At 74.1% G+C, this 57,048-nt stretch carries 47 protein-coding genes, 1 tRNA gene, 1 pseudogene and 1 riboswitch (2 of these 50 running past the window's edge); of the genes and pseudogenes, 17 read left to right on the forward strand and 32 right to left on the reverse strand.

What is annotated here, in order from left to right; translation table 11 throughout:
• Positions 1 to 464 carry the 3' portion of a PP2C family protein-serine/threonine phosphatase gene (locus tag CUT83_RS16140; protein ID WP_101256595.1) on the forward strand. 535 nt of this gene lie to the left of the window's left edge, so only the last 464 of its 999 coding nucleotides appear in the window; the start codon falls outside the window, past its left edge; it ends in the stop codon at positions 462 to 464.
• A gap of 137 nt (positions 465 to 601) precedes the next feature.
• Positions 602 to 934, forward strand: coding sequence for a hypothetical protein (locus tag CUT83_RS16145; RefSeq protein ID WP_101256535.1), 333 nt, complete (start codon positions 602 to 604; stop codon positions 932 to 934).
• Positions 935 to 965: 31 nt separating this feature from the next.
• On the opposite strand, the gene CUT83_RS16150 is transcribed toward CUT83_RS16145, so the two are convergent.
• Genes CUT83_RS16150 through CUT83_RS16160 form a run of 3 tightly spaced genes read right to left on the reverse strand, consistent with a single transcriptional unit; the run spans position 966 to position 5,181 of the window.
• A complete protein-coding gene (locus CUT83_RS16150) occupies positions 966 to 3,446 on the reverse strand; it encodes a glycoside hydrolase family 65 protein (protein WP_439145005.1) in 2,481 nt (826 codons plus the stop codon).
• Between the two features lie 2 nt (positions 3,447 to 3,448).
• Positions 3,449 to 4,303, reverse strand: a complete 855-nt coding sequence (locus CUT83_RS16155) for an HAD family hydrolase (RefSeq protein WP_101256536.1) — start codon at positions 4,301 to 4,303, stop codon at positions 3,449 to 3,451.
• 38 nt (positions 4,304 to 4,341) lie between these two features.
• Entirely contained in the window at positions 4,342 to 5,181 is an 840-nt protein-coding gene (locus tag CUT83_RS16160; RefSeq protein ID WP_338104278.1) for a universal stress protein, read from the reverse strand.
• A 271-nt stretch (positions 5,182 to 5,452) separates the two neighbouring features.
• Between CUT83_RS16160 and lnt the strand changes: the two genes are divergently transcribed.
• Entirely contained in the window at positions 5,453 to 7,000 is a 1,548-nt protein-coding gene (lnt, locus tag CUT83_RS16165; RefSeq protein WP_101256537.1) for an apolipoprotein N-acyltransferase, read from the forward strand.
• Here lnt and CUT83_RS16170 read toward each other — a convergent pair.
• Entirely contained in the window at positions 6,972 to 7,877 is a 906-nt protein-coding gene (locus CUT83_RS16170) for a Gfo/Idh/MocA family protein (protein WP_101256538.1), read from the reverse strand. The two genes, lnt and CUT83_RS16170, sit on opposite strands and share 29 nt — an antisense overlap.
• Before the next feature lie 401 nt (positions 7,878 to 8,278).
• Between CUT83_RS16170 and CUT83_RS16175 the strand changes: the two genes are divergently transcribed.
• On the forward strand, positions 8,279 to 8,743 hold the full coding sequence (locus CUT83_RS16175) for a hypothetical protein (protein WP_240958438.1): 465 nt from the start codon (positions 8,279 to 8,281) through the stop codon (positions 8,741 to 8,743).
• On the opposite strand, the gene CUT83_RS16180 is transcribed toward CUT83_RS16175, so the two are convergent.
• Together CUT83_RS16180 and CUT83_RS16185 are read right to left on the reverse strand one after the other, a co-directional pair.
• The gene (locus CUT83_RS16180) at positions 8,731 to 9,237 is read right to left on the reverse strand and encodes a hypothetical protein (RefSeq protein WP_240958429.1); all 507 of its coding nucleotides are present in this window, start codon (positions 9,235 to 9,237) and stop codon (positions 8,731 to 8,733) included. The genes CUT83_RS16175 and CUT83_RS16180 overlap by 13 nt on opposite strands.
• 92 nt (positions 9,238 to 9,329) lie before the next feature.
• Positions 9,330 to 10,403 carry a helix-turn-helix transcriptional regulator gene (locus CUT83_RS16185; protein WP_101256539.1) on the reverse strand — a complete coding sequence of 358 codons (1,074 nt, stop codon included), beginning with the start codon at positions 10,401 to 10,403 and terminating at the stop codon, positions 9,330 to 9,332.
• A 105-nt stretch (positions 10,404 to 10,508) separates the two neighbouring features.
• On the opposite strand from CUT83_RS16185, the gene CUT83_RS16190 reads away from it, so the two are divergent.
• The gene (locus CUT83_RS16190; RefSeq protein ID WP_101256540.1) at positions 10,509 to 10,988 is read left to right on the forward strand and encodes a DUF3224 domain-containing protein; all 480 of its coding nucleotides are present in this window, start codon (positions 10,509 to 10,511) and stop codon (positions 10,986 to 10,988) included.
• A gap of 70 nt (positions 10,989 to 11,058) precedes the next feature.
• On the opposite strand, the gene CUT83_RS16195 is transcribed toward CUT83_RS16190, so the two are convergent.
• The 8 genes and pseudogenes from CUT83_RS16195 to CUT83_RS16230 form a co-directional block, all read right to left on the reverse strand.
• Positions 11,059 to 11,730: a uracil-DNA glycosylase gene (locus tag CUT83_RS16195; protein ID WP_101256600.1), complete on the reverse strand. Its 672-nt coding sequence runs from the start codon at positions 11,728 to 11,730 to the stop codon at positions 11,059 to 11,061.
• A 153-nt stretch (positions 11,731 to 11,883) separates the two neighbouring features.
• Positions 11,884 to 13,464, reverse strand: a complete 1,581-nt coding sequence (locus CUT83_RS16200; RefSeq protein WP_101256541.1) for an ABC transporter substrate-binding protein — start codon at positions 13,462 to 13,464, stop codon at positions 11,884 to 11,886.
• Between the two features lie 373 nt (positions 13,465 to 13,837).
• On the reverse strand, positions 13,838 to 14,593 hold the full coding sequence (locus CUT83_RS16205) for an SDR family oxidoreductase (protein WP_101256542.1): 756 nt from the start codon (positions 14,591 to 14,593) through the stop codon (positions 13,838 to 13,840).
• 47 nt (positions 14,594 to 14,640) lie between these two features.
• On the reverse strand, positions 14,641 to 15,402 hold the full coding sequence (gene fabG, locus CUT83_RS16210) for a 3-oxoacyl-ACP reductase FabG (protein WP_101256543.1): 762 nt from the start codon (positions 15,400 to 15,402) through the stop codon (positions 14,641 to 14,643).
• Between the two features lie 179 nt (positions 15,403 to 15,581).
• Positions 15,582 to 15,977, reverse strand: coding sequence for a DUF3037 domain-containing protein (locus CUT83_RS16215; RefSeq protein ID WP_101256544.1), 396 nt, complete (start codon positions 15,975 to 15,977; stop codon positions 15,582 to 15,584).
• On the reverse strand, positions 15,974 to 16,819 hold the full coding sequence (locus tag CUT83_RS16220; protein WP_101256545.1) for a HipA family kinase: 846 nt from the start codon (positions 16,817 to 16,819) through the stop codon (positions 15,974 to 15,976). The genes CUT83_RS16215 and CUT83_RS16220 overlap by 4 nt, the downstream gene beginning before the upstream one ends.
• A gap of 115 nt (positions 16,820 to 16,934) precedes the next feature.
• A pseudogene (locus CUT83_RS16225) lies at positions 16,935 to 17,153 on the reverse strand (tyrosine-type recombinase/integrase); the annotation flags it as partial.
• 264 nt (positions 17,154 to 17,417) lie between these two features.
• Positions 17,418 to 18,761, reverse strand: coding sequence for an MFS transporter (locus CUT83_RS16230; protein WP_101256547.1), 1,344 nt, complete (start codon positions 18,759 to 18,761; stop codon positions 17,418 to 17,420).
• 134 nt (positions 18,762 to 18,895) lie between these two features.
• Here CUT83_RS16230 and CUT83_RS16235 point away from each other — a divergent pair, with 134 nt between their 5' ends.
• Positions 18,896 to 19,255, forward strand: a complete 360-nt coding sequence (locus CUT83_RS16235; protein WP_101256548.1) for an ArsR/SmtB family transcription factor — start codon at positions 18,896 to 18,898, stop codon at positions 19,253 to 19,255.
• 422 nt (positions 19,256 to 19,677) lie between these two features.
• On the opposite strand, the gene CUT83_RS16240 is transcribed toward CUT83_RS16235, so the two are convergent.
• Positions 19,678 to 21,780, reverse strand: a complete 2,103-nt coding sequence (locus tag CUT83_RS16240) for an ATP-binding SpoIIE family protein phosphatase (protein ID WP_101256549.1) — start codon at positions 21,778 to 21,780, stop codon at positions 19,678 to 19,680.
• A gap of 314 nt (positions 21,781 to 22,094) precedes the next feature.
• Positions 22,095 to 22,805 carry a GntR family transcriptional regulator gene (locus CUT83_RS16245; RefSeq protein ID WP_101256550.1) on the reverse strand — a complete coding sequence of 237 codons (711 nt, stop codon included), beginning with the start codon at positions 22,803 to 22,805 and terminating at the stop codon, positions 22,095 to 22,097.
• 221 nt (positions 22,806 to 23,026) lie between these two features.
• Here CUT83_RS16245 and CUT83_RS16250 point away from each other — a divergent pair, with 221 nt between their 5' ends.
• Positions 23,027 to 25,183 (forward strand): S9 family peptidase, encoded by a 2,157-nt coding sequence (locus tag CUT83_RS16250; protein ID WP_240958431.1) that lies wholly within the window; start codon positions 23,027 to 23,029, stop codon positions 25,181 to 25,183.
• A 23-nt stretch (positions 25,184 to 25,206) separates the two neighbouring features.
• Here the strand turns inward: CUT83_RS16250 and CUT83_RS16255 are convergent, their stop codons facing one another.
• A complete protein-coding gene (locus tag CUT83_RS16255; protein WP_101256552.1) occupies positions 25,207 to 26,112 on the reverse strand; it encodes a LysR family transcriptional regulator in 906 nt (301 codons plus the stop codon).
• Positions 26,113 to 26,185: 73 nt separating this feature from the next.
• Here CUT83_RS16255 and CUT83_RS16260 point away from each other — a divergent pair, with 73 nt between their 5' ends.
• On the forward strand, positions 26,186 to 27,226 hold the full coding sequence (locus CUT83_RS16260; protein WP_101256553.1) for a DMT family transporter: 1,041 nt from the start codon (positions 26,186 to 26,188) through the stop codon (positions 27,224 to 27,226).
• 13 nt (positions 27,227 to 27,239) lie between these two features.
• On the opposite strand, the gene CUT83_RS16265 is transcribed toward CUT83_RS16260, so the two are convergent.
• Positions 27,240 to 28,580: an aminotransferase class I/II-fold pyridoxal phosphate-dependent enzyme gene (locus CUT83_RS16265; RefSeq protein WP_101256554.1), complete on the reverse strand. Its 1,341-nt coding sequence runs from the start codon at positions 28,578 to 28,580 to the stop codon at positions 27,240 to 27,242.
• Between the two features lie 76 nt (positions 28,581 to 28,656).
• Between CUT83_RS16265 and CUT83_RS16270 the strand changes: the two genes are divergently transcribed.
• Positions 28,657 to 29,355 (forward strand): pyridoxamine 5'-phosphate oxidase family protein, encoded by a 699-nt coding sequence (locus CUT83_RS16270; protein WP_101256555.1) that lies wholly within the window; start codon positions 28,657 to 28,659, stop codon positions 29,353 to 29,355.
• 175 nt (positions 29,356 to 29,530) lie between these two features.
• Here the strand turns inward: CUT83_RS16270 and CUT83_RS31005 are convergent, their stop codons facing one another.
• The 4 genes from CUT83_RS31005 to CUT83_RS16290 all read right to left on the reverse strand — a co-directional run bounded on the left by CUT83_RS31005 (position 29,531) and on the right by CUT83_RS16290 (position 34,181).
• Positions 29,531 to 31,165, reverse strand: coding sequence for a Tn3 family transposase (locus tag CUT83_RS31005; RefSeq protein WP_240958432.1), 1,635 nt, complete (start codon positions 31,163 to 31,165; stop codon positions 29,531 to 29,533).
• A gap of 74 nt (positions 31,166 to 31,239) precedes the next feature.
• Complete coding sequence (locus tag CUT83_RS16280; RefSeq protein ID WP_101256601.1) at positions 31,240 to 32,256, reverse strand: DMT family transporter; 1,017 nt, start codon at positions 32,254 to 32,256, stop codon at positions 31,240 to 31,242.
• A 244-nt stretch (positions 32,257 to 32,500) separates the two neighbouring features.
• Entirely contained in the window at positions 32,501 to 33,574 is a 1,074-nt protein-coding gene (locus tag CUT83_RS16285) for an EamA family transporter (RefSeq protein WP_101256556.1), read from the reverse strand.
• A gap of 31 nt (positions 33,575 to 33,605) precedes the next feature.
• Positions 33,606 to 34,181, reverse strand: a complete 576-nt coding sequence (locus tag CUT83_RS16290) for a peptidase (RefSeq protein WP_194074713.1) — start codon at positions 34,179 to 34,181, stop codon at positions 33,606 to 33,608.
• A 227-nt stretch (positions 34,182 to 34,408) separates the two neighbouring features.
• On the opposite strand from CUT83_RS16290, the gene CUT83_RS16295 reads away from it, so the two are divergent.
• The 3 genes from CUT83_RS16295 (at position 34,409) to fdh (ending at position 40,028) form a co-directional block, all read left to right on the forward strand.
• Positions 34,409 to 35,467, forward strand: coding sequence for a 4Fe-4S dicluster domain-containing protein (locus tag CUT83_RS16295; RefSeq protein ID WP_101256557.1), 1,059 nt, complete (start codon positions 34,409 to 34,411; stop codon positions 35,465 to 35,467).
• Complete coding sequence (nrfD, locus tag CUT83_RS16300) at positions 35,464 to 36,609, forward strand: NrfD/PsrC family molybdoenzyme membrane anchor subunit (RefSeq protein ID WP_420882495.1); 1,146 nt, start codon at positions 35,464 to 35,466, stop codon at positions 36,607 to 36,609. The genes CUT83_RS16295 and nrfD overlap by 4 nt, the downstream gene beginning before the upstream one ends.
• A 134-nt stretch (positions 36,610 to 36,743) precedes the next feature.
• The gene (fdh, locus tag CUT83_RS16310; RefSeq protein WP_240958433.1) at positions 36,744 to 40,028 is read left to right on the forward strand and encodes a formate dehydrogenase; all 3,285 of its coding nucleotides are present in this window, start codon (positions 36,744 to 36,746) and stop codon (positions 40,026 to 40,028) included.
• 73 nt (positions 40,029 to 40,101) lie between these two features.
• Here fdh and selD read toward each other — a convergent pair whose 3' ends face one another.
• The gene (selD, locus tag CUT83_RS16315; protein WP_101256560.1) at positions 40,102 to 41,157 is read right to left on the reverse strand and encodes a selenide, water dikinase SelD; all 1,056 of its coding nucleotides are present in this window, start codon (positions 41,155 to 41,157) and stop codon (positions 40,102 to 40,104) included.
• A 148-nt stretch (positions 41,158 to 41,305) separates the two neighbouring features.
• Between selD and CUT83_RS30135 the strand changes: the two genes are divergently transcribed.
• A tRNA-Sec gene (locus CUT83_RS30135) sits at positions 41,306 to 41,398 on the forward strand.
• 45 nt (positions 41,399 to 41,443) lie between these two features.
• Here CUT83_RS30135 and CUT83_RS16320 read toward each other — a convergent pair.
• From CUT83_RS16320 to selA, 5 genes are all read right to left on the reverse strand, one after another.
• Positions 41,444 to 42,067 (reverse strand): DUF6939 family protein, encoded by a 624-nt coding sequence (locus CUT83_RS16320; protein ID WP_101256561.1) that lies wholly within the window; start codon positions 42,065 to 42,067, stop codon positions 41,444 to 41,446.
• A gap of 112 nt (positions 42,068 to 42,179) precedes the next feature.
• Complete coding sequence (locus tag CUT83_RS16325; RefSeq protein ID WP_101256603.1) at positions 42,180 to 42,734, reverse strand: DoxX family protein; 555 nt, start codon at positions 42,732 to 42,734, stop codon at positions 42,180 to 42,182.
• Between the two features lie 106 nt (positions 42,735 to 42,840).
• Entirely contained in the window at positions 42,841 to 43,287 is a 447-nt protein-coding gene (locus CUT83_RS16330; RefSeq protein ID WP_101256562.1) for a hypothetical protein, read from the reverse strand.
• Between the two features lie 74 nt (positions 43,288 to 43,361).
• A complete protein-coding gene (gene selB / locus CUT83_RS16335) occupies positions 43,362 to 45,179 on the reverse strand; it encodes a selenocysteine-specific translation elongation factor (protein ID WP_101256604.1) in 1,818 nt (605 codons plus the stop codon).
• Positions 45,180 to 45,187: 8 nt separating this feature from the next.
• Entirely contained in the window at positions 45,188 to 46,579 is a 1,392-nt protein-coding gene (selA, locus tag CUT83_RS16340) for an L-seryl-tRNA(Sec) selenium transferase (RefSeq protein ID WP_101256563.1), read from the reverse strand.
• Between the two features lie 291 nt (positions 46,580 to 46,870).
• On the opposite strand from selA, the gene CUT83_RS16345 reads away from it, so the two are divergent.
• On the forward strand, positions 46,871 to 47,701 hold the full coding sequence (locus CUT83_RS16345) for a PhzF family phenazine biosynthesis protein (protein WP_101256564.1): 831 nt from the start codon (positions 46,871 to 46,873) through the stop codon (positions 47,699 to 47,701).
• Positions 47,702 to 47,752: 51 nt separating this feature from the next.
• On the opposite strand, the gene CUT83_RS16350 is transcribed toward CUT83_RS16345, so the two are convergent.
• Positions 47,753 to 48,526 carry a CPBP family intramembrane glutamic endopeptidase gene (locus CUT83_RS16350; RefSeq protein ID WP_101256565.1) on the reverse strand — a complete coding sequence of 258 codons (774 nt, stop codon included), beginning with the start codon at positions 48,524 to 48,526 and terminating at the stop codon, positions 47,753 to 47,755.
• A 279-nt stretch (positions 48,527 to 48,805) separates the two neighbouring features.
• Positions 48,806 to 50,302 (reverse strand): glutamate-cysteine ligase family protein, encoded by a 1,497-nt coding sequence (locus CUT83_RS16355; protein ID WP_101256566.1) that lies wholly within the window; start codon positions 50,300 to 50,302, stop codon positions 48,806 to 48,808.
• 538 nt (positions 50,303 to 50,840) lie between these two features.
• Here CUT83_RS16355 and CUT83_RS16360 point away from each other — a divergent pair.
• Together CUT83_RS16360 and CUT83_RS16365 are read left to right on the forward strand one after the other, a co-directional pair.
• Positions 50,841 to 51,431, forward strand: a complete 591-nt coding sequence (locus CUT83_RS16360) for a hypothetical protein (protein ID WP_101256567.1) — start codon at positions 50,841 to 50,843, stop codon at positions 51,429 to 51,431.
• Positions 51,432 to 51,753: 322 nt separating this feature from the next.
• On the forward strand, positions 51,754 to 51,960 hold the full coding sequence (locus CUT83_RS16365; protein WP_277347752.1) for a DUF5999 family protein: 207 nt from the start codon (positions 51,754 to 51,756) through the stop codon (positions 51,958 to 51,960).
• An 85-nt stretch (positions 51,961 to 52,045) separates the two neighbouring features.
• Here the strand turns inward: CUT83_RS16365 and gcvP are convergent, their stop codons facing one another.
• Positions 52,046 to 54,952, reverse strand: coding sequence for an aminomethyl-transferring glycine dehydrogenase (gene gcvP, locus CUT83_RS16370; RefSeq protein ID WP_101256569.1), 2,907 nt, complete (start codon positions 54,950 to 54,952; stop codon positions 52,046 to 52,048).
• A gap of 183 nt (positions 54,953 to 55,135) precedes the next feature.
• Positions 55,136 to 55,233: riboswitch (glycine riboswitch) on the reverse strand.
• A gap of 159 nt (positions 55,234 to 55,392) precedes the next feature.
• On the opposite strand from gcvP, the gene CUT83_RS16375 reads away from it, so the two are divergent.
• On the forward strand, positions 55,393 to 55,770 hold the full coding sequence (locus tag CUT83_RS16375) for a PRC-barrel domain-containing protein (protein ID WP_101256570.1): 378 nt from the start codon (positions 55,393 to 55,395) through the stop codon (positions 55,768 to 55,770).
• Here CUT83_RS16375 and CUT83_RS16380 read toward each other — a convergent pair.
• A protein-coding gene (locus tag CUT83_RS16380; protein ID WP_101256571.1) for a DNA polymerase IV crosses the window boundary here: on the reverse strand, positions 55,686 to 57,048 show its 3' portion. Its footprint extends 92 nt past the window's final position; 1,363 of the gene's 1,455 nt are visible here — the last part of the coding sequence; its start codon lies beyond the right edge, outside the window — the gene reads right to left on this strand; it ends in the stop codon at positions 55,686 to 55,688. The two genes, CUT83_RS16375 and CUT83_RS16380, sit on opposite strands and share 85 nt — an antisense overlap.

Below are 57,048 nucleotides of genomic sequence, written 5' to 3' on the forward strand. Positions count from 1 at the left end.
ACCTGGCGGCGGTGAGCGCCCGGCTGGAGCGTTCGGTCAACCGGCACATGACGCAGGAGCGGTTCGTCACGGCCGTCCTGGCCGAGACGCACGAGGACCGTTCGGTGACCGTACTCAACCACGGCCACCCCTCGCCGCTGGTCGTCCGCGCGGACGGGACGGCCCATCTCGCCGAGCCGCCGGAGACCGCGCCGCCCCTGGGCATGGGCTTCGACCTCAAGCCCCCGGAGCCCTACGGGCTGTCGCTCGCACCCGGCGAGCAGATGCTGCTGTACACCGACGGTGTGACCGAGGCGCGCGATCCGGACGACCGCTTCTACCCGTTGGTCCGGCGGGCCTTCCTGCTGCGGGAGACGAACCCGGACATAGGTCTGGAGTCGCTGTGCCGGGATCTGGTGACGCATGTCGGCGGGCCGCTGCAGGACGACGCGGCGATGCTGCTCCTGCGGTACCGCGAGGGGTGAGACGGGCCGGCTCCGGCCGGATCACCGTCCCGGCCATCGGACGGATCACCGGATTCCGGAAGATTCACCCGCTCGGAGGGGGTACTCGGCGGACGACCGATCACCGCAGTCCGTACCGACCGAGCTGGACCGAGACCATGAACGAATCCCGTCGCCTCACTCTCCGTGAACTGCGCATCCTGCACGAGACCGAACGGGCGCTGCTGCGTGACGCCCGCCTCGCCGCCCTGTTCCGGGGGTTCGGCGAGACGGAGCGCGAAGCGGCGGAGCCTGCGGCGGGCGGGCCGGCGACACCGTCCCGCCTGTGGCTGCTCATCGGCGTCTGCCTCTTCCTGGTTCCCGCGCTGATGGTTCTGCATCCGGTGGTCGGCGTGCTGGTGTTCCTCTCCGCCGTGCTCCTGGGCACGGCCGCCCGGGCCGGCCGCCGCCCGGGCCACCGCCCCGGACGGCGGGGGCCGGGCTCCGGCTGAGCGGTGACGGCCCGCCGTCACCGGCCGGCCGTCACCGGTCGGCCAGGTCCAGCCAGGCGGACTCGCCGGGTTCGATGGTGACGGTCCGGTCGGGCAGCACCAGGCGTACGGGCCCCTCGGCCGATCCGGGCAGGCTGACGCGCATCCCGTCCGAGCGCATCCGCACGCCCACCCCCCAGTGGTGCCGGTAGCGCATGGTGAAGCAGAACTGGGACAGTTCCGGGAGCGGCACGGGGTCCAGCCGCAGAGCGCCGCCCCGGGTCTCCAGGCCGGTCAGTCCGCGCTGCACGAGGTCCAGCGTCCCGGCCATGGCGCCCAGGTGGATGCCCTCGGCCGTCGTGCCGCCCTGGATGTCGGCGATGTCGCTGACCAGCGCCTCCTGGACGTAGCGCCAGGCGTCGGGGCGCCGCACCCGGGCCAGCACCCACCCGTGGACCAGGGAACTGAGGGTCGAGCCGTGACTGGTGCGGTGCAGGTAGTAGTCGACCGTGCGCCGCCACAGCTCGTCGTCGAGGGTGTGGCCGAGCCGCTCGAACAGGCTCGCCAGTTCGGCGGGCTGGAACAGGTAGCCGAGCATCAGCGCATCGGCCTGCTTGGACGCCTGATAGCGGTTGACGGTGTCGCCCTCGGCCTCCAGGATCCGGTCCAGCCGGCGGATGTCCCCGTACTTGCGGCGGTAGCCCTCCCAGTCCAGTTCGGCCAGCTCCCCGTAGCCGTCGAACTGGCTGATGACGCCCGCGTGGAAGGGCACCCTCAGCCGCCGGGAGATGTCGTCCCAGCGTTCCAGCGTCTCCCCGTCCAGGGCGAATTTCAGGCACAGCTCCTCGCACAGCGGTTCGGGGACGGTCCGGAGCGTCTCCAGGGCCCGGCCGAGCACCCAGGCGGCGGTGACGTTGGTGTAGGCGTTGTCGTCCAGGCCGGGCCGCTCCCCGTCCGGGTAGGCCTCGTGGTACTCGTCGGGGCCGACCACGCCGAGGATGCGGTAGCGCCCCAGATCCGCGTCGTACCGCGCGGCGCTCCCCCAGAACTGGGCGATCCGCAGCAGCGTCTCGGCGCCCCGGGTGTGCATGAAGTCGATGTCGCCGCTGGCCTGCCAGTACTGCCAGATGTTGTATGCGATCGCCGAGCCCACGTGGTGCTGGAGGCGGGAGTGGTCTGGCAGCCAGCGGCCCGAGCGCGGGTTCAGGTGCAGGGTCTGGGTCTCCTCCCGCCCGTCGCTGCCGCTCTGCCAGGGGAACATCGCGCCCTCGTAGCCGTTGTCCTGCGCGGCCCGGACGGCCTCGGGCAGCCGCCGGTGCCGGTAGGCCAGCAGGGAGCGGGAGACCTCGGGGAAGTGGACGTTGAGGTAGGGCAGCACGAACAGTTCGTCCCAGAAGACGTGCCCCCGGTAGGCCTCTCCGTGCAGCCCGCGCGCCGGGACCCCGACGTCCAGGTCGGTGATGTGGGGGGAGAGCGTCTGCAGGACGTGGAAGAGGTGCACCCGCAGGATGCGGCCCGCCTCGCCCGGTACCTGGAGTTCGGCGTGCCGCCACAGCTCGTCCCAGGCGGCGCGGTGGGTGTCGAGCAGGTCGGGGAAGCCGGGCGCGTAGTCGATGTCCTCCAGCGCGGCGTGCAGGGGATCGCTGACCGCGATGTCGTGCGAGGTGTGCAGGGCGACGGTCTTGACGACGGTGACGGGCCGCCCGGGCCGGACCGCGACGGTCAGCCGCCGTGCGGGCCGCAGTCCGCCCAGGTCGGTGCGCGCCGAGACGGCCTCACCGCTCTCCAGGCGGGTGCGGGCGGCCAGGGCCACTCCGATCCCCGAGTTCGTGGTGCGGCAGCGCACCCAGACGGTGTCCGGCTCGGTCGACCCGGTGCTGTGGCCGGTCAGATGGCGGCCGTTCAGGGCGCGGTAGCGTTCCACGCCCTCGTTGGCGACGCCGCCGTCGAGAGCGGACTCGACCTCGAGCGTGCCGGTCCAGTTCTCCGCGGTGAGGACGGTGCGCAGTGCGGCCAGGTGCGGCTGCCCCATGTGGACCAGCCGGTGCTGCTCGACGCGCAGCCGCCGGCCGGCGGCGTCCTGGAGGCGCAGGGTCCGGGTCAGGACGCCGTGCCTGAGCTCCAGCCGCTGCCGGTACTCCAGCAGCCCGTCCCCGTCGGGAGTCCACCAGGGCGGGGCGGATCCGTTCGCGGGACTGTTCGCGGGACTGTTCGCGGGGCCGCCGTCGGAAGGACCGTCGGGGGTGCCGTCGAGGACGCGGAAGCGCAGGGGCAGCCAGTTGGGCAGGTTGACCATGTCCTCGTTCTCGACGTCCCTGGGCTCGCTCTCCCCCACGGTGGACACCAGCCGGTTGTAGCAGCCCGCCACGTATGTGCCGGGGTAGTGGGGTCCTCCGGCGTCCGTCTCGGGAGCCGCGCCCCGGGTCGCGAAGTAGCCGTTGCCCAGGGTGCACAGGGCCTCGCGCAGCCGCTCCTCCCCCGGCTCGTAGCCCTCGTAGGCCCATTCCCACCGCTCCACGGTCCCCTCCGCCACTGTCAGCCCTCCTCGTCGTGCCGGCCGGTACGGGTGCCGGGCGGCAGCAGTTCGGCCAGGTCGGTCACGACCACGTCGGCCCCGTGCTCGCGCAGGTCCCGCGCGCTGGTGGGGCCGTGCGTCCGGTCCACTCCGACGACCAGCCCGAAGCCGCCCCGGCGGCCCGCCTCGACACCGGCGAGCGCGTCCTCGACGACGGCCGCCTCCCCGGGAGCCGCTCCCAGCCGCCGGGCGGCCTCCAGGAACACCGCGGGGTCCGGCTTGCCGGGCAGCCCCAGCCGGGCCGCCTCGTGTCCGTCCACCACGGCGTCGAACACCTCCACTACCCCCGCTCCGGAGAGCAGCTCCCTCGCGTGCCGGGAGGCGGATATCACCGCCATGGGCACCCCTTCGCGGCGCAGGGCGCGCAGCAGCCGCAGGGTGCCGGGCCAGGCCCGGACGCCGTCCTGCCGCAGGGCGGCGGTGAACAGCCGCTCCTTGCGGGCGGCGACGGCCCGGACGGTGCCGTTGCCGGGTGGGTCGTCCGGCTCGCCCGGCGGCAGGTCCAGCCCCCTGGAGGCGAGGAAGGCGGCGGCGCCGTCCAGACGGGATCTGCCGTCGACGTACCGCCGGTAGTCCTCCCGGACGTCGAACGGGCGGAACCGGTCCCCGGGGCCCTCCTGAGGCTGTCCGCCGCCGCGCTCGCGCCACTCGCGCAGACAGTCGTCGAAGGCCTCCTTCCAGGCCGCGGCGTGGACCCGGGCGGAGTCGGTGATCACCCCGTCGGTGTCGAACACCACGGCCCTCAGGCCGTCCAGGCGGTGCGCCGGCCCGGCGGCCTCCTCCGGGTCCCGGGCTGCGGCTGCGGCAGACGGCATGGTCGCTCCATCCAGTGGGGTCGTCGGGGCGGTCGGGGTCAGATGTGCTCCGGTACGAGGGCCACGGGGCAGTCGGCGTGGTGGATGACGGTGTGGTCGACCACCCCCAGCTGGAGGCCGAGGCGGCCCTGCCGGCGGTGGGCGCCGATCACCAGCAGATCCGCCCGGCGCGACTCCTCCAGCAGCACCGCGCGGGTGGGGCCCTCCACGGCGTGCAGGTGCAGGTCCGTCCCGGAGTACTCGCGGGCCGCGGCCCGCAGGGCGCCGTCCAGGTGGTCCATCGCCTCCCGGTGGCGGGCGCCGGCCGGACTGCCCTGGAGCAGCGGATGGTTCTCCGCCGTGTGGGCGGGCCGGCGCCAGGCCCGTACGGCGTGCAGTTCACAGTGCCGGGCGGCGGCCTCGCGGAAGGCGAAGTGGGCGGCGGGCGAACCCTCCACCCTGTCCCCGACGCCCAGGACGACCCGGCCGTGGCCGCCGGCGCGGGCGTTCTCCCCGCCGCGTACGACGACCACCGGGCAGTCGGCCCGGCCGGCCGCCTCCAGCCCCACCGAGCCCAGCAGCAGGCCCGCGATCCCGCCCCGGCCCCGTGAGCCGACGACGAGGGCGAACGCGTTGCGGCCGGCGTGGACCAGCGCGGCTCCGGGCTCCTCGTCGAGGACGACGGTGGTAACCCGCAGGCCGGGGGCGCGCAGGCGGACGCGTTCGGTCGCGGCGGACATCAGCTCCTCCGGCTCCGGGTCGTCCTCCCCGCGCTCCTCGACGCCGTGGACCAGACACAGCGGTACCGAGTGCCGGACCGCCGCGTCCGCGGCCCAGTCCACCGCGAGCAGGCTGGGTCCGGATCCGTCGACGCCCACCAGCAGGGGAAGCTCCACCACCGCCACCTCCTTGTCCCTGCCTCCTGCGGTTTCCCGGTCCCCGTGCCGCCCATTCCGATTCCGGCCGGCGGGTGACCGTTCCCGGGAACCGGCGGGTCGCAGGTTCACCCGCCGGTTCCCGGGAACGGTCACCCGCATACGGACCGGTGAAACCCGCGGCGGTCGGTTCCCGGCCACCCGTCCCGCGGCGCGGCCCCGCCCGGCCCCCTGTGCGGCCGTCCGGCACGGTGGGGTCCGCGCACCGGTCCGGCCGAGGCGAGGGAGGCACGACATGCGGGTGTCCGCGGGGTCCGGATGGCGGCGCGGGGCGCTCGCGCCGGCGGCGGGCGCGCTGCCCGCCCTGTCCTTTCCCGCGCCGTCGCTGTGGTGGTGGGCCTACGCCGCGCTGGTCCCGTGGCTGCTGCTGCTGCGTACGGCGGACAGCGGGCGGCGCGCCGCCGTGGAGGGCTGGCTGGGCGGCACCGGTTTCCTGCTGGCCACCCACCACTGGCTGGCGCCGAGCCTGCACGCCTTCGTCGTGGTGGTGGCGGCCCTGATGGGGCTGCTGTGGGCCCCGTGGGGGTGGCTGGCGCGGCGGCTCCTGGCGGGTGCGCCGGCTCCGGGACGGGCGGTGGCGGCGGTGGTGCTGGTGCCCTCGGCGTGGCTGATGATCGAGCTGGTGCGCTCCTGGGAGTACCTGGGCGGGCCGTGGGCGCTGCTGGGGGCGGGCCAGTGGCAGGTGCCGCCCGCGCTGCGGCTGGCCTCGCTGGGCGGGGTGTGGCTGGTCACCGTGTGGGTGGTGGCGGCGAACACCGCGCTGGCGGTGCTGGTCGCGGTGCCCGGCGCGCGGCGGGCCGCCGCGGCCGCGGTGGCGGTGTGCGTACTGGTCCCGGCCGCGGCCTGGGCGTGGGCGCCGCTGCCGCGGCCGTCGGGCACGGTCCGTGTCGCGGTGGTGCAGCCGGGCGTGGTCGACGGGGCCGAGGCGCGTTTCGACACCGGCGAGCGGCTGACCCGCGGCCTGGCGGGCCGAGACGTGGACCTGGTGGTGTGGGGCGAGAGCAGCGTCGGTTACGACCTGGAGAAGCGCCCGGATCTGAGCGATCGGCTGGCGGCGCTGTCCGCGCACGTCGGGGCGCCGCTGCTGGTGAACGTGGACGCCCGGCGCCCGGACGGGCCGGGGATCTTCAAGAGCTCGGTGGCGGTGAGCCCGCGGGGGCCCACCGGGGAGCGCTACGACAAGATGCGGCTGGTGCCGTTCGGCGAGTACGTGCCGGCCCGTTCCCTGCTGGGCTGGGCGACGGCGGTGGGCGAGGCGGCCGAGGAGGACCGCCGTCGCGGGGACTCGCCGATGGTGATGGACACCCTCGGGGTGCGCACCGGTCCGCTGGTGTGCTTCGAGTCGGCCTTCCCCGACATGGGCCGGGCACTGGCGCGCGACGGCGCCGAGCTGCTCGTCGCCCAGTCGGCGACCTCCACCTTCCAGGACAGCTGGGCGCCGTCCCAGCACGCCTCCCTGGCGGCGCTGCGGGCCGCGGAGAGCGGGCGGCCGATGGTGCACGCCACGCTGACGGGGGTGAGCGCGGTGTACGGCCCGCGCGGCGAGCCGGTGGGCGGGCGGCTGGGCACCGAACGCAGCGGGGCCGCCGTTCACGAGGTACCGCTCGCCTCGGGCACCACCGTCTACGTCCGGTCCGGCGACTGGGCCGTCGCCGCCGCGCTGGGCTCGCTGCTGTCGGCGGCGGCCGTGGCGGCGGTGCGCCGGTTCCGGCGCGGGCGGTACGGCAGGCGGCGGCCCGGGAGGCGGAAGAGGGCTATCCGGCCTGCTCCAGCGCGGCGGTGACGACCCGTTCGCACAGCTCGTGGGTGCGCAGGGCGTCCTCGGCGTCCAGGTGCCGCCCGGCGCGCACGGCGTCGAGGAAGGCCGAGACCGTCTGCTCGATGCCACGCTGGCGGGCCACCGGCACCCAGTCCCCGCGGCGGCGGATGCTGGGCTGGCCCTTGTGGTCGACGATCTCGGCGAGGTTGAACACCTGGCGCCTGGCGTCCCGCCCGGATACCTCCAGGATCTCCTCGGCGCTGCCGCTCATGCGGTTCATGACGCCGATCGCGGTGAAGCCGTCGCCGGACATCTGGAGCACCACGTGGTGCAGGAGCCCGTCCCTGACCCGGGCGCGGACGTCGATGTGCCCGGCCGGCCCGGGCAGCAGGAAGCGGAGGGTGTCCACGACGTGGATGAAGTCGTCGTAGACCACCTCGCGCGGGTCGGCCGCCAGTCCGACGCGGTTCTTCTGCATCAGGATCAGGTCGCGCGGGTGGTCCAGGCACTGGACGTAGCCGGGTGCGTGGCGGCGGTTGAAGCCGACGGCGAGCGGGACGCGCCGCCGGCCGGCCAGGCGCACCAGGCTCTCGGACTCGGCCAGGGTGTGGGCGAGCGGCTTGTCGACGTAGGTGGGCACTCCGGCTTCCAGCAGCCGGGCGGCGATCGCGGGGTGTTCGGCCGTCGGGGCGTGGACGAAGGCCGCGTCGGGGCCGGCCGCGATCAGCCCGTCGAGGTCCGTGTGCCGCTGCGGGCCGGGGATCCGGTGGGCCTCGGCCGTCCGCTCCAGGGTGGCGCGGGTGCGGGTGTGCAGATGGAGCTCCAGGCCCGGCCGGGCGGTGAGCACCGGCAGATACGCCTTCTGCGCGATGTCGCCGAGTCCGATCACTGCGATCCTCACGGTACCCCCCTTGGTCTCGCCGTCGTCCGGTGCCGCCCGGAGCGGTCCGCCGCCGCCCGGTGCCGCCCGGGCCGCTCAGGGCGCGGACGCTCCGCCGCCCCGTGTTCCCCGCGGACCGGCAGCATACGCGGTGCCCGGCGGCTCCCGGTCGGCGATGCCGTCGAGACCGTCGAGACCGCGCAGGACCAGATGGTCAGCCGCCCGATCCGCCCGGAGCGGCGTACGACGTCCACGGTGCGCGGCCATGCTGGGCGGCTGGGTCGCCTGCGGCGGGCCCGGCCGCCCGACACACAGACCGCACAGGCCGCACATGTCACATCGGCCACATGAAGCACCTGAGCCACCTGCGTCACTCCCGCGGGGAGTTCCCGGCGGCCGTGCGATGCGGCAGAGTGGGACGGGTGCGACATGTGAGAAGCGCCCTGCTCCTGACCGGAGCCGCCCTGGCGGCCGTCTCGGGGTGCGTCACGGTGACGGGCGGCCAGCGGCCGCAGGAGAGCGGGTCGCCTCCCCAACCCAGTGGCCCCGCCCTGCCGCGGCGGGACGCCGAGCCGCCGCGGCCCCCCGGCCCGCCGCGGGAGGCCCTCGCCAGGGTCGAGGACGGCCCGGAGAGCCCCGGTGCCTCCTCCCCGCCCCGCTCCGGTCCGCCCTCCGCTTCGGCCTCCGCCCACCGGCCCACCGCGCGTCCGGCGCCCCGCCTGCCGCAAGGCGAACGGCTCCCCTCCGGCTCCGCCGGACCCGGGCGCACCTCCGGCAGCACCGCCCGGCGGCCCGGCCCTGACGTGTGCGGGCTCGGGGAGGCGTACGGCGGCTGGATCGCGGACGGCGAACCGGCCCGGACCTGCCGGCAGGTCTACGGCGACTGAGCGGGCGGCCCGGCGGCGTCCGCCAGCCACCGCGCCAGATCCCCGATGGCGGCTCTGACGCCCACGCCGTACGCGTCGTCGGGCAGTTCCCGCACCGCGCCGCGGGCCCGGGCCAGCTCGTGCCGGGCGGCGGTGTGGTCGCCGAGCCCGGCGTGGGCGGCGGCCAGGCTCAGGTGGAGCGAGGGGAGCAGGGCCCGCACGGCCGCCCGGTCCCCGGCCGGAGCCCTCGCGGCGGCCAGCGCGCGCCGGCCCCACTCGAGTCCGGCCGCGGGATCGTCCTGGGCACCGGCCAGATAGTGGGCGATGGCGCAGCGGTGGAACGGGTCGCCGTCCTCGGCCGCCTCCTCCCACAGGCGCGCCAGCCGGTTGCGCGCCTCCTCCCGGTCCCCGCCCCGGTGCAGGATGACCGCCTGGCCGATCCTGGTCGGCAGCGGCTCGCCCGCCGCGCTCCCCTCCTCCCCCGCCGCTCCCGTCTCCTGCCGATGCTCCGCCACGGGCTCTCCTGTGTGGTGGTGTCGGTACCGGCGGCGCGGGCGTCCTTCCCACGCCGTCCCCCGACGCTAACCGCCGGGGGCGGCCGCGGCACTCAGGCGCTCTCGCCGGTGCCCCGTCCGTACCTGTCCGCCAGCGCCTCCACCTCCCGCGCCACCGCCGCGCGCAGCCCGGCCGGGCCGAGCACCTCCGCCTCCGTACCGAGCCTGAGCAGGTCCCCCACCGCCACAGCGGTGCTCTCCACGGGGAGAAGCACCCGCACCCAGCCGTCGCCGTCCGGCCCCTCCGCCTCCCGGACCGCCCGCGCGCCCACCGCACCGAACAGCATGGGCAGCAGCCGCAGGCCACGCGGGGAGAGCCGCAGCAGTGCCTCGCCCCGCAGTCGGCCGGCCTCCAGACGACCCGTGGCCTCGGCCCAGTACGCCGCGAGGTCGAAGCCTGCGGGCCGCTCGAAGCGCTCGCCGGGCGCATCGAGGCCGAGGATGCGCGAGACCCGGTAGGTACGCACGTCCTCTTCCGGCCGGCCCCCGTCACCGCCGTCACCGCCGTCACCGCCGTCACCGCCGTCACCCCCGTCACCCCCGTCACCGCTGTCCGGGTCGGGAGCGGACCGTGCGACGAGGTACCAGACACCGCCTTTGACGACGAGCCCGAGCGGATGCAGCTCGCGGCGCACCTCGCCCCTCCAGCGGCGGTAGCGCACGCGCAGGGTCCGCTGCTCCCAGACGGCCTCGGCCACGTGCGCCAGGTGCGGTACGGGATCGGCGTCCCGGAACCAGGCCGGGGCGTCGAGGTGGAAGCGCTCGGAGACGCGCCGGGTGCGCTCGGCGAGCCGGGCGGGGAGCGCGGCGCGCAACTTGAGCTGGGCGGTCGCCAGTTCGGCGCCCAGTCCCAGTTCGGCCGCGGCGTCCGGCATCCCGGCCAGCCACAGGGAGTCGGCCTCCTGGCCGGTGAGGCCGGTCAGCCGGGTGCGGTAGCCCTCCATCAGGCGGTAGCCGCCCTCCGGTCCCCGCCCGGCGGTCAGCGGCACGCCGGAGGCGATGAGCGCCTCGGCGTCGCGGTAGACGGTGCGGACCGAGACCTCCAGCTCGGCGGCGAGTTCCGGTGCGGTCATCCGGCCCCGGTTCTGGAGCAGCAGGAGCATCTGCAGGAGGCGGTCGGCGCGCATGACGGCAGTCTGCCGTCCGTACCTGACAGGAGGTGTCAGGTACGGACGGAACAGTGGTGGCGGCCGGCGCGGGAAAGGCCCGCGCCACCGCCTGTGAGGAGCCCCATGACCACGCACACCACCGGCAGTTTCACCTTCGCCGACTGGCAGGAGAAGGTCCTCGCCGAAGCCGGCGGCAGCGGTGACCGCCGCGGTGACGGTGGCGGTGACGGCGCGAGCGCGGGGAGCGGCCCGAAGCTGGCCTCCGCCGTCGTCACCAACCACTTCACCGGTGGCATCGAGGCCGCCGGGACCTCGTGCGCGTACACCATCGTCTACACCTCGAAGGAGCCCGGGAAGGAGCCCGGCTCCGCCGGGAGCTTCACCGGCCACGAGCTGGTCTCCGGCGCTCTCGACGGACGCACGGGCTCCTTCGTGCTCGCCGAGCACGGCACCTTCGACGAGAAGGGCACCGTGCGCTGCGTCTTCGAGGTGGTGCCCGGCTCGGCCACCGGTGAGCTGGCCGGGCTGCGGGGGACGGGCGGCTTCACCGCCGTGCACGGTGAGCCGTCCGTCGTGTACGCCTTCGACTACGAGCTGGGCTGAGCCGGCCCCGTCGCGCCCTCCGCCGGACGGTCCGGGCCGTCCGGGGTCTCCAGGCTGCCCGGGAAACCGCTCAGGAGCCGAGGTTGGGGATGCACCAGTCGACCGGCGTGTGCCCCTGCGCCGCGATCGCCTCGTCGATCTGGCTGAAGGGGCGCGACCCGAAGAACTTCTTCGCCGACAGCGGCGAGGGGTGCGCGCCCTGAACCACCGTGTGCCGGTCGGTGTCGATCAGCGGCAGCTTCTTCTTCGCGTAGTTGCCCCACAGCACGAAGACGGCCGGGTCGGGGCGGGCGCCCACGGCGTGGATCACCGCGTCCGTGAACTTCTCCCAGCCCTTGCCCTTGTGGGAGTTGGCCTCCCCGGCCCGGACCGTCAGCACCGCGTTGAGCAGGAGCACGCCCTGCTTCGCCCAGGGCATCAGATAGCCGTTGTCCGGGACGGGGCAGCCCAGGTCCGCCTGCAGCTCCTTGTAGATGTTCCGCAGGGACGGCGGGACCCGCACCCCGGGCCGCACCGAGAACGCCAGCCCGTGGCCCTGCCCCTCGCCGTGGTACGGGTCCTGCCCGAGGACGAGGACCTTGACCTGCTCGTACGGGGTGGCGTCAAGCGCCGCGAAGACCTCTTCCCGGGGCGGATAGACCGGCCCCCGTGCCCGCTCCTCCTCGACGAACTCGGTGAGCTCCTTGAAGTAGGGCTTCTCCAGCTCGTCGCCGAGGACCTTCTGCCAGGACTCGGGCAGCATGGCGTTCACGTGAGACAGACCTCCGGTGTCGGTTCCGCGCGCCTTCTTCGGACGCGCACCCCCAGAACGTACCGGTGACCGCTGACAGCCGCGCCGCGCGGGCGGGCGGTCACCGGCGGGCGGCGACCGCCGGCGACCGCCCGCCCCTCCGGGTCACCAGCTCTTCTTGCGGTCGAGCTCCCACAGCCGCATGATCGTCGAGGAGTCGATGCTCCACTCCACGCCGGCGATGTCGTCGTGAGCGGCGATGTAGAGCTTGCCCTGCCACAGGGGCAGCAGCCGGGCGTCCTCGGCCAGGATCTTCTGCGCCTGCGTGAAGGATTCGCTGGCGGCGCCCCGGTCGCTCTCCTTGCGGGACTTGGGCAGCAGCGTGCCGGTCAGCGTCTTGTGCTCGTACGGCGTGCCCAGGGCGTTCTCCTTGCCCACGAACGGCGAGATGTAGTTGTCCGCGTCCGGGAAGTCGGGGAACCAGCCGCGGCCGAACACCGGGTACTCGCCATCGGTGACGCCTTCCTGGAACTCGCGCCACTCGCGGCCCTCCAGGGCGATGTCGAACAGCCCGGACGCCTCCAGCTGCCGCTTGATCTCGGCGAACTCCTCGGCGGTCGTCGCACCGTAGCGGTCGGTGGTGTACCAGAGGGTCAGCTTCACCTTCCCGTTGATCCCGGCCTGGCTCAGCGTGCTGCGGGCCTTCTCCACGCTGGGCTCGCCGTATTCCTCGTAGAAGGCACTGGTGTGGCCGGTGATCCCGCCGGGGACCATGGAGTACAGCGGGGCGGCGGTGCGCTTGTAGACGTTGCGGACCAGGGCCTTGCGGTCGATGATCTGGGCGATCGCCTTGCGGACGGCGGGCTCGGCGACCGACTCGTGCTGCGGGTTGAACACCAGGTAGCGGATCTCGGTTCCGTAGACCTCGTTGAGCTTGATCTCCGGGTGGTCGCTGCGGTTCTTCCCGAAGTCGTCGATCTGCTCGGGGGTCAGGCCGCGGTAGGTGAGGTCGACCTCGCCGCTCTTGAGCTGCTCGACCATCTTGGCCGAGTCCTTGAAGTAGCGGACGGTCACGGCGTTGTTCTTGATCTCCGCGGAGCCCTTGTACTTCTGGTTCCTGACCAGTTCGGCCCGCTCGTCCTCCTTGTAGGCGTCGAGCAGGTACGGTCCGGATCCGCTGACCTTGTCCGACTCCAGCAGCCGGTCGGCCGGGTAGGCGGCGGGGTCGACGATGGACGCGGCGGGGGTGGCCAGGACCAGCGGGAAGGTCGCGTCCGGCCGCTTGAGGTGGAATATGATCGTCCGTTCACCGGACGTCTCGATGCGGTCGATGCTCTGCAGCAGCTGGGCCGGGCCGGTGGGCGACTTGATCCCCAGGGTGCGCTCGATGGAGTACTTGACCGCCTCCGCGTCCAGCGCGTTGCCGTTGGAGAACGTCAGGTTCTTCTTCAGGACGCACCGGTAGACGCTGCTGACGGTGTCGGTGAAGCCGCAGCGCTGGGCGGCGTCGGGCTCCGGGGTGCCGCTGGAGCTCGGGAAGTGCAGCAGGGTCTGGTAGATGTTCCGGTACAGCTCCCACGAACCGTCCCAGGCGCCGGCCGGGTCGAGGACGCTCGGCGTGCTCGTGGTGCCGACCACGATCGCCTCCTCGCTCTCGCCGTCACCGAGCAGCGAGCCGCATCCGGCGAGCAGGGTCGCTGTCACCAGCACGACTGCGCCCTTCAGAGGCTTGTTCTGGCTGAACACTTGCACGCTCCTCGGTCGGCGATGCCACTGAACGCCACTAGATGCCACTACTGCCTGGGTGCTGTGGGGGATCCATCGGCTGACGGGACGGAGCGCGCGCCACGGTGCGGAGCGCGTGCCACCACACGTACGGCAGGGTCTCAACGGGCCTGTCGTGCCGAGGACGTGGCAGACCTTACCGCAGCATATGACGGGGCTGACAGGCTTCTGGACCGGGCAAGATCAGGACTTCTTCCGCGGCGGACCGGACGGTCGCACAGAGTACGGGGACCGTTTCAGGAAGCACACCGGCGCCGCACCGCCCCCGAAGGCACGGCGCGGCGCCGAAGCGGCAGGGCCCCGGCGCACCGCGGCGGTGAGCCGGGGCCCTGGGTCACTCGACCCCGGCGTTGAGGAAGATCCCGCCGTCGACCACGAGGGTCTGGCCGGTGATCCAGCCGGAGTCGTCGGAGGTGAGGAAGGCCGCCGCTCCCCCGATGTCCTCGGGCGTGCCCAGCCGCCCCATCGGATAACGCCCGGCCACCTCCTCCTCGCGCCCCTCGTAGAGCGCGGCGGCGAACTTCGTCTTCACCACGGCCGGGGCGATGGCGTTGACCCGCACGCCCGGCGACAGCTCGTGGGCGAGCTGGAGGGTGAGGTTGACCATCGCGGCCTTGCTGATGCCGTAGGCGCCGATGAAGGGCGAGGCCGACAGTCCGGCGACGGAGGCGATGTTGACGATGGTGCCGCCGTGCTCCTTCTGCCAGGCCGCCCAGGTGCGCTGGGCGAACCCGAGCGCGGAGAGGACGTTGGTGTCGAAGACCTTGCGGGCGACGTTCAGGTCCAGCTCCGCGATGGGTCCGAAGACCGGGTTGGTGCCCGCGTTGTTGACCAGGTGGTCGACGCGGCCGAACGCCTCCATGGTGCGCTCGACGGCCTCCGCCTGGTGGGTCTCGTCGTGGGCCTTCCCGGCCACGCCGATGGCCCGGTCCGCGCCGAGCCGCCCCACCGCCTCGGCGAGGGCCTCCTCGTTGCGGCCGGTGATGCACACCCGGTCACCGCGGGCCACGAGCGCCTCGGCGATGCCGTAGCCGATGCCGCGGCTCGCCCCGGTGATCAGGGCGACCCTGCCGCTGTCCTGCACTGCCATGAGCTTTTTCCGTTCCGTCGTATTCGCGGTGCGGCCGTCGGCGGCCGTCAGTTGAGCGGGCCGCCGGCCACGTACATCACCTGGCCGGAGACGAAACCGGCCTCCTCGCCGGTGAAGAACGCGATGGCGTTGGCGATGTCCTCGGGCCTGCCCACGCGCTGGACGGGGATCTGGGAGGCGGCGGCCTTCTGGAAGTCCTCGAAGTCCATGCCGACGCGGGCGGCGGTGGCCGCGGTCATCTCGGTGACGATGAAGCCGGGGGCCACGGCGTTGGCGGTGATGCCGAACTTGCCCAGCTCCTTGGCGAGGGTCTTGGTGAAGCCCTGCAGACCGGCCTTGGCGGCGGCGTAGTTGGCCTGCCCGCGGTTGCCGAGGGCGGAGCTGGAGGAGAGGTTGACGATCCGGCCGAACCCGGCGTCGACCATGTGCTTCTGGCAGGCCCGGGACATCAGGAAGGCGCCGCGCAGGTGCACGTTCATGACGGTGTCCCAGTCGGAGTCGCTCATCTTGAACAGCAGGTTGTCGCGGAGCACCCCGGCGTTGTTGACCAGGACGGTCGGTGCGCCCAGCTCGCCGGCGACCCGTGCGACGGCGGCCTCCACCTGCTCGGCGTCCGACACGTCGCAGCCGACCGCCAGCGCCCTGCCGCCCGCCGCGGTGATCTTCTCCACGACGTCCGCGCAGGCCGACTCGTCCAGGTCGAGCACGGCGACGGCCCGGCCCTCGGCGGCGAGCCGGACGGCGGTGGCGGCGCCGATCCCCCGGGCTCCGCCCGTGACGATCGCGACACGCTGCTCGGTGGTGGACATGCTGGTTCTCCTCGCACTCGAATGGGTGAGCAACCGCTTAGTACCTTCGGCAGACGTGACGCTAGAAGCACGGACACGCTGTGTCAACGGCCGAAGGCACGGTGAGGCCCAGCCCACGTCCCCGGCCTCCGCCCCGCCGCGGCGCGCCGGGTACGGCCGAGAGCGTGTGGTGCGCCCGCTCAGCGCACCAGCACTTCCAGCAGCCGCTCGGTCTCCGCCTCGGGATCGGCCGTCAGTCCGGTGTGCACCGGCCCCGGCTGGAGGACGGTGGAGCGGGGGGCGACCAGCCACCGGAAACGCCGCCCGGCGTCGTCGGCCGCGGCCTGCCCGGCCTCCGCCCCTCCGCGGCACAGGCACTCCACGGCGTGCAGGGCCGCCCGCACCCCCTCGACGTCGGCGTGCGGATCGAGCGCCCGCAGCCGTTCGACGTCCAGATGGGTGCGGGCCGCGACGAAGGACCGGGCGCGGCAGTAGACGACGACCCCGGCGTTGATCACCTCGCCGCGCTCCACCCGTGGGACGAGACGCAGCACGGCGTACTCGAAGACGTCGCGCCCGCCGAACTGCCCGCTCACCGCGTCCCTCCGCCCTTGTTCAGCCCGCTGACGGCGTCCGCCCAGTCCTTCAGCCAGCCGGGCGCCCTGGAGGGCCCGTCCTGGCTCGGAGCGCCGACGGTGATCCGCTCGTGGACCGTACCGGCCCGGGCGGCCAGCACCTCGGTGTAGGCGCGGCGCAGCTCCTCCGGTGTGTCGAAGCCTGGCTCGCCGGCCAGCCACTCGTCGGGGATGTCGGCCGCGCACTCGGCCAGCAGCTCCCGCGTCACTCGCGGCGCCAGCTCGGCGGCGGCCGAGGCGATGTCCGGGCCCATGGGCGCCAGGGCGTGGTCGGAGGCGTCGTACGGCTTGTCGGCCGCCTTGGCCGCGGTGGCCCAGTTGTGGTGCCAGATCAGGCTGGCGCCGTGGTCGATGAGCCACAGGTCGCCGTGCCAGACCAGCATGTTGGGGTTGCGCCAGGAGCGGTCGACGTTGCCCGTCAGGGCGTCGAACCACACCACGCGCCCGGCCTCCCGCGCGTCCACCCGGTAGGCGAGCGGGTCGAAGCCCATCGAGCCGGGCAGGAAGTCCATCCCCAGGTTCAGCCCGCCGCTGGCCTTGAGCAGCTCCTGCACCTCCTGGTCGGGCTCGCCCAGGCCGATCACCGGATCCAGCTGTACGCGCACCAGATCGGGCACGCGCAGGCCGAGCCGCTGGGCGAGCCGCCCGCACAGCACTTCGGCCACCAGGGTCTTGCGGCCCTGCCCGGCTCCGGTGAACTTCACGACATAGGTGCCCAGGTCGTCGGCCTCGACGATGCCGGGCAGCGATCCGCCCTCGCGCAGGGGCGTCACATAGCGCGTGGCGGTGACTTCGGGAAGCATTTTCCCAGGCTATCGGAAGCACTGGCCTTGCAATCCACGGTTTTCTCCGGAGGCCCCGGACCGGCGATCCCGCCGGAACCACTCCCGAACCACCCTGGGGAGAATCTGGGGAGTTTCAGCCGCCGCCCGGCCTCCCCCGCCTGCCCAGCAGTCCGTCCATGACGGTGCGCCCCTTGCTCCCGGCCTCCGGCATGAAGTGAGCGTAGTAACCGAGCGTGACGGTCGGCGAGGAGTGCCCGAGCCACCGCGCCAGGGTCACCACGGACTCCCCCGCCTCCAACATGACCGAGGCGTAGGTGTGCCGCAGCACATGGAAGCCGTCCCTCGGCGCCGCCTCCCGCAGAACAACGCGGGGGAGCCCGAGTGGTCCCCGCGCGAGCGTGGGTGGTCCGGGCGTCGGTGCGGGTGCGGTAGCCGGCCGATGCGTTCTCACAGGTCTTCACCGGCTCCTCGGGCTCGGTCGCCGCCCCCCCGAGGCCGGGGCTGAGGTCGCCGTCTCCGAGCGGTTCACCGGGGACCGGCACCGGGTGAGGGCTGCCGCATCCGCCCGCCGGCCGCAGGCGCTGCGCCTGTGCTGACCGCTTCCCCGGGGAAGCGGTCAGCGCGCGGATGTGTGAAGGGCGTCGTCGACGAGGTCGTGTTCGTGCCGCCAGCCCCCCGGTACGGGAAGGGCGCCGGCCACATGGGGGTGCCCTTCCCCGAGTCCGGTGTGCAGGTGGGCGACCGAGCCGGTGTCGTCCGCCGGCCACACACGCATAGCCAGCACCCCGGATGCGCAGGCCACCGCCCCGAGGACGAGCACAGCCGACTGCAGTCCCGCTGCCGTGGCGAGCCATCCGGCCAGTGGATAGGTCAGCAGCCAGCAGCCGTGCGTCAGGGAGAACTGCGCGGCGAACAGTTCGGTGCGGTCGGCGGGCCCGGCCGAACGGCGGATCAGTCGGCCGGCGGGGGTGAGTACCGTCGAGGACGCCGCTCCGAACGCCGCCCAGACGGCCAGCAGGGCGGGCCATCTCCAGGCACCCGCCCCGGCTGCGGTGATCACGGTCAGGCCGGGGAAGATCACGGCGGTCAGCAGGGCGCCGTGCAGCATGACGGCTCGGTCCGGGACCTTGTCGAGCATTCCGGGAAGCACCAGTGCGACGATCATGGAGCCGGCGCCGTAGGCGCCGAGTGCGATGGCGACGTCCCCGGCCGGTCGGCCGAGATGGTCGCGCACGTACACGACGGTGTTGACGAGGACGATGGCGCCGGCGGAGGCGACCACGAGGTCGAGGGCGAGCAGGGCGCGCAGCCGCGGGACGGCGAGGAACAGCCGTGTGCCCGCGGCGACCCTGGTGTGGAGGCCGCCTGCTCGCGGCGGAGACGGCACCGGCCGCGGCAGGAGTACGGAGAGGACGAGCGCGGCGGAGCCGGCGAAGCCGGCGACGGTGCCGGTGAAGAGCCAGTTGTACGTCGTCACCGACAGCAGCGCGGCGGCCAGCGCGGGGCTGCACAGGCTCTCCAGGTCGTAGGCGAGCCGGGACAGGGACAGCGCCCGGGTGTAGTCGTCCTCGTCGGGCAGCACCTGGGGAATGACGGCCTGGAACGTCGGTGTGAAGGCGGCGGAGGCGGCCTGCAGTGCGAAGATCAGGACGTACACCTGCCAGACCTGGTCGACGAAGGGCAGCATGAACGCGGCGCCCGCCCGGATCAGGTCGGCACCCACCAGGAGGGCCCGTCGGGGCAGTCGGTCCGCTACCGCCCCGATCACCGGGGCGATCAGGACGTACGCCACCATCTTGATCGCGAGCGCGGTACCGAGTACCGAGCCGGCGGCGGCTCCTGCGATGTCATGGGCGAGCAGCCCCAGGGCGACGGTGGCCAGCCCGGTCCCCGTCAGGGCGATGACCTGCGCCTGGAACAGGCGGCGGTAGGTCCGGTTGCGCAGCAGTACCGGCAGCATGCGGCGGTTCCCCTTGCCACGGCGATGCGTTGACGGCACGAGCATACTTTCATGTGCGCAAGTGCGCACACATATATCACTTACATCAGTGGCGGGCACAGGGACAGGGGTGAGCCGGGTCCTAGGCTGTGCACATGGCCACCCGCGAACCGCTTCCAACTGCGCCCGGCGCGCATTTGCGCGCGCCCGACAGCGCGCGTCTGGCCGAGGCGACCGAGGTGTTCGCCATGCTGGCCGACCCGACACGGCTGCATCTGCTGTGGCTCATCGCTCAGCGGGAGTCCGACGTCGGTTCGCTCACCGAACGCTGCGAAGCATCGCGAACGGCGGTGAGCCAGCATCTGGCCAAGCTCCGCCTGGCCGGGCTCGTGGAGGCCCGCCGGGAAGGCCGGCACGTCTTCTACAGCCTGCGCGACGGGCATCTGCGGCGTCTCGTCCTGGAGGCGCTCAGCCACGCGGACCACCGCGTCAGCGGCGCAGCGGTACATGACTGATCAGGGCCGGAACACCGCCATCGTCGTCGGCGGGGAACTCGGTGTGCGCCGGATCCGTCGGGCGGGGTGGAGGCCGAGTACGCACCGCCCGCCGCACGCGGCACCGGGGCCGCCACGTCATGCCGTACGCGGGAGGCGGTTCCCGTCCGGGCCGGACGGGCTGCGCCGGCGAGCGCCACGGCGGGGGCCGGTGCGACGGCGGCGGGCAGCGCGAGCACGGTGGCCACCGTGGCCAAGATCAGGGCGTGGGCGAAGCCAGGGCGTGGGCGAGCGGGCCGGCCGGCCGGCCGGAACCGGGTGCGCCGCGATCAGGCGGCGGATTCCTGCCGTCCCCTGCGGGCCGTCATCTCCCTGAGCACCTCATTGCCGTGGACACCGGCGGGCCCGGAGGCGTGCTCCACGGGGTGCGGTCGCCGGTGAACTCAGGGGCCGTCGGTGAGCTGCTCGGTCCAGATGGTCTTGCCACCGGGGGTGTAGCGACTGCCCCAGCGGTGGGCGAGCTGGGAGATGAGGAACAGACCGCGGCCGCCCTCCTCGGACAGGCGGGCGCGGCGCAGGTAGGGCTGGGACTGGCTGGGGTCGGACACCTCGCAGACGAGCCGGTGGTTCCTGATCAGCCGCAGGCCGATGGGGCCGCCGGCGTAGCGGACGGCGTTGGTGACCAGCTCACTGACGATCAGCTCGGTGGCGAAGTCCAGCTCGCCCAGGTCCCACTCCGCCAGCTGGGCGGAGGCCAGGGTCCGGGCGTGCGCGACGAGGCTGGGGTCGGCGGGCAGTCGCCAGAAGGCCGTGTCCTCGGGCGGCACCCGCTCCACGCGGGCCAGGAGCAGGGCGAGGTCCTCGTCCCGGTTCTGCCCCCGCAGGCGGGCCAGGAGGCGGGGCCCGACCTCGCTCAGCGGCTGCCGGGTGCCCGCGGCGGTCCGCGCGCCCTCGCACATCCGCTCCAGGTCCCGTTCGGTGTTCCGCACCGTCGCGGTGAGTGGTCCGCTGTGGAAGGCGAGGACATCGCCCGGCCGCAGGAGCAGTTCCAGCGGTTCGAAGGGCTCGGTCCCGTCTCCCAGCGGCGGCCCGGGACGGAGCGCGACATCACCCGCCGTGCGGTCCTCCCTCCTGGCCACGACGGGGCCGGGATGGCCGGCGCTGGCGAGGAGACACCGCCCGGTGACCGGATCGTAGGCGGCGTACAGGCAGGTCGCTCCGTGCAGGGAGCTGACGGCCGGTCCCGCCCGGCGCCCCTCGTCCTCACCGATGCGGGTCACCAGGTCGTCCAGATGGCTCAGCAGCTCGTCGGGCGGCGGGTCCAGGTCGGCCAGGGTCTGCACCGCCGATCGCAGCCGTCCCATCGCCCCGGCCGCGTTCACCCCGTGTCCGGCGACCTTGCCCACCACGAAGGCCACCCGGACTCCGGACAGCCGGATCACGTCGTACCAGCTCCCGCCGGTCCCGGCCGCGGTGCTGGCCGGCGCGTACATCCCCGCGGTCTCCGCCGCGGCCAGGCGCACCTCCGGAGGAGGCAGCAGACTGCGCTGCAGGGCCTCGGCCGTGCGCCGCTCCCGGGTGTACCGGCGGGCGTTGTCCAGGCCCAGGGCCAGCCGGGAGCCGATCTCCTCGGCCAGGGTCGCGTCACCCCGGTCGAACGGAGGCCGGTCCCCGGTGCGCCACAGCGGTACGGCCCCCAGTACGGTCCCGCGCGCCCGCAGCGGGAGGACCAGGAACGAGGTCGCGGCCCCGGGCAGGGTCAGCCGGGACCGCCGCGGATCCCGTGCCGCAGCCCTCCGCAGGCCGCTCAGGTCCGGCATGGTGCCGACCGACCCCCGCAGCAGGTGCTCCCGCTCGACATCCCCGATCGAGAACGTGTCCCCGGGGCCGTAGACCTCCTCGGGCCACATTCCCTCCCCGGCGGCCACGGCGACGCGCCTCATGGGCGCGTCAGCGGCGAACTCCCCGAGTTCCTCCCCGGTCAGCACGTCCTCGGTCAGATCGACCGCGCCCAGATCGGCGAACACCGGCACCAGCAGATCGACCAGTTCCTCGGCGTTGCGCGCCACGTCCAGCGAACCGCCGACGCGTACCGCCGCCGCGTGCAGCAGGTCCAGCCGCTGCTGTGCGCGCGGGCTGGAGGCCAGCACGCCGCCTCCGGCCAGGGCCACCCGCATCCCGAACCGGTCCTCGAGCTCGGCTCCCGCCGCGGGCACCAGCCAGACGAGGAAACGCGCCCCGCCTCCCCCGGCCAGCGTGAACACGCTCACGTCCACGTCCAACCGGCCGCCGCCGACGCGCCGCAGCACCGCGCGCCCGCCGCTGCGGCGGCCGTGCTCAGCCCTCTCGGCCAGCTCCGCCCACTGCGACGGATCCCCGAAGAAGGACTCCAGCTCCCTGCCGCGCAGCTCTCCGGCCGAGCCGCCCAGCAACTCCAGCACGGGCCGCGTGCACATCATCACCGCACCGGCGGCGTCCAGCACCAGCTCGGCGGGCTGTCCCCAACCCGCCGCCCCGGTTCCGGGGGAACCGCCACGGCCGGCCATACGCCTCCCACCACGACATCGTCACAAGACCCCGTGCTTCCCAGGAGAAGACCTCCTTCCGTCCGCCGCAACCCGGCCGCGTCCCGCCGCGGTGCCGTCCTCGGCCGCTCGGACGGTGCCCTGCTCTTCGGCGAGGAGGACGGTGGGTTCACCGGCGGGAGGTTTTCCCCACGGCAGGCCCGTGGAGCCCGGCGACCGGCCCGGCGTGGTGGTCACCGCCGGCATCCTCGGCGAGATCACCCGCAGCGTCGGGGAAGGGCCCGGGGAGGATCGGCTGTGCGACGCGACAGAGCCCTCAAAGGCGCCGAAAGACGTCAGCGGGCTCCCGGTTTCCGTGCCGGGTGCCTGCGCCCTCCATCCTGCTCGCGTGCGGCCCACAGGGAGCGCACGTGCACCAGGTGGCGGCGCATGTGTTCCTCGGCCGCCGCGGCGTCGCCGGCCAGCATGAGGTCCAGCAGTTCGGTGTGCTCCCGCGCGGAGGCCACCAGCGTCCCCGCTTGCGCGAGCCCGGCGAGTGCGTGGAGCCGGGAGCGCTTGCGCAGGTCGCCCACTGTCTCGGCGAGACGTGAGTTGCCGGCCAGGGCGAGCAGGCCGAGATGGAAGCGGCGGTCCGCCTCCAGATAGCCGGCGAGGTCACCGGCACGCGCGGCCGCCACGGTCTCCTCGGCCGTGGGGCGCAGATCCTCCAGCTGCTCCCGCGCGGCCGATCCGGTCACACGGCCGACGGTCGGGACCTCGATCAGGACGCGGATCTCGGTGAACTCGTCCAGGTCGCGCTCGGACAGCTCGGTGACGCGGAATCCCTTGTTGCGCACCGGCTCGACCAGCCCCTCGTGCGCCAGGTCCAGCATGGCCTCACGGACGGGAGTGGCGGAGACGCCGTACCCGGCGGCGAGGGTGGGGGCGGAGTAGGTCGCCCCGGGCCGCAGTTCGCCCGCGATCAGCGCGGCCCGGAGGGCCTTGGCCACCTGGTCGCGCAGACGCTCCTGCACCGAAACGGGTTTCCGGGACTTCAGCCCGCTCATGGATTTCCCTCCGTGGGTTTGTGACCTCACCATAAAATGTCACGTTGTGCGGCACCCGCGCCGTGCCGGCGGTCCCGCGACGGGCGACGATCGGGCCGGCTACCGGGGCGGGCAGGCCCCGGCCGTTCTGTCAGGGGCCCGGCCGGCCGCGGTCCTGCGCGGGAGGCCGGGAACCGCACCGGATGCGACGGGTCCGGCGGCCGTCTGCTATGCCTGCTCCCATGCCTTCCAACACCGCGGCCCCCGACGCCGCGCCCCTTCCCGGACGGGCCCTCTTTCCGGAGCAGTTGGCCCGTACCCGCCGCTTCTCACTCGGTGTTCCCCGGCACCCGTCGGTGTCCCCGGACGGTGCGCGGGTGCTGTTCGTGCGTACCGGGGGCGGGGACGACCCCGTCGGGCGGCTGTGGTTGTGGGAGGAGGGCGCGGAGCGGCTGCTGGCCGCCCCGCACGGCGCGGACGGCGGCACGCGCCCGGTCCCGCCCGAGGAGCGGGCGCGACGCGAGCGGGCCCGCGAGCGGTCCACGGGCGTGGTGGCGTACGCGGCCGACCGGGAGCTGCGGCGTGCGGTGTACGCGCTCGGCGGCGCGCTGTGGGCGGTGGACACCGGCGGCGGCGCGCCGTTCCCGGTGCCGGCGGCCGGTCCCGTGGTGGATCCGCGTCCCTCCCCGGACGGGGAGCTGGTCGCCTACGTCACCGGCGGCGCGCTGCACGTCACCGGCTTCGGCGGCGGCTTCGGCGGCGACCGGTGCCTGGCAGCCCCCGAGGGGCCTTCGGTGACGTACGGGCTGACCGACCATGTGTCGGCCGAGTCGACGGGGCGGCTGCGCGGCCACTGGTGGGCGCCCGACGGCCGGGCCCTGCTGGCGGCCCGGGTGGACACCGCCGCGGTGCGGCGGCGGTGGGTCTGCGATCCGGCGCGTCCCGACCTCCCGCCGCGCCCCATGACCTACCCGGCGGCGGGTACGCCCAACGCCGAGGTCTCCCTGCATCTGCTCTCCCTCGACGGCGGCCGCACCGAGGTCCTCTGGGACCGCGCGGCCTTCGAGTACGTGGTGGCCGCCGACTGGGACGCCCACGGTCCGCTGGTCACCGTGCAGAGCCGGGACCAGCGCGTGCTGCGGGTCCTGGCGGTCGATCCCGCCACAGGCGCCACCCGCGTCCTGCACGAGCAGCGCGACCGGCACTGGGTGGAGCTGGTGCCGGGGGCGCCGTGCCGCACCGCCTCGGGGCTGCTGGTGAGGGCCGAGGAGTCGGCCGGAACCCGGCGGCTGCGCGTCGGCGACACCCTCACTCCGGAGGGGCTCCAGGTCACCGGGGTGCTGGGCACGGACGGCGACGAGGTGCTGTTCACCGGGTGCGAGGACCCGCTCGAGGAGCATGTGTGGGCCATGGGGCCGGGGACGGGCTGCCGCCGTGTCAGCGACGGGCCCGGGGTGCACTCGGCCGCCGCGGCGGGCGGCACCGTGGTGCTCGACAGCCTGACACCGGGCGGGCACACGGTCGCCGTCCTGCGCGGCGGGACGGCGGTGGGACGGATCGCCTCCCTGGCCGAGGAGCCCGTCGTCACCCCCCGCCCCGTCTTCCCCGTGCACGGCGCCCGGCGGCTGCGCAGTGCGCTGTTCCTGCCCTCGGGGTACGACCCGGACGCGCCGGACGCCCGCTCCCTGCCCGTCCTGCTCAGTCCCTACGCCGGCCCGGGGATGCGGCTGGTGGTGCGGGCCCGGACGTGGTGGGCGTGTGTGGCCCAGTGGTTCGCCGAGCAGGGTTTCGCCGTGCTGGTCACCGACGGGCGCGGCACCCCGGGGCGGGGGCCGGCGTGGGAGAAGGAGATCCGCGGCGACCAGCTCACCCCCGTGCTGGAGGACCAGATCGACGCCCTGCGCGCGGCGGTGGCCGAACGTCCGTACCTGGACGCGGGCCGGGTGGCGATCCGCGGCTGGTCCTTCGGGGGCACCCTCGCCGCCGCGGCCGTGCTGCGCCACCCGGAGGTCTTCCACGCCGCGGTCGCCGGAGCGGCCCCCACCGACCAGCGGATGTACGACACGCACTGGAAGGAGCGCTATCTGGGCCATCCGGAGCGGGAGCCGGAGAACTACGAGCGCTCCTCGCTGCTGCGCGACGCCCCCCGGCTGCGCCGTCCACTGCTGCTGGTGCACGGCACCTCCGACGACAACGTGGCCTTCGCGCACACGTTGCGGCTGTCGGCGGCACTGCTGGCCGCCGGGCGTGAGCACACGGTGCTGCCGCTGTCCGGCGCCGGGCACACCGGCGGCGACGAAACGGCCGGACGGCTGCTCGGTTTCGAGCTCGGCTTCCTGCGCGACGCGCTCGGGCTCGGAACCGTGAGCGGAACCGGGAGCGGAGCCGTGTCCGGGTGACGGCCGGGCGGACGGCCCCCACGTCAGCCGCCGACCCCGTCCGCGGCCGTGCGCAGTGCCTCCACCGCCGCCCGGATGGACGGCCTGCGGTCGGCGTCCTCCCGCCAGACCGCGTAGACGTGCCGCTTCATCGAGTGCCGCACGGGGGCGACGGCCACCCCTTCCGGCAGCGGTCCGCGGCCGAGGCGGGGCGCGACGGCGACCCCGAGCCCGGCGCCGACCAGGGCGAGTTGGGTGTGGTGCTCCCCCGCCGTGTGGCACAGCCTGGGCTCGATGCCCTGGCCGCGCAGGGTGAACAGCAGCCAGTCGTGGCAGAACTCGCCCCCGGGCCAGGAGATCCACTCGTCGTCCGCGAAGTCCGCCAGCTCCACCCACCGGGCCCCGGCGCGGGGATGGCCGGCGGGCATCGCCACATCGGCCGGGTCGTCCAGGAGCGGTTCCTTGGCCAGCCCCCCGGGCAGGGACAGCGGGCGGTTGTACCAGTCCAGGACGACCGCGAGGTCGATGTCCCCGCGCACCAGTGCCCGCACCGACTCCTCCGGCTCCATCTCCCGCATCCGGGGCCGCAGTTGGGGATGGTCGGCGCGCAGTGCGGCCAGGGCGGCGGGGAACAGCCCCCGGGCGGCGGTGGGGAAGGCGCCGAGCAGCAGTTCGCCGACGGCCCGGCCGCGGTGCGCCTCCAGTTCGGCCTCGGCGAGTTCGAGCTGGGACAGCACGCGCCGGGCGTGCTCGGCGAGCAGGCGGCCGGCGTCGGTGAGCCGGACGCCGCGGCCGTTCCTGGCGAGCAGTTGCTGACCGGTCTCGCGCTCCAGTTTGGCCATCTGCTGGGAGACGGCCGAGGTGGTGACGTGCAGCCCCTCGGCCGCGCCGCTCACCGAGCCGTGGCGGGCGACGGCGTGGAGGATACGGAGCCGGTCCAGGTTCAACATGTAAGTGATGCTAAGCGGTCCACTCCAGAACTTCTCGCTTGTTCTTAATCTTTGAAGGCGCGATCGTTGACGCATGTCCGCCTCCGCTCGCGCCGGCACCGTGCCGGTCCCCGGCTCCCCCGGCCCCACCGCTCCGGCCACCGCTCCGGCCACCGCTCCGGCTGCCCCGGCTTCCGCGTCCGCCCGCCGCCCGCCCGCGGTCGACTGGCGCGTGCGCTTCGCCGCCCTCAGCCTGATCTGGGGTTTCAGCTTCCTGCTGATCAAGATCGGCACTCACGGCTTCGCCCCGCTCCAGGTCACCCTGGGGCGCCTGGTGTTCGGCACGGCCGTCCTGGGCGCGGTACTGCTGGTGCGGCGCGAGCGGCTGCCGCGGGGCCTGCGCACCTGGGGGCATCTGGCGGTCGCGGCGTTCCTGCTGAACGCGCTGCCGTTCACCCTCTTCTCCTACGCCGAGCTGACCATCTCCTCCACCCTGGCGGGCATCTGCAACGCCACCACCCCGCTGTGGGGCATGCTGCTCTCCCTGGTCGCCCTCTCCGACGACCGGCCCACCCGGCGCCGGATGGCCGGGCTCGGCATCGGCTTCGCGGGCGTCCTGACCGTGCTCGGCGCATGGCAGGGGTTCGACGGGCAGGATCCCGCCGGCACGGCCATGGCGCTGGTCGCCGCGCTCAGCTACGCGGTCGGCTGGGTGTACGTGCGGCGCACGCTGGCGGGCGCGGAGGGTTCCAACGTGGCGATGGCCGGCTCCCAGCTTCTGCTCGGCACTCTCCAACTGGCCGTGGTCACGCCCCTGTTCACCTCCTTTCCCGCCTCCTTCCCCATCGGGCCGCTGCTGGCGGTCGCGGCGCTGGGCGCGCTGGGCACCGGGGTCGCCTTCCTGTTGCAGTACGGGCTGGTGGCGGAGGTGGGGCCGACCACGGCCACCCTGGTGACGTACTTCATCCCCGTGATCGCCACGGCGGCCGGGGTGGCGCTGCTGGGCGAGCATCTGGCCTGGAGCACGCCCGTCGGCGCGCTGGTCGTGCTCGCCGGCGCGGCCCTCACACAGAGCCGGGCACAGAGCCGGGCACAGGGTCGGAGGCGGAGCCGGGCAGGGAGCACACGGCGGTGACAGGCGGTACGGTTCAGCCGTACCGCCGCGCCTCGCCGGGCCGGATCGCCGCCGCCACCGCGTCGGCGACCGGCCCGGCCTCGTCCTCGGACAGGGCCGAGACGGTCAGCCGGATACCGGGCGGTGAGGCGATCCGGAAGCGGGCCCCGGGGGCGACGGCCCAGCCGGCCCGCAGCAGCCGGGCGACCGCGCCGGTCTCGTCGGGCACCGGCACCCACACGTTCATCCCGCTGCGTCCGTGGGCCTCGACGCCTCGCGCGGCGAGCGCGTCGAGCAGCGCGGCGCGGCGGCGGCCGTATGAGCCGGCCACCTCGGCGGGGTCGATCGCCCGGCCCTCCCACAGGGCGGTGACGGTGCGCTGGAGCAGATGGCTGACCCAGCCGGGCCCCAGCCGCTGCCGTCCGCGCACCCGGTCGACGGTGACGGCGTCACCGGTCAGCACCGCCAGCCGCAGGTCGGGGCCGTAGGCCTTGGCGGTGGAGCGCACCAGCGCCCAGTGCTCGGCCGGGCCGTCCTCGCCCGCCAGCGGGTGCAGGGGCAGGTCGACGATGCCGTGCCCGTGGTCGTCCTCGATCAGCAGTACGCGCGGGTGTGCGGCCAGGACGCGGCGCAGTTCGCGGGCGCGCGACGCGCAGACGGCGGCGCCGGTCGGGTTCTGGGCCCGGTCGGTGACGACCAGGGCCCGCGCGCCCTGCCGCAGCGCCCGTTCGACCGACTCGGGCAGCGGGCCGTCGTCGTCCAGGGCGACCGGGAGCGTCCGCAGGCCCATCGCCGGGACGAGGTCCAGCAGGCTCCCCCACCCCGGGTCCTCCACGGCGACCGCGTCGCCGGGTTTCAGATGGGCCGCCAGTACCCGTTCGATGGCGTCCAGCGATCCGGAGGCGGCGGCGACGGGGCCGGGCGGCACCGCGTCCGCGTCGAGGGCCTCGCGCGCCAGCCGGACCAGGTCGCCGGTGAGTCCGGGGGCGCCGTAGAGCGTCGGGTGCCGCTCGTGGCGCCGTGCGGCGTCGGCGAGGGCCGCGTCCAGCGAGGGCAGCAGCGCCGGGTCCGGGTTGCCCGTGGAGATGTCGCGCGCGCCCTCGGGCGCCTCGACGCCGATGGCCTCGCGTGCGGTGGTGGCCGGGCGCGGGCGCACCCGGCTGCCGCGCCGTCCGGCCGTCTCGATCACCCCGCGCTCGCGCAGGGTGCGGTAGGCGGCGGCGACCGTGTTGGGGTTCACGCCCAGTTCCGCCGCCAACTCCCGCATGGGGGGCAGCAGTCCGCCCGGCTCCAACTCCCCCGTACCGACCCCGCGTTCCACACTGGCGGCGATCTCGGCTGCGCGCCGCCCCTCGATCCGATACTCTCCTAGCACAAAACACATTATGCACTAGTGCAATATAAGGAGCAAGCGGCGGGCCGCCGCCGCGGACGAGAGGGAGTCGAACACCATGTCCACCACCACCCCTGGGCACGCGTACGCCCCGACCGAACGCACCGTCCCCACCCGCGGCCGCGAGCGCGCGGCGTACGACCGCGAACTGGTGCACGCCATCCTCGACGACGGATACCTGTGCCACCTCGGCTTCGTCCGCGACGGCGCACCGGTCGTCCTGCCGACGCTCTACGCCCGGGTCGGCGAGCGCCTGTACGTCCACGGCTCCACCGGCTCCCGGCCGCTGCGGGCGACGGGTTCCTCCGACTCGGGGCTGCCCGTCTGCCTGACGGTGACGCATCTGGACGGACTGGTGCTGGCCCGCTCCGCCTTCCACCACTCGGTCAACTACCGCTCGGTGGTGGTGCACGGCACCGCGCACCGGGTCGACGATCCCGCCGAGCGGGCCGTCGCCCTCGACGCCATCGTCGACCAGGCCGTCCCCGGGCGCTCGGCCGACTCGCGTCCGGCCGACGCACGGGAGCTGGCCGCCACCGCCGTCATCGCCCTGGATCTGGAGGAGGTCTCGGCGAAGGTCCGCACCGGCGGCCCGAACGACGAGCCGGAGGACCTCTCCCTCCCCCACTGGAGCGGCGTGGTGCCGGTACGGAGGGTCTACGGCGCCCCCGTGCCGGCCGAGGACATGGCCGCGGGCGCCGCGGTGCCCGGCTATCTCGACCCCGGAGTCCTGGCCCGGACAACGGGGAACGGGTAACCCGCCGACGTCGTCACGGTCGACGCCGTGGTCGACGCCGTGGCGGAAGTAGTGCGTCGACCCGACGATCGGGGTTCCGGTCGGCCGTCGATGCGCGGCGGCAGCCGACGAGTATCGTCGGAGACCACCCGAAGAACCGTTCCCCGACGCTGGTTCTCGACGCCAGTCGCCGGCACTACCCGTCCGCGGGTCTGTGATCACTGCGCCGAGTGCCGGAAAACGATCGTTTTCCGGCACTCGGCGCAGCCCGGTTCGGGAGGTGGCGGCGCACTTTGCTACTCGGGTCACCGGCCAGCCGGGCTGCTCTGCGATCCACTTCCCCCGGGTCCAGAACACCCAGAGTACGCCACGCCTCGGCGCGTATTCGCGCCTTGCGGTGTGTGATGAATTCCAGTACCCGCGGCACGTCGCACGCACCTCCCAGGTCGGCGAGCCCTCCCAGCGCGCCGATGATGACCGCATCCGACGGATCACCGGACATCAAGGCATCGCGATACACCTTTGGCGCGAGATCCGTGTAGCCGCGGGCGTACAGGGTGGCGCGAGCGTGGTAGCGGACTCGGGCATCACGATCGAGCATCGCGCTGCGCAGTTCCGTTTCACCGTGCTGCTGACGGGCCCGGGCACGCAGTGCCCGCAAACGTACGCGGGGACTACTGCTGTTTTCCAGGCACGGCAAGAGCGCCTTCTGTTCGGTCGGTGTCAGCCGCGACGACGTGGCCACACGGGCGGCCCACCGCCACAGAGACGGGTCCCGGGTCGCGAAAGCGGTCTCGACGGCCGCAACCGGATCAATCCGGGCGAGCCACCGCAGACAGCAGGCGCGCATCGGAGGGTCTGTCGACCGGGCGCCCTGCCACAGGGCTTCCACTCCGCCACGGTAGAGAAGGTCCTCCACCATGACCAGCAGAGGACTTGCCCTACGGCGTCTGCTCAAGCCGTCGAGAAGGGGCAGCGCCTGAACGAGGAGATCCACGTGTTCCGGGGTCAGCCGCGCGGCCAGCGCTTCCTGCGCGAGACCTCGCACTTCCCCGACCGGATCATTGAGCCGCAGCAACAGGAAGGGAACCGGGAAGGAATCCGGAGCGTCGGCAAGCTTGGCGACACCCTCTTCCCTGATATACCCGGACCGGTCGAACGACATCAAAGCGGCCGCAGCCGTGGAATACCGATCAGGCACGGCATCACTCAAGGCGCTCGGCCCGAAAGAGCTGAGACTGTAACGCCGATTGCGGTAGTCCGATTCCAGACGCATCAACTCGGACGGCGTTGCCCCTCGCAGCAAGGTGTCCAAGCGACGCGCCGCCAGGGCCGGCTCCTCGTCCCACGACAGCACGACCTGGACAACGGAACTCAAAAGCACCGATCGGATAAATCGAACCCCGGAATCGGACATCCCCCGCGCCTCGCCTCTGACTATGGCTGTTCTCGGCCTGCTCCCAGTCTTCCTTCGGGGTGCCGGATGTTCCACACGATTATGCGACGCCACGGCATGGATCTCGGGTGAGGGCGGACGGCTGTCCATGTCGGGACGGAAGGTGCCACACGGGTTGACGTTCGACCGGAACAACGCGGTCGGAGCGCCGTCCTTGCCGTGGTGCGGAACGGTGTTCGCGCTGTTCCGGTTCTCCACGGCCTGGAGTCCGCCGTGGATCCCCCGGCGCAGGCCGGGGCCGGCCAGGTGGTCGCGGGCGAAGACGGTGCGCACGGCGCGGCCCAGTTCTCCGAGGGCCCGGCAGGCGGAGTGCTCGGGGCCACCACGGGTGAAGCGCCGCAGCGCCTGCTCGGCTTCCGTGCTGCCCGGACGCAAGACGGTGGCGCAAGCGTTCCCTCCGCCCGCGCCCGCTCCGGCCCCTCACGCTCCGGCCCCTCACACTCCGGCTGTCATGCCCCGGCTCCGCCCCCGACGCCTCCGGTCCCCCCGACGCCCGCGCCCGGGGCGGCCGCGCGACGCGCCCCGGAGGCCAGGCGTGCCTCGGCGATCGCCAGCCCCGTCACGGCGGTGAGCAGCAGCGCGGTGCCCGCGACGGTCGCCGCGGTCAGCCGCTCGCCCAGCAGCACGACGGCGATCACGGCCGCGCTCACCGGCTCGATGAGCATGATCACCGAGGCGGTCGCCGACCGTACGACCGCCGCCCCCGCGAAGTACAGCGCGTACGCCAGCGCCGTCGGCACCGCGGCGGTGTACGCCAGCAGGAGCAGCACCCGCACCGGGTCCTCGGCGGTGTGCGGCAGCAGTCCCTCGGCCAGTCCCAGCGGCAGCAGGCACACCGCGCCGACACCGAACGCCCAGGTGGTGGTGGAGTACGGGTCGCCGCCCGCTCCGTTGCGGCCCATCCACCGGGTCAGCAGGGTGACGGCGGCGTAGCCGGAGGCGGACAGCAGCGCGAGACCGACGCCCAGCGGCCGCACCGTGGTCCCGTCGCCGCCCAGATACAGCACCATCAGGCCGGCCAGCGCGCCGGCCACGGCCGCCAGACCGCCGCGCCCCAGCCGCTCGCCCATCGTCAGCCGGGCGCCGAGCGCGATCAGCACGGGCCCGGAGCCGAGGGTGACGACCGTGCCGACGGCGAGCCCGGTGGCCTGGACCGCCCCGAAGTAGGCGGTCTGGAAGAGCGTCAGGCCCAGTCCGGTGGCCACGATCCGCCCCACCCGGCGGCGCCGCGGCTCGGGCGAGGCCGGGGCCGCACCGCCCGCCCGGCGGCCCCGGCCCCCCGGGCGGGCGGTGCGGCGCAGGGGGAGGAACGCCAGCAGCAGGGCGATCCCGCCGACGTAGCGCCAGAAGGACAGGGCGATCGGCCCCAGGTCGCTGGCGCGGTACAGCAGGGCGGCCGCGGCTCCGGCCGTGCCCCAGGCGATTCCGGCGACGGTCAGGTAGAGCAGCCCGCGCCCGACTGACAGCCCGCCGACCGCGGTGGAGCCGCTCGCGGAATCACTGCTTCCGCCGGTGGGCGCGGCGGTGGACAGGGCAGAAGTGGGTTTCGACACGTGTGAGTTCTCCGCGTATGTCGGGAAGCCGTTCTGTGATCCCGTACGCGGGCAGCGATGACCTGCGCGGCGGAGCCTGGCGCCCCGGCGCGGTTCTCCTCGGCAGCCCGCCCTAGGAGGCGGGCGGGGGAAGCACGGTCGAATGCATGCCCGCACCCTAAGGCGCGGGCACGTCCTGCGACAACCGCTGCTCCGCGTGCCCTTCCTCACCCATGGCCCCGCCCGCGCCGCCCTTTGCGACCACCGGCCCGGCGGACGGCGTGGGGGGACCCGCGGGGGTGGCGCGCTGCGCGATGAACGCGCCCGCCAGCACCACCGCACCGCCGAACAGTTGGACCGCCGACAACCGCTCCTCCAGCAGCACCCAGGCCAGCACGGTGGCCACCACCGCCTCCAGGCAGGCCACCACCCCCGCCACCTGCGGCGAGAGCCTGCGCACCGATATCACCCCGGTCAGATAGGCGGCAACGGTCGCCACCAGCACGATCCAGCCCAGCAGTACGGCCGCGGGCACCTGGGCGCCGGATGCCGAGAGGCCCGCCAGTTCGGCCCGGCCGCCCAGCACCGACCACTCCATCTCCCAGGGCCGAGCGACGGCGGTGAGCACCAGCGCGCCGATGAGCAGCCCGTAGGCGATGACGCCCAGCGGATCGGGAACCCCGTCCCGGCCGGGGTCCTTGCCGGGTTCGCCGGTCCCGTGGTCGGACAGGACGAAGTAGCCGACCTGGCAGCAGGCGGCGCCCAGCGCCAGCAGCAGCCCCCAGGCGTCGAAGCCGAGTCCGGCCCAGATCTCCACCACGCACGCCAGACCGCCGACCGCGAGCACCACCCCGGCCCCCGCCGCCCGGCTCACCGGGCGGCGCTGGACGAAGCGCACCCAGCCCAGCACCAGCGCGGGCGCGAGGTACTCCACCAGCAGGGCGACTCCGACCGGGATGCGGGAGATCGCCGCGAAGTAGCACGCCTGCACGCCCGCGACGGCCAGCAGCCCGAACCCGGCCAGCAGTGCCGGACGCCGCCGCAGCAGGCCGCGGTGGCGCCAGGCCAGCGGCAGCAGCACGACGGCGGCGCCCGCGACCCTGAGCCAGGTGACGTGCAGTGGGTCGAGCCCGGCGTCGATCAGCGGCTTCGCCGCCGGACCGGAGCCGCCGAAGGCGACGGCGGAGACGAGGGCGAGGGCGAGGCCGGTCCTCGCCCTCGAAGGGGCAGGCGGGGGTGTCGGGGCGTGCACCGGTCCATCATGGCAGCACCCGACAGGAGTGTCAGCGGCTGTGACCCTGACACAGTCGCTGGGGGCGGGTCCCGGCGCCCCGCGCCTCCGTTCGCGCGGCGGCGGGGACGGAGGCCGCGAGCGGTGCCTCGGCGGGGACGGCGCCCGCGCGGCGCAGCACCTCCACCGCCCGGCAGTACGGATCGGCGAGCAGGGCGTCCAGCAGATCCGTGCCCTCCACCCGCGCTCCGCCCCGCGTCCGTGCCCGCCGGAGGGCGTCCTCCAGGGCCGCCACGGCGGCGGGGGACCAGCCGAGGACTCCTGCCGGGGCAGCTGCCGGCGCCTCCTGGACCGTATCCACCGCGCCCGCCGCGCCTTCGACGGTCCGCCGCCAGCGCAACCCGTAGCCGATGCTGCGCTGCGCCAGATAGCCGAGGATCCGCGTCAGGCGTGCCGTACCGCCGAGAGCCGCGCGCACGGCCGGGTCCGACTCGACCAGGCCGTGCAGCAGATGGGCGGTGTCGGCCTGCCGGTCCCCGTCCCGCACGGCGCGGCGGCGCGCGCTCGACAGCGCCGCCGCCGGCCCCGGGCCGAGCGCGGCGCAGACCTTCGGCCTCCGCCCGGCCATGGCCGGGCGGTACGTATGACTGTGCACACTCCCCACCCCATCACCCCGCCGGCGCCGGGGCATCCGCGCCGCGGCCCATTCGCGCGTCCCCCCAGGGGTGGGGGCGGGGCCCGCCGTCTCCTTCCCCGGACGGAGGAACGGACGGCCCCGTTTCGCCCGGCCGTCTCCCGGGGACCCGTGGACAGCACAGCCGCCGACAGGTGCACTGGAAGGGAGACAGAGGCTCCATGACCGACACCGCCGCACAGACCGGGGACACCGGGCCGTCCGCCTCGGGGGGTCTGCTCCACGGCGCGCAGCCGGACGTGGCGGGCGCCGCGGGCCACCGCGACCACCCGCAGCGCGTGGGCTTCTTCACCGACACCTCGATCTGCATCGGCTGCAAGGCCTGTGAGGTGGCGTGCAAGGAGTGGAACGCCGTGCCCGAGGACGGCCTGGAGCTGACCGGGATGTCCTACGACAACTCCCAGGGGCTGAGCGCCTCCACCTGGCGGCATGTGGCCTTCATCGAACAGCGCAAACCCCTGGGGAGCCAGGAACCGGGCGTGGCGCACGGCCCCGCGACCGGCGCCGGCGGCACGGAGGGCATGGGCGACTTCGACGTCTTCGCCGCCGCCGGGCGCCTGGGCGCCACGGCCCCCGAGCCGGGCGCCCCGGACGGGGACGGGCCGGGCGCCCCCACCGGCGAGATCTCCCCGATCGCACCCGACGGACGCACCGAGCTGCGCTGGCTGATGGCCTCGGACGTGTGCAAGCACTGCACCCACGCGGCCTGCCTGGACGTGTGCCCCACGGGCTCGCTGTTCCGCACCGAGTTCGGCACCGTCGTCGTCCAGGAGGACATCTGCAACGGCTGCGGCTACTGCGTCCCGGCCTGCCCCTACGGAGTGATCGACCAGCGCAAGGGCGACGGCCGCGCCTGGAAGTGCACCCTGTGCTACGACCGGCTGGGCGCGGGGATGGAGCCGGCCTGCGCCAAGGCGTGCCCCACCGACTCCATCCAGTTCGGTCCGCTGGACGAGCTGCGGGAGCGGGCCGCGGCCCGGGTCGCGCAGCTGCACGCCGCGGGCGTGCCCGACGCCCGGCTGTACGGCGAGGACCCCGAGGACGGCGTCGGCGGTGACGGCGCGTTCTTCCTGCTGCTGGACGAACCGGAGGCCTACGGCATGCCGCCCGACCCGGTGGTGACCACCCGTGACCTGCCGTCGATGTGGCGGCACGCGGCGGTCGCGGCGGCGGCGATGGCCGCCGGGGTGGCCGCCTGCTTCGCGGGGAGGCGCCGGTGAGCACCCCCGAGCCGAACGTGCCGGGCCCGGTCACCCCCGGTGGCCCCGGCGGGGCGGAGACGGACGGCGAACACCCCGGCCGGACGGCCGCGATTGGCCAGGGCGGCGGCAGGCACCGCCGCAGGCGCCGGCGCGGGGAGCGGCCGGTCGTCCCCGAGGCCGAGTTCACCTCGTACTACGGCATGCCGATCCTCAACCGGCCCACCTGGAAGGCCCTCGACATCGCGGGCTACCTCTTCCTGGGCGGTCTGGCCGGCGGCTCCTCGCTGCTGGCCGCCGGGGCGCACGCCACCGGGCGCCGCGTCCTGGCCCAGTCTGCGAAGATCGGGGCGCTGGGGGCCATCTCCGCCTCCACGGTGGCGCTGATCCACGATCTGGGCCGTCCGGGGCGCTTCTACAACATGCTGCGGGTCGCCAAGCCCACCTCGCCCATGAGCATGGGGTCCTGGCTCCTGGCCGCCTACGGCCCGCTCGCCGGGGTGTCCGCCGTCACCGAGGCGACCGGTCTGTTCCGGCGCTCCGGCGCGGCGGCCACCGCCGGCGCGGCGGTGCTGGGCCCGGCCGTCGCCTCCTACACGGCCGTGCTGATCGCCGACACGGCCGTGCCGTCCTGGCACGAGGGCTACCGCGAACTGCCCTTCGTCTTCACCGGCTCGGGGGCGGCGGCGGCGGCCGGACTGGGCATGCTGGCCGCTCCCGTGGAGCAGGCCGGCCCGGCCCGCCGGGCCGCCGTCTTCGGGGCCGCGCTCGAACTGGGGGCCACGGCGGTGATGACCCGCCGCATGGGGCTGGCCGCCGAGCCGCTGGAGCGCGGCAGGCCCGGAGCCCTGATGCGCGCCTCGAAGGTGCTCACCGCGGCCGGCGCGGCCGCCGGGCTGCTGGCCGGACGGCGCAGCCGGACGGCCGCGGCGCTCTCGGGCGCGGCCCTGCTGGCCGGTTCGGCGGCCCTGCGGTTCGGCGTCTTCAACGCGGGCGTGGCGTCCGCGGAGGATCCGAAGTACACGGTCCTGCCCCAGCGCGAACGGCTGCGCGCCCGCGCCCGGGAACGCCGTCGCGAGCACGCCGGCGGCGGAGCGGACGGCACGGGCGGAGCGGACGGCACGGGCAGCGGGGGCGGCGCGGACGGTGAACCGGCGGCGTGAACGCCGGTTTGGCGGGCGCGGCCCCGGGTACCCCGGGAAACCGGTGACAGGGTGGCCCGTGCCGTTCCCCGCGGGGGGCGGCACGGGCGGTCGCACCGCAGACCAGTGGTACGAGTTCAGCGAGGACGGCAGTCGTGGGCATCCGAACCTGGATCAACTCCTGGCCGGTCTACCGGCAGCTCACCGGTGACGACCCGCTGGGCCGCGGTGCCGCGGCGAGCAGCGAGCACACCGCGAACCTGACACCGCGGGTGGAGACCGCCGACAGGGTGGTGAAGTCCATCTGCCCCTACTGCGCGGTCGGCTGCGGTCAGAACGTCTACGTCGAGGACGGGAAGGTCACCCAGATCGAGGGGGACCCCGACTCCCCGGTCTCGCGGGGACGCCTGTGCCCCAAGGGCGCGGCCAGCCTCCAGCTGACCACCGGCTCGGCCCGCGCCCAGCAGGTGCTCTACCGGCGGCCGCACGGCACCGAGTGGGAGCGGCTGGACCTGGACACGGCGATGGACATGATCGCCGACCGGGTGATCGAGTCGCGCCGGTCGGGCTGGGAGGAGGAGCACAACGGCAAGCGGGTGCGGCGCACCATGGGCTTCGCGAGCCTGGGCGGCGCCACGCTCGACAACGAGGAGAACTACCTGATCAAGAAGCTGTTCACGGCGCTGGGCGCCGTACAGATCGAGAATCAGGCACGTATTTGACACTCCTCCACGGTCCCCAGTCTGGGGACCTCGTTCGGCCGCGGCGGCGCGACCACCTTCCAGCAGGACCTGCAGAACTCGGACTGCATCGTCATCCAGGGCTCGAACATGGCCGAGTGCCACCCGGTCGGGTTCCAGTGGGTGATGGAGGCCAGGGCCCGGGGTGCGAAGGTGATCCACGTCGACCCGCGGTTCACCCGCACCAGCGCGCTGGCCGACGTCCACGTGCCGCTGCGCGCGGGCAGTGACATCGCGTTCCTCGGCGCGATCGTCAACCACGTCCTGAGCGAGGAGAAGTACTTCCGCGACTATCTGCTGGCCTACACCAACGCACCGGTGATCCTGCGCGAGGACTTCCGTGACACCGAGGACCTCGACGGCGTCTTCTCCGGACTGGACACGGAGCACCGCACGTACGACGCGAGCACCTGGCAGTACGAGGGGATGCGGGCGCAGGCCGCCTCTGGGCACCGGGAGCAGAACTATCCGGACACCGGCGCAAAGGACGAGGCGTCCTCCGACGAGAGCGTCGACGAGCTCTCCGAGGAGGCCCGCGGCGAGTCCCACGGCTCCGGCGGCGCCGACCTGGGCGAGGGCAAGCCCCGGCGGGACGAGACGCTCAGCGACCCGCGCTGCGTCTTCCAGGTGCTCAAGCGGCACTTCGCCCGGTACACGCCGGAGCTGGTCGAGGAGGTCTGCGGCGTACCGCGCGACACGTTCCTCCAGGTCTGCGAGCTGATCACCGAGAACTCCGGCCGGGACCGCACCACGGCGCTCGTCTACGCCGTCGGCTGGACCCAGCACACGGTCGGCGTGCAGTACATCCGGACCGCGGCGATCCTCCAGACCCTGCTGGGCAACATCGGGCGTCCGGGCGGCGGAATCCTCGCCCTGCGCGGGCACGCCTCGATCCAGGGGTCGACCGACATCCCGACGCTGTTCAACCTGCTGCCCGGCTACATCCCCATGCCGCACGCCCACACCGGCACCGACCTGGACACCTTCGTCGACGCCGAGGCGGGCAAGCGGGGCTACTGGGGCAACATGCGCGACTACCTGGTGAGCCTGCTCAAGGCGTACTGGGGGCCGGCCGCCACACAGGAGAACGACTTCTGCTTCGACTACCTGCCGCGCCTGACCGGCTCGCACGACACCTACAGCACCGTGCAAAACCAGCTGGACGGGGTCTGCAAGGGCTACTTCCTGATGGGCGAGAACCCCTCCGTCGGCTCCGCCAACGGCCGGATGCAGCGCCTGGGCATGGCGAACCTGGACTGGCTGGTGGTGCGCGACCTCTCCCTGATCGAGAGCGCCACCTGGTGGAAGGACGGCCCCGAGACCGAGTCGGGCGAGCTGCGCACCGAGGACATCCGCACCGAGGTGTTCTTCCTCCCCGCGGCCTCGCACACCGAGAAGGACGGCAGTTTCACCAACACCCAGCGCATGCTCCAGTGGCGCCACAAGGCGGTGGACCCGTCCGGGGACGCGCGCAGCGACCTGTGGTTCATGTACCACCTCGGGCGGATCATCCGGGAGAAGCTGGCCGGCTCCACCGATGACAGGGACCGTCCGGTCCTGGACCTGACCTGGGACTACCCGGTCCACGGCGACAACGCCGAGCCGGACGCCGAGGCCGTCCTCGCCGAGATCAACGGCTTCGACGCCGAGGGCGGGCCGCTGTCCTCCTACACCCAGCTCAAGGGCGACGGCTCGACGGCGTGCGGCTGCTGGATCTACTGCGGCGTCTACGCCGACGGCGTCAACCAGGCTGCGCGCCGCAAACCGGGAGAGCGGCAGAACTGGGTGGCCCCCGAGTGGGGCTGGGCCTGGCCCGCCAACCGCAGGATCCTGTACAACCGGGCGTCGGCGGATCCCGAGGGCAGGCCGTGGAGCGAGCGCAAGGCGCTGGTGTGGTGGGACGAGGCCAAGGGGCAGTGGACCGGGCACGACGTCCCGGACTTCCCGAAGAAGCGGCGCCCGGACCACGTACCGGCCGAGGACGCCGAGGGCCCCGACGCCCTGTCGGGCACCGACGCCTTCATCATGCAGGCCGACGGCAAGGCCTGGCTGTACGTGCCGACCGGCCTGCTGGACGGGCCGCTGCCGGCGCACTACGAACCGCAGGAGACGCCGTTCACCAACCCGCTCTACCGCCAGCAGCGCAACCCCGTCCGGGTGCTGGGGAAGCCGCACCCGGTCAACCGGTACCAGCCCGTCGGCGCGGAGCCGGGCTCGGAGGTGTTCCCATACGTGGCGACCACCTACCGCCTCACCGAGCACCACACCGCGGGCGGCATGTCGCGGTGGCAGCCGTACCTGTCGGAACTCCAGCCGGAGTTCTTCTGCGAGGTCTCGCCGGAACTGGCGGCCGAGCGGGGACTGGAGCACATGGGCTGGGCCACGGTGGTCAGCGCCCGCTCCGCGATCGAGGCCCGGGTGATGGTGACCGACCGGGTGTCGCCGATCACCGTGCAGGGCCGGACCCTGCATCAGGTCGGACTCCCCTACCACTGGGGCTCCAACGGCTACTCGCGCGGGGATTCGGCCAACGAACTGCTCCATGTGTCGCTGGACCCGAACGTGCACATCCAGGAGACCAAGGCGCTGGCGTGCGACATCCGGCCGGGGCGGCGGCCGCGCGGGCCGGAGCTGCTGGATCTGGTGCGCGAGTACCGGGTGCGGTCGGGGATCACCGAGGAGACGGGCCGGGACATTTGACGGCCCGCCGGGGCGACACGTGCCTTCCCGTGCCGCCCCGGCAGGACCCCGCCCGCGCCCCGGCGGCGCCCCGTCAGCGGACCACCAGCGCGTGCTCCCCGGCCGGGACCAGTTCGCCGATCACGGGAGCGCCGGGGATCTCCCCGGCCACCAGCAGGCCGCCGGAGGTCTGGGCGTCGGCCAGCAGCAGCCGGGTGTGCTCGTCCGCGGAGCCGAAGTCGGTGTGCGGGGCGACCCAGTCGAGGTTGCGGCGGGTGCCGCCGCTGACGTAGCCGTCGCGGACCGCCTCCCGCGCGCCGTCCAGGTAGGGGACGGCCGATGAGTCCACCACGGCGCTCACCCTCGAGGCGCGGGCCATCTTGTACAGGTGGCCCAGCAGCCCGAAGCCGGTGACGTCCGTGGCGCACCGCGCGCCCGCCGCCAGGGCCGCCTGCGCCGCCTCCCGGTTGAGGGCCGCCATGGTCTCCACCGCGTGCCCGAAGAACTCGCCGGTGGCCTTGTGCCGGTTGTTGAGCACGCCCAGGCCCAGCGGCTTGGTCAGCGACAGCGGCACTCCCGGCCGCCCGGCGTCGTTGCGCAGCAGTGCGTCCGGGTCGGCGATCCCGGTGACGGCCATGCCGTACTTGGGTTCGACGTCGTCGACGCTGTGGCCGCCGCCGACGTGGCAGCCCGCCTGCGCGGCGACCTCCAGTCCGCCGCGCAGCACCTCCCGCGCCAGTTCGAACGGCAGCTTCCCGCGCGGCCAGCCCAGCAGGTTCACCGCCACCAGGGGGCGGCCGCCCATGGCGTACACGTCCGACAGCGCGTTGGCGGCGGCGATGCGCCCCCAGTGGTAGGGGTCGTCCACCACGGGGGTGAAGAAGTCGGCGGTGGCGACGACGGCGGGGCCGCCCTCCGGCCCGGGCAGGCGCACGGCGGCCGCGTCGTCGCCGGTGTCCAGTCCGACCAGCAACTCGCCGGCGGGCTCGGTGGTGGGCTGGATCCCTGTCAGCCCGGCCACGGCCTCCTCCAGTTCGCCGGGCGGGATCTTGCAGGCGCAGCCGCCGCCGTGGGCGTACCGGGTCAGCCGTACGGGTGTCTCCACCGCACCGCCGTCCTGGTGGCCGTCCGTCTCGTTCCGGGTGTACATCGCGATCCCCTCTCACCGCCCCCGTGCCGGATGTCGGGGCACTGACTGCCCCGCGGTCACCGGCCGAAACGCCGCGGGAGGAGATTGACTCCCCCCGAGCGGCGGCGTTTGGATGATCCACGTCCGGGCACGAGTGCCCCGGCGGCATGGAGGCGTAAGGGTGCCTGGTGGCCCTCCCGGTCTTCAAAACCGAGGTGTCCGAGGATCTCGGGCAGGTGGGTTCGATTCCCATCCGCCTCCGCCGGCCGCCCACCGGACCGGCGGCCCGCTGCCGTTCCGCCGCCGCTCACCGCGTCCGTACGCCCTCTCCCGGCTCCGGTCCGGCGGCCGGACCCGGCGCCTGGCTCGGTGGTTCCTCCTCGCTCGGCCAGCGGCCCTCGATCCAGGAGCGCAGGAGTGCCGCGTGGGAGAGCGGGGTCGCCAAATCGGCGACATCGCCGTTGGTGGTGTAGTCGAGCAGCACCACGTCCGCCTCCGCGGCCGTCTCCCGGAGCCGCTCGACCAGCTCCGCGGCGCGGTTCTCCAGAACCCACCGGTAGGACGGCAGATAGATGAGGCGGCGGGCCGCCTCGTACCCCAGCAGCCGCTCCCCCGACGGACCTGCGCGGTGCCCGAGCACCGGCCCGTACCGCCGCACCGTCCGCTTCAGCCCGCGCATCGTCGTGACGTCGAGCTTCGACAGGTCGACGCCGGTGTCGCGGAAGACCTTGAGCGCCTGCCAGACGCCCTCCACCGACCGGCCCGTCAGACCGCCGAAGAAGGGCACCGGTATGCCGCCGTGCGGGAAGAAGGGGCTCAGCCGCACCCATGGCTCCATCGCCCGGGAGGTCACGTCGACGATCTCCGCTTTGGGGAACGCCCTGCCCAGCGAGGCGGGCGTACGGCGGCGGCCGGCCACATGGATCGTCATCGAAAAGGACTCCCCCCCTTTGGTGATACGGACCACCGAGCATGCCCCACGCCACTGACAACGGCCCTTTGCGCCCGGTGCCGGAACCCGCCCGGGAGCGGCCGCGGCGCCGTCAGTCCGGGACGGGGCCCGCGCCGGGAGGCGTCGCCTGCTCCGGTCCGCTGCCGAGTGCGCCCGCCCGGCGGCGCAGGACGACGGCGGCGGCCGCGGTGCTCGCCGCGAAGGCGGCCGCCATCACCCAGGGGCGGTTGAGGCGGTGGCCCAGCGCATGGTCCAGGGAGTGGCGCCCGGGGCCGGTGACGCTCAGACAGGTGGCGACGAATCCCAGGAAGGCCGGGTACTCGTAGCCGCCCTCGGTGACGAAGAAGCCCGCCGGGGCGTGGACCGACACCGCCCCCGTCATGGTCCCCGCGACCGCCGCCCCCGCGGCCGGCGTGGCCAGGCCGAGTGCCAGCAGCACACCGCCGCCGGCCTCGGCCAGCCCGGCGGCCAGCGCGCTCGTTCTGCCGGGCGTGAAACCCATGTACTCCATGGCCTCCCGGGTGCCCTCCGGACCGTGTCCGCCGAACCAGCCGAAGAGCTTCTGGGCGCCGTGCGCGAACAGGACGCCGCCCGTGCCCGCTCTGAGGACGAGCAGTCCCAGGTCGCCGCGGTCGATCGGGGGCATGGGCATGAGGATCACCTCTCTGAGGGTCGGTCGCCCTCCCCAGCCTCACCGCTCCCCCGCGCTCCCACCACTTCCCGGGCCCGTTCGGGGCAGCCGCGGCCCGGTGTCAGAGCACGGCGCGCCACAGGGCGATGACGGCGGCGGCCACCGCCGCGACCACCGAGGCGGCCAGGACCAGCAGCAGGAGCAGGAACACCCCCGCCAGGACGCCCGCGAGCGCACGGGTGGCGCGGCTGCGCTCCGCATGGGCCGACCGGGCGCGTTCCACGCGCCCGCCGCGCCCCTCACGCGGTGCGGGCCGACCGCGGTCGGCGTGCTCGGCGTGGTCGGCGTGCTCGTCGCACACGGCGACGGCCAGAGCCGCGAGGTAGCGCAGCCGCTCCGGGGGAAGCGGCTCGACCAGTTCCGGGCCCAGTTGCCGTTCGACGGCCGCCACGCGCGGGTCCCCGTCGTTGATGAGCCCGCGCGCCCGCGTACCGGTCCTCGCGGTCCTCGCGCCGGCCGCGTCGCCGGACCGGTCGCCGGACCGGTCGCCGGAGTGGTGGTCGGACATCGGCAAGCCCCCTTCTCGCACTGATGCTTCGCGCAGGGAGCGTAGTGGGCCGGTGCGGCCGGCGGGACGGCGCGTCAGCCCTCCGGTGCGTCGGCCGCCCGCCCGGACGACCGTTCGCAGCGCCGCCGGGTGTTGTCCAGGCGGACCGTCAGACCGCGTGCGTCCAGGTGTTCCAGCAGGGGGATCACGACCCGGCGCGTGGTGTCCAGGGCGCGGCGCGCCTCGCTGGTGGTGAAGGGCTGCTCCAGCCGGGCCAGCAGTGAGGCGGCCCGGTCGTCGGCGCCGGGCAGCAGCACGACCCCGTCGCCGACCCGGAGCAGTTCGCCCGCGGCCGCGGCCGCGGCGACCGTGTTCGGGTCGAGGCCGAGTTCCGCCAGCCGGTGTGCCTCCGGGGCTCGGAAGGGTGCGGTGCGCAGCTCCGCGCGTACGGTGTCCACCGCTTTGCGCACCCGCGGCGGCAGTTGGGGTCGTGCGGTGCTGCCGTAGACCCGGCCGTCGCGGTGTTCCAGGGGCGGCCGGGGCGCGGCGTCCACCAGAGCCCGGACGAGGGCGCGTTCGGGCAGGCCGAGGGCGCGGCGGGCGGCCTCGGCCGGCAGCCCCGGGTCCATCGGGTGCCGGGCGGCGTGCTCCTCCACGGCCCGCGCCAGTGCGCGCCGCAGCCCGGCCCAGTGGCCGGGGTCGGCGAGCCAGTCCCCGGCGACGGGCTCGTACGGGGGCCGCACCCCCATCGCCAGCAGTTCGGAGCCCCGCACCAGCCCCCGGCGCCGCACCTGGGCCCTGCCGTCCGAGGTGCCGTCGGGGATGCCGGCCGACGTCTCCAGCTCGCGGGCCCTGGCCCGTCCCGCGCCGCGCCGCTCCAGCCGGGGCGGACGGACGTCGAGCACGGTGATCCCGGCGGGGATCCGGTGCCGCCCGGGGTCCCGCAGCAGCGCCACGTCGCCCACCCGCAGCGGCAGCGGGCGCCCGAGGGTCAGACGGGCGGTGTCCGTCCCCAGCGGCCGTACGGTGGCGGGGACGGCGGCGGAGCCGGCGTGCAGCACCAGGTGCCGGGGCAGGTCGGCCGCCGGGTCGCCGTGCAGCCGTACGTCCAGCAGGCCGGTGACGAGCCAGCGGCCGGGGGTGAGCAGGGCGTCGCCGCGCCGCAGCGCCTCGGCTCCGGCACCGTGCACGTTGACCGCGACGCGGGCGACCGCGCCCACCTCCCCGCGGTCCTCCTTGAGGGACTGCACTCCGCGTACGCGGACCACCGGCCGGTCGCCGGAGGCGAGGGCGAGGCGGTCGCCGGTGCGGATCGTGCCCGCGGCGAGGGTGCCGGTCACCACGGTGCCGCGGCCTCGCACGGTGAAGGAGCGGTCCGCCCACAGCCGTACGTCGGCGGCCCGGTCGGGTTCGGGCAGCTCGGCGGTCAGCCGGACCAGGGCGGCGCGCAGTTCCTCCAGTCCCTCGCCGGTGACGGCGCTGACGGGCACGGCCTCGACCTTCCCCAGCGAGGTCTCGGCGATCCTGGCGAGAGCGTCGTCGCGGGCCGGGCCGGGGTCGGCGAGATCGGCGCGGGTGACGGCGAGTACGCCGTGCCGCACCCGCAGCGCGTCCAGGACGGCCAGGTGCTCCTCGGACTGCGGCTGCCAGCCCTGGTCGGCTGCGACGGCGATCAGGACGGCCGGCACGGGTCCGACTCCGGCCAGCATGTTGCCGACCAGCCTCTCGTGGCCGGGCACGTCGACGAAGGCGATCCGTCCGGCGCCGGGCAGGGACGTCCACACGAAGCCCAGGTCGAGGGTGAGGCCGCGGCGGCGCTCCTCCTCCCAGCGGTCGGGTTCCATGCCGGTCAGCGCGCGGACGAGGGTCGACTTGCCGTGGTCGACGTGGCCGGCGGTGGCGATGACGTGCACGTCCGCGCTCACTCCTCTCCCCGGCCGTCCGCGGCGGTCTTGGCCGCCCGCCGCACCGCCTCCGCCACGTCCGCGTCCCGCTCCGGCGGGACGGTGCGCAGGTCGATCAGGCACCGCCCGCCCTCCACCCGTCCCAGGACGGCGGGTTCGCCCAGCCGCAGGGGCCCGGCGTACTCCTCGGGCAGCGACACCGCCGCGCTGGGCAGGGTGACGCCGGGCGCCCCTCCCCCGCCGACGGCGGCCTCGCTGTCCACGGCGCGGGCGTCTATGTCCGCGCCGCGCAGTTCGCCGGCGAGGCGCTCGGCGCGTGCCCGCAGGCCGCCGGGGTCGGCGTGGAGCATGGTGCGGACGGGGGCGGCGGGGCCGCGCACCGTGGCCTCCAGGGCCGCCAGTGTCAGCTTGTCCACGCGCAACGCGCGGGCCAGCGGATGGCGGGCCAGGCGCCGCACCAGGCCGGCCCGGCCCAGGAGCAGGCCGCACTGCGGGCCGCCGAGCAGTTTGTCGCCGCTGGCGGTGACCAGGGAGGCGCCCGCGCGCAGCCAGCCGGAGGCGTCCGGCTCGTCCGGCAGCAACGGTTCGGGGCGCAGCAGCCCGGAGCCGATGTCGGCGACGACGGGGACCCCGGGAGGGCAGATCCGGGCCAGTTCGGCCACGGAGGCCGAGCGGGTGAAGCCGGTGATGCGGAAGTTGGAGGGGTGGACCTTCAGCACGAAGCCGGTGTTGGGGCCGATGGCCGCCGCGTAGTCCTCGGCCGAGGTCCGGTTGGTGGTGCCGACCTCGCGCAGCCGGGCGCCGGTGGACACCAGCAGGTCGGGCAGGCGGAAGCCGTCGCCGATCTCGACCATCTCGCCCCGGCTGACGACGATCTCCTTCCCCGCCGCGAGCGCGGTCGCGGCCAGGACGAGGGCGGCCGCGCCGTTGCCCACCACATGGGCGGCCTCGGCGTGCGGCACCGCCCCGCACAGGGCGTCCAGGGCGGAGGCCCCTCGCCGGGAGCGGGCGCCGGTGGTCAGGTCGAGTTCCACGTCGGTGGGACCGCAGGCGGCGTCCACCGCCTCCCGGGCGGCCCGCGACAGGGGGGCCCGGCCCAGGTTGGTGTGGAGCAGCACTCCGGTGGCGTTGACCACCGGCCGCAGTCCTCCCGCCGTCGGGGGCAGTGCCCCGGCCGCGGCGTCGGCGACGGACTCCGGGGGGATCTCGCCGGCCCGGGCGCGCTCCAGGGCGCGGACCGCCTCGGACTTCACCAGGGCGCGGCCCAGGCGCCGGGCGGCCTCGGCCAGCCGGGGGTCGGCGAGCACCGCGTCCGTACGGGGGAGCCGGCGCCGCGCGTCGGCCGCGGGCTTCCTCGCCGCCTGCGTATCCGCCGTCTGTACGTCCGCCGTCGCGGTGTCGCGGTCCATCCGGTGGCCTCCTGGTGGTGCGCGTACAGGTAGGGGCCCGGCCGTCCGCCGCCGGTCCGGTGCCGTCCGGCGCGGCCGCGGACGGGCGGGGGCTGCTGTCGGAGTGGCGCGGGGGGCGTCGGCCAGGATAGGCGCGCGGTGGCCCGGCACCGTGGTGCCGCACCGCCGTGCGCCGCCTTCTGGCACGTGCCCGCACCTGGTCCGGTCAGTCCTCCCCGCCGGTCTCCTTCCGGGCCACCCGACCGCCACTGGCCGTGGCCGGTGCCGCCCGGGCCTTCTAGGCTGCCGATCATGAGGATTCGTATCGTCGACGCCTTCACCGACCGGCCCTTCGCGGGCAACCCCGCCGCCGTCGTACTCCTGGACTCCGGGCCGTTCCCCGGCGACGACCGGCTCCAGAAACTCGCCGCCGAGGTCAACCTCTCCGAGACCGCCTACGCCCGCCCGCTGCCCGACAGCTCCGAGGCCGACTGGGCACTGCGCTGGTTCACCCCCGTCACCGAGGTCAACCTCTGCGGCCACGCCACGCTCGCCACCGCCCATGTGCTGCGCTCCGCCGGCGCGGCCGCCGGCACCATCCGGTTCGCCACCCGCAGCGGCATCCTCACCGCCGAGACGGCCGCCGACGGCTCGATCACCCTGGACTTCCCCACCGCCCCGCTCACCGAACTCCCCGTGGGCGAGGACGTCCGCGCGGCCCTGGGCGCCGATGTGCTCTCCGCCCACGACACCGGTCCCAACATCGGCGACCTGCTGGTCGAACTGGCCGACGAGAAGACCGTACGCACCCTGACCCCCGATCTCACCGCCGTGGCGCGGCTGAACCACCGGGGCGTCATCGTCACCGCCCGGGCCTCGGGCGACGGCGGGGGGCAGGGTGCGTACGACTACGTGTCGCGCTTCTTCGGCCCGGCCGTCGGCATCGACGAGGACCCGGTCACCGGCAGCGCCCACACCGCGCTCGCGCCCCTGTGGTCGGGCCGGCTGGGCCGGGACTCCCTCACCGGTCTCCAGGCTTCGGCCCGCACCGGCCTGGTGCGCACCACGGTGCGCGGCGACCGCACCCTGCTGACCGGCGACGCCGTGACCGTCATCGACGGGGAGCTGCTCGCCGGGCCGTGAGCCGGTGCGTCCGCCTCCGCACCACCGGACAGAGGCGGGCCGGGCGGGCCGTCAGCCCGTGGGCAGCCAGTCCACCCGGCCCGCCAGCAGCGCGTATCCGACGAACGCCACGACGTCGATCAGGGCGTGCGCGGCGACCAGCGGCCCGACCCGCCCCCAGCGCCGGTACAGCCACACGAAGATCACACCCATCACCACGTTGCCGACGAAACCGCCGATCCCCTGGTAGAGGTGGTACGTACCGCGCAGCAGCGAACTGGCCGTCAGCGCCGCCGCCGGGCTCCAGCCCAGCTGACCGAGCCTGCGCAGCAGGTAGCCGACGACGATGACCTCCTCCACCACGGAGTTCTGGACCGCCGAGGCGATCAGCACCGGGATCTTCCACCACACCTGAGGCAGTGACTCGGGCACCACCGTGAGGTTGAAGCCGCTCGCCCGCGCGCCCAGGTAGAGCAGCAGACCGCTGCCCCCGATCCCCGCCGCGACCACCGCGCCCCGGCCCAGGTCGGACCAGGGGCGGCGAAGGTCGAAGCCGATTCCGCCCAGCCCCGGCCCGCCTCCGGCGCCGCCGGCCGGCCTGTCCGGTCCCTCGCGTGTCAGAAGGTGGGCCACGAGCAGGACCGGGACCAGCGCGGTGGCGATGCCGAACAGCTGCCAGGCCAGGTCCAGCCAGGGCCGGTCGGGGGCGTAGGAGCCGTTGAGCCGGGCCGCCTGGTCCTTCAGGCCGCCGGGCCTGGTCAGCGCCCCGGCGAAACTGATGAGCGCCGACACGGCGCTCGCGCCCAGCGACAGCGCCAGCACGAGCAGCGTCTCGCGGCCCAGCACCCGCCGTACCGGTGCACCACCTCCGTTTCCCGGCCCCCGCTCCCGTCCGCGCCCCGGTCCGTGTTCCTCGTCGCGCACGCCCGCTCGCACTCGCGCCTCCCGCTTCGCCGTTCGTCCCTCCCGGACATGGAACGACACAGCTTGCCCCACCGCTCCCGCCCTGCGGCGGCGGGCCCGGGAAAGGGCGGGAGAGACGGGGCTCGGGGCCCCCGGATGCGCGGGGTCCGGATGCGCGGGGTCCGAAGGCACGGCCCGGAATCGCTCCGGGTCCGCCGCGGCCTACGGGCCGGCCGGCCAGCCGTGCACCGGCTCCCCGGTACGCACCAGTTCGCAGTAGCGCCGCACCGTCGCCGCCAGCGCCTTCTCCCGGTCCAGTCCGCCCTCCAGGGCCCGGTGGTAGGCGTCGGCCTGCCAGGACGCCCCGTTGACCCGGCGGCGGCAGCGCTCCTCGATCACCGACAGGTAGCGGTCCCGGTCACCGGGCTCGATGCCCCATACGTCCAGGCCCCGGGCGGCCATCGGCAGCAGCTCCTCCAGCACCAGCCGGTCCACGGGTACGGCCGACAGCTCTCCGCCGCGGCCGGGGCGGGGCCACCACAGCCTGGCGTCCATGCCATGGCGGCAGGCGGCGTCGAAGTTCTCGGCGGCGGCGGAGAACGGCATCCGGTTCCACACCGGGCGCGGGTCGTCGGCCAGCGCCCGCACCAGGCCGTAGTAGAGGGCGGTGTTGGCCAGCACGTCGGTGACGGTGGGGCCGGCGGGAAGCACCCGGTTCTCCACCCGCAGATGCGGCACTCCGTCGGCGACGCCGTACACGGGCCGGTTCCAGCGGTAGACGGTGCCGTTGAGCAGTGTCATCTCGGCCAGCGAGGGGACACCGCCGGACTCCAGCACCTCCAGCGGTTCCTCGTCCTCGCAGACGGGCAGCAGCGGCGGGAAGTACCGGCTGTTCTCCTCGAACAGCTCGTACGCCGAGGAGATCCACCGCTCGCCGAACCAGGTCCGCGGCCGCACCCCCTGGGCGATCAGCTCCGGCTGCCTGGTGTCGGTGGCCTGGAGGAAGAGCGGGGGACGGGACTCCCGCCACAGTTCGCGGCCGAAGAGGAAGGGCGAGTTGGCGCCCACCGCGACCTGGACGGCCGAGACGGCCTGGGCGGCGTTCCACACATCGGCGAAGCGGCCGGGGGTGACCTGCAGATGGAGCTGCACGGAGGTGCAGGCGGCCTCCGGGGCGATGGAGGACGAGGCGTACCTCAGGTGTTCCACACCCTCGATGTCCAGGACGACCTCCTCGCCCCGGGTGGTCATGATCTGTTCGTTCAGCAGGGTGTAGCGGTCCGCGGCGGTGAGGTTCGCCGAAACCAGGTCGTCTCCCGTGAGGGTCGGAAGAATACCGATCATCACAATGCGTGCGTCGACCTCGGCGGCTTTGCGGTCGGCATAGGCCAGACCGGTGCGCAACTCCTCGGCGAGCTGGTCCAGCACCCGCCCGGACAGCCGGTGCGGAAGGATGTTCACCTCGAGATTGAACTGCCCCAATTCCGTCTGGAAATCCCGGCTCGCTATGCGTTCCAGCACCTGGGCGTTCATCATCCGCGGCATCCCCTGGGTGTCCGCGAGGTTCAGTTCGATCTCCAGCCCCATGAGATCGCGGGGGCGGTCGAAGCGCTGCTCGTCCAGCAGCCGCCGCAGCCCCTGGAGACACCGCTGGAGCTTGTCCCGGTAACGCCGGCGGTCGGACAGGGCGAACCCGCCGGCCTCGACCTTCTCGCCCATCGATGCGTCCCTCCTCGAATGAACCGTGACCGGATGATGCCCCGCGGATGCGAGAGATAACGCCCCGTGCGACAGTGAGGGTTCGGTAAGCTGGACTCAGGCTTTCATGGGGCACATTCCCATGTCATACGTCAGGGATACGCCACTACTCCCGGCTCGCCGACATCCACCCGCTGACATCGGACCGGCGAACCTCGTCCGCAGGGAATGGCGAAGAGATACGGACGACCGCATGGTCAGCCGCTTTCCAGGTCAGCGGCCGGACATCCGAGAAGCCGCAGATGGAACACCGCCGAAGAATGTCCGGATGACCTCTTGCCGGTAACATGCTGGACGGCTAGCCGAAACACCGGCTGAACAACCTTCGTATAAACTCCACGAAAGCGGCTGAGACGCGACCCGACGATGGGCGCGCATCCGCCGTATCCCTCCTTCCCGGTTCCTTCCCGGCCTTCCGCACGGCCCTTCCGTACGCCGACAGCGCCGTCCGCGCCAGCAGTTGAGCACCACCGTGTCTCCGATCGAGAGGCGACCCACCATGCCCCTGCGTGTCCAACCGGCCCCGGCACCCGCTCTGCGCAGTGTGCACGCGGCCCTCGGTTCCCCCGCCGGCCTCCGCGGCGACGCCGCCCCTCCCGGCCTCCGGGCCCGGACGGGCCCGGTGCATCCGGACCTCTCCCTGCCGCTCCACGTGCTGAACGGGATCACCGCCTCGGCGGGGCCGCCCCGCACCAGGCTGGCGGGCTGGCGCTTCCTGCTGCGGGACGCGCACGGCGTGGTGGGCGCCGCCGACGCGATGCTCACCGCGGACGGCTGGACGTTCTCGCACTTCTGCGAGGGGCCGTTCGTCGCCTCGGCCGAGGCCGCCCTGCGCCGTGCCGAGACACTGCCGGCGGCGTACCAGCCGCGTCTGCTGTCGGTGCCGGAGCTCTACATGCTGACGCTGTGGCTGCACGGCGACACGGAGGCCGACGCCGGCGCGGGTTCACCCGCCCCGGCGGATCTGCTGGTGCCGCTCGCCCCGGCCCCGCCCGGGATCGCGGCGCACCGGCCGCACCGCGTGGACGGCCTGCTGCCGCTGCTGACCCGGCGGCTGGCGCCCCGGCCCCTGCTGGGCACGCCCGTCTGACCGGCGGCGGCACGGCCCGGTGACGGGACCGGAATCGACAGTGGTGCCCCGCGACCGGCCGGTCGCGGGGCACCACTGTCGATTCCGCCCTCCCGAATGACTAGTCGTCCACGGCTCCGATATCACCCGAACGGATGACTCTGGCCCGGGCAACCGCCCTCGGGGAGGACGCGCCGTCAGAACGTGGGGGAAGCCGCGGCGAAACCCCTGCGGAATCCCGGCCGCGGGACAACACTGGGGGCATCGACCAGGAGACACGGGGGCGGTCATGAACCACGCATCCAACCAGAGCACCACCACATCGCAGCGAAAGAACTCCACCATGTGTCAGCACCAGCCGCCCTGCCCGTCAGCCGACTCCGCCGACCGGGAGGCCGCCCACCTCGTGGCGCACCACCCGGAACAGGGCTGGAGCCTGCTGTGCAACGGTGTCCTGCTCTTCGAGGACACCGGCGAACTGCTGCCCGATGGGCAGGTCATCGCGCCGCACCGGCCGCTCGGCGCCGGGCACGTCACGGCCGCCGCCTGACGGCGGTGCGGCGCCGCACCGCCGCAGGGGCGGTCCCCCGCCGTGCGGCGGGGGACCGCCCCTGTCGGTAGCGCTCGGCCGCGGCTCAGCCGTCGTACTCGTCCATCGGAGGGCACGAGCAGACCAGGTTGCGGTCGCCGTAGGCGCCGTCGATGCGCCGCACCGGCGGCCAGTACTTGTCGGCGGCCGCGACACCGGCCGGGAACGCCGCCTCCTCGCGCCCGTAGCAGTGCTCCCACTCGCCGGCGAGCTGCGCGGCGGTGTGCGGGGCGTTGCGCAGCGGGTTGTCCTGCGCGTCCCACTCCTCCGAGGCGACCTTCTCGATCTCGGCCCTGATCGCGATCATCGCGTCGCAGAAGCGGTCCAGCTCCGCCAGGTCCTCGCTCTCGGTGGGCTCGATCATCAGCGTCCCCGCCACGGGGAAGGACATCGTCGGGGCGTGGAAGCCGTAGTCGATCAGCCGCTTGGCCACGTCGTCGATGCTGACGCCGGTGGCCTTGGTCAGCGGACGGACGTCGATGATGCACTCGTGGGCCACCAGACCGCCAGGGCCGGTGTAGAGCACCGGGTAGTGCGGCTCCAGCCGCTTGGCGACGTAGTTGGCCCCGAGCACGGCCACCTGGGTGGCGCGGCGCAGTCCCTCGGCGCCCATCAGCCGCATGTACGCCCACGAGATGGGCAGGATGCCCGCCGAGCCCCAGGGCGCCGCCGAGATCGGCCCCACGCCCGTCTCGGGTCCGGCCGCGGGCTGGAGCGGGTGGTTGGGCAGGTACGGCGCCAGGTGGGAGCGGACGGCCACCGGGCCCACCCCCGGGCCGCCGCCGCCGTGCGGGATGCAGAAGGTCTTGTGCAAGTTCAGGTGGGAGACGTCCGCGCCGAACTTCCCCGGCTTGGCCAGGCCCACCAGCGCGTTGAGGTTGGCCCCGTCCACGTAGACCTGCCCGCCCGCCTCGTGCACGGCCGCGCAGATGTCGGTGATGTGCTCCTCGAACACGCCGTGGGTGGAGGGATAGGTGACCATCAGCACCGCCAGCTCATCGCGGTGCTTGTCGATCTTGGCCCGCAGGTCCTCGACGTCCACGTCACCGTTCTCGCCGGTCCCTACGACGACGACCTTCATCCCGGCCATCACGGCGCTGGCGGCGTTGGTGCCGTGCGCGGAGGAGGGGATCAGGCAGACGGTGCGGCCGGCCTCGCCGTTCGCCCGGTGGTACGCCCGTACCGCCAGCAGGCCCGCCAGCTCCCCCTGGGAGCCGGCGTTGGGCTGGATGGAGACCTTGTCGTAACCGGTGACCTCGGCCAGCCGCTCCTCCAGCTCGCGGATCAGCGTCAGATAGCCCTCGGCCTGCTCGGCGGGCGCGAAGGGGTGCAGCGCGCCGAACTCCGGCCAGGTGACCGGCTCCATCTCGGTGGTGGCGTTGAGCTTCATGGTGCACGAGCCCAGCGGGATCATGCCGCGGTCCAGCGCGTAGTCCCGGTCGGCCAGCCGGCGCAGGTAGCGCAGCATCGACGTCTCGGAGCGGTGCCGGTGGAAGACCGGGTGGGTCAGGTAGTCGTCGGTGCGCAGCAGGGCGGCGGGCAGCACCTCACCGGCGGCCTCGTCCAGCGCCTCGGCGTCCCCGGCTCCGGACTCCACGCCGAAGGCGCCCCACACCGCGGCGAGCTGTGCGCGGCCGGTGGTCTCGTCGCAGGCGATGCCGACGTGGTCGGCGTCGGTCAGCCGCAGGTTGACCCCGGCCTCGCGGGCAGCGGCGACGACCTCGGCGGCCCGGCCGGGCACCCGCGCGGTGACGGTGTCGAAGAACGTGCCGTGGACGACCTCGACCCCGCCCTCGCGCAGCCCCTGGGCGAGGACGGCGGCGTAGCGGTGGGTGCGGCGGGCGATGGCGGCCAGCCCATCGGGGCCGTGGTGGACGGCGTACATCCCCGCCATCACGGCGAGCAGCACCTGGGCGGTGCAGATGTTGCTGGTGGCCTTCTCCCGGCGGATGTGCTGCTCCCGGGTCTGCAGGGCCAGGCGGTAGGCCCTGGTGCCGTCGGCGTCCACCGAGACGCCCACCAGGCGGCCGGGCAGGCTGCGCGCGAACTTCTCCCGCACCGCCATGAACCCGGCGTGCGGCCCGCCGAAGCCCATCGGCACGCCGAAGCGCTGGCTGGAGCCCACCGCGATGTCGGCGCCCAGCTCGCCGGGGGAGGTCAGCAGGGTGAGGGCGAGCAGGTCGGCGGCGACGGTGACGACCGCGCCCAGCCCGTGCGCCTCCTCGATCACGCCGCGCAGGTCGCGCACGGCGCCGGAGGCGCCCGGGTACTGCAGCAGCACGCCGAAGACACCCCGCTCGGCGATCTCGGCGGGGATGCCGCCGGACAGGTCGGCGACGACGACCTCCACCCCGGTGGGCTCGGCGCGGGTCTCGATCACGGCGATGGTCTGCGGCAGGCAGTCGGCGTCGACCAGGAAGACACCCTGCTTGACCTTGCCGACACGCCGGGACAGCGCCATGGCCTCGGCCGCCGCGGTGCCCTCGTCCAGCAGCGAGGCCCCGGAGGTCGGCAGCCCGGTCAGGTCCGCGACCACGGTCTGGAAGTTCAGCAGCGCCTCCAGACGCCCCTGCGAGATCTCCGGCTGGTACGGGGTGTAGGCCGTGTACCAGGCGGGGTTCTCCATGACGTTGCGCAGGATGACCGGCGGGGTGAAGGTGCCGTGGTAGCCCAGGCCGATCATGGAGTCCAGCACCTGGTTGCGCCCCGCCAGGGAGCGCAGTTCCGCCAGGACCTCCGCCTCGCTGCGGGCCGCGGGCAGATCCAGCGCCTCGGTGCTCCTGATCACCTCCGGTACGGCGGCGGCGGCCAGCTCGTCCAGCGACCCGTAGCCGACCTGGGCGAGCATCTTGGCCTGCTCACCGGCGTCGGGGCCGATGTGGCGCTCCTCGAAGGGAGTGCCCCGCTCCAGCTCCGTGAGGGAGGTGGCGGGAGGAGTGCGGTCTGCTGTCATCTGGAGGCCTCCTGGTCTGCGCGACCTGCGAGGGGCACCGCGGCGCGGGTGCCCCGACGGCCTCCCCCTCTGTCATCGCGACCTGAGAGCTTCACCGGCCCGCGTGCGCGGCCCGGTTTTCACCGTCGGTGAGGAGGGGCTGCGGCGTCGTCCGTCGTGGCCCGCCCTGCTTTCCAGAGTGACCTCACCCGCGCGGTACGTGAGCCTGAGAGATTCCGGGGAGGGTTTGCTCCTTCGGCGCCTCCGGCACTGTCACCGGAGGACTCTCCCGCTCGGGGTCAACAGCCACTTCAGAGCCTACCAGCGCCCGATGGCATCGACCCGGCCGCGGCTCCCGCCGCCCTGCCCGAGTGGCCGGTGCGCCGAATGTGCCGTTTCGTTGTTTGTGGCGACTGTTCGCGAGCAGGCGCCTTCTCGTGCGAGGAGTTGGAGGGACCGCCGTGCAGACCGACATCGACCCGCGGAATCTGATAGGCCTCAAGACGTTCGACAGCACCGGGCAGAAGATAGGGACCGTGGACGAGGTGTACCTCGACGACGCCACCGGAGTCCCCGAGTGGGCAGCTGTGCGCACCGGGTTCTTCAGCCGCGACGCCTTCGTCCCGCTGGAACCCAGCGAGGTGGTGGACGGGGCGCTGAAGGTGCCCTTCGAGCGCTCCCTGGTGAAGGAGGCGCCCGACTTCGGCGTGGGCCGCCACCTCTCCCCCGAGCAGGAACTGCAGCTCTACCGTCACTACGGGCTGGGGGTGCCCGGCTCCGGCGCGCCCGCCTCCGACGAGGACATGACGTTCGGGCGGATCGCGGGCTCCGAGGCCTGACCGCCCCACGGCGGGAGCGGCTCGGAGGGCTCCAGCTCCGGATCGTCCACCGTGAAGGTGCGCACCCGGCCCGGCGGCGACCCGGGCTGCTCGAACCGCACCGTGACCCGCCCCAGACCACTGCCCTGCACCCAGCCCGGCCCGTACCGCGCGTGCCGTATGTCCAGGCCGGGCAGCCAGTGCCGTACCCCCCGCGTTTCCCTTCCGGCCGCCGGTCCGCCCGCCGCCGCAGGCGCGGCGGGGCTCGGCGGCCGGCCCGCGCCGAGGAGCCCGGCGGCCCGGGTGCCGGCCTGGGCGAACAGGTCCTCCTGGGTGAAGTCGGCCAGCCCGCTCACCCCGACTCCCAGCAGCCGCACCCCGGCGGTGGTGTCCACGCCCGCGACGAGCCGGGCGGCGGCCTCCCTCACCACCTCCGGGTCGTCGGTCGGGCCGCGCAGCGTCTCGGAGCGGGTGAGCGTGGAGAAGTCGTAGCTGCGGATCTTGACCACCACCGTGCGCCCGGAGCGCCCCGCGGCCCGCAGCCGCGCGACACAGCGGTCGGCGAGCCGTGCGATCTCGGCCTGGATCCGCGCGCGGTCGGTGAGGTCGGTGTCGAAGGTGTCCTCGACCGAGACCGACTTGGCGTCGCGCTCGGCGACCACCGGCCGTTCGTCGACCCCCTGCGCCATCGCGTACAGCGCTCCACCGTGCGCCCGGCCCAGCAGCCGGACCAGCTCCGCCTCCCCCGCCTCGGCGATCTCTCCGACGGTGGCTATCCCCGCCCGGCGCAGGGTCTGGGCGGTGGCGGGGCCGACACCGGGCAGCGTGCGCACCGGCATCGGCGCCAGCAGCGCCCGCTCGGTGCCCGGCGGGATCATCACCAGCCCGTCGGGCTTGGCCTGCTCCGAGGCGATCTTGGCGAGCATCTTGGACCCGGCCAGCCCCACCGAGCCGCTGAGCCCGGTGGCGGCACGGATGTCACGGCGCAGCCGTTCGCCCACGGCACGGGCGGCGTCGGCGGACCACCGCCCGGCCTCTCCCGCCGCCCCGCCCGCCTGGAGGTCCACGAACGCCTCGTCCAGGCTGAGCGGCTCCACCAGCGGCGACAGCTCGCGCAGCAGCCCCATCACCACCTCGCTGACACGGCGGTAGAGCCCGAAGCGGGGGGTGAGGTAGGCGGCGTTCGGACACAGCCTGCGGGCCTGTGCCATCGGCATCGCCGAGTGCACCCCGAAGGTCCGGGCCTCGTAGGAGGCGGTGGCGACCACCCCGCGCGGCCCGAGACCACCGACGATCACG

This window comes from Streptomyces barkulensis (assembly GCF_002843305.1).
GTDB classification, from domain to species: Bacteria; Actinomycetota; Actinomycetes; order Streptomycetales; family Streptomycetaceae; genus Streptomyces; species Streptomyces barkulensis.

Bases quoted from the DNA above. Each gene is read 5' to 3' on its own strand.
- CUT83_RS16190 (WP_101256540.1), top strand. From the start codon at position 10,509: ATGACCACGCACACCACCGGCAGTTTCACCTTCGCCGACTGGCAGGAG.
- CUT83_RS16205 (WP_101256542.1), bottom strand. From the start codon at position 14,593: ATGGCAGTGCAGGACAGCGGCAGGGTCGCCCTGATCACCGGGGCGAGC.
- CUT83_RS16185 (WP_101256539.1), bottom strand. From the start codon at position 10,403: ATGCGCGCCGACCGCCTCCTGCAGATGCTCCTGCTGCTCCAGAACCGG.
- CUT83_RS16365 (WP_277347752.1), top strand. From the start codon at position 51,754: ATGTGTCAGCACCAGCCGCCCTGCCCGTCAGCCGACTCCGCCGACCGG.
- CUT83_RS16345 (WP_101256564.1), top strand. From the start codon at position 46,871: ATGAGGATTCGTATCGTCGACGCCTTCACCGACCGGCCCTTCGCGGGC.
- selA (WP_101256563.1), bottom strand. From the start codon at position 46,579: ATGGACCGCGACACCGCGACGGCGGACGTACAGACGGCGGATACGCAG.
- CUT83_RS16360 (WP_101256567.1), top strand. From the start codon at position 50,841: ATGCCCCTGCGTGTCCAACCGGCCCCGGCACCCGCTCTGCGCAGTGTG.
- CUT83_RS16320 (WP_101256561.1), bottom strand. From the start codon at position 42,067: ATGACGATCCATGTGGCCGGCCGCCGCCGTACGCCCGCCTCGCTGGGC.
- CUT83_RS16155 (WP_101256536.1), bottom strand. From the start codon at position 4,303: ATGCCGTCTGCCGCAGCCGCAGCCCGGGACCCGGAGGAGGCCGCCGGG.
- CUT83_RS16325 (WP_101256603.1), bottom strand. From the start codon at position 42,734: ATGCCCCCGATCGACCGCGGCGACCTGGGACTGCTCGTCCTCAGAGCG.
- CUT83_RS16220 (WP_101256545.1), bottom strand. From the start codon at position 16,819: ATGCTTCCCGAAGTCACCGCCACGCGCTATGTGACGCCCCTGCGCGAG.
- CUT83_RS16195 (WP_101256600.1), bottom strand. From the start codon at position 11,730: ATGCTGCCCGAGTCCTGGCAGAAGGTCCTCGGCGACGAGCTGGAGAAG.
- CUT83_RS16240 (WP_101256549.1), bottom strand. From the start codon at position 21,780: ATGGCCGGCCGTGGCGGTTCCCCCGGAACCGGGGCGGCGGGTTGGGGA.
- fabG (WP_101256543.1), bottom strand. From the start codon at position 15,402: ATGTCCACCACCGAGCAGCGTGTCGCGATCGTCACGGGCGGAGCCCGG.
- CUT83_RS16235 (WP_101256548.1), top strand. From the start codon at position 18,896: ATGGCCACCCGCGAACCGCTTCCAACTGCGCCCGGCGCGCATTTGCGC.
- CUT83_RS16355 (WP_101256566.1), bottom strand. From the start codon at position 50,302: ATGGGCGAGAAGGTCGAGGCCGGCGGGTTCGCCCTGTCCGACCGCCGG.
- CUT83_RS16245 (WP_101256550.1), bottom strand. From the start codon at position 22,805: ATGAGCGGGCTGAAGTCCCGGAAACCCGTTTCGGTGCAGGAGCGTCTG.
- CUT83_RS16250 (WP_240958431.1), top strand. From the start codon at position 23,027: ATGCCTTCCAACACCGCGGCCCCCGACGCCGCGCCCCTTCCCGGACGG.
- gcvP (WP_101256569.1), bottom strand. From the start codon at position 54,952: ATGACAGCAGACCGCACTCCTCCCGCCACCTCCCTCACGGAGCTGGAG.
- CUT83_RS16260 (WP_101256553.1), top strand. From the start codon at position 26,186: ATGTCCGCCTCCGCTCGCGCCGGCACCGTGCCGGTCCCCGGCTCCCCC.
- CUT83_RS16145 (WP_101256535.1), top strand. From the start codon at position 602: ATGAACGAATCCCGTCGCCTCACTCTCCGTGAACTGCGCATCCTGCAC.
- CUT83_RS16330 (WP_101256562.1), bottom strand. From the start codon at position 43,287: ATGTCCGACCACCACTCCGGCGACCGGTCCGGCGACCGGTCCGGCGAC.
- CUT83_RS16255 (WP_101256552.1), bottom strand. From the start codon at position 26,112: ATGTTGAACCTGGACCGGCTCCGTATCCTCCACGCCGTCGCCCGCCAC.
- CUT83_RS16295 (WP_101256557.1), top strand. From the start codon at position 34,409: ATGACCGACACCGCCGCACAGACCGGGGACACCGGGCCGTCCGCCTCG.
- CUT83_RS16230 (WP_101256547.1), bottom strand. From the start codon at position 18,761: ATGCTGCCGGTACTGCTGCGCAACCGGACCTACCGCCGCCTGTTCCAG.
- lnt (WP_101256537.1), top strand. From the start codon at position 5,453: ATGCGGGTGTCCGCGGGGTCCGGATGGCGGCGCGGGGCGCTCGCGCCG.
- CUT83_RS16290 (WP_194074713.1), bottom strand. From the start codon at position 34,181: ATGGCCGGGCGGAGGCCGAAGGTCTGCGCCGCGCTCGGCCCGGGGCCG.
- selD (WP_101256560.1), bottom strand. From the start codon at position 41,157: ATGTACACCCGGAACGAGACGGACGGCCACCAGGACGGCGGTGCGGTG.
- CUT83_RS16270 (WP_101256555.1), top strand. From the start codon at position 28,657: ATGTCCACCACCACCCCTGGGCACGCGTACGCCCCGACCGAACGCACC.